Below are 54816 nucleotides of genomic sequence, written 5' to 3'. Positions count from 1 at the left end.
GTAGCTTTCTGCCGGATCCAGCGTCGCGGCGGCAAAATCGCCAAGCGTTTCGAAACCGGACAGATCCGGGTCCTGCTCCATATAGCCGACGCTAATGCCGGCGGGGGTCACGACATCGCCCGTATCCGCCTCGACCAGACCGGCCATGACCTTCATCAGCGTCGATTTCCCCGACCCGTTACGCCCGACAAGCGCCACGCGGTCGCCGGGCTGCACGGTCAGGCTCAGCCGGTCGAAAACCGGGTTGCCGCCGAAGGTGAGGGAAATATCGGTGAGCTGAAGAATAGGTGCGCGTGCCATGTCAGCGCGATTACGCGGCAGCCGTGACAAGGTCAATGCAGGACGCCGACGCGGCAAAAGAATTTAATTTATTATTTTTATCAGGTATTGACCTTTAACCTTTTTAGGCCGAAGTATTCACCCGTCATCGTAACCCCGCCGATGCAACAGATCTGCGGGATCATGGCGCCGGAACCTGCCCTCCCCTCGCAGGCTCTCGATGCCCGGCCGTCTTGTACAGCCGGGCATTTTCGGCTGTTCTGCGACCTCATATCGACGGAGGCCCGCATGGCGCGCAAGATCATCATCGACACCGACCCGGGACAGGACGACGCGGTCGCCATCCTGCTGGCGCTTGCCTCGCCCGAGCTGGAGGTGCTGGGTATCACCGCCGTTGCCGGAAATGTGCCGCTGCCGCTGACAGAGCGGAATGCGCGGCTGATCGTCGGGCTGAGCGGCAAGGATGTGCCGGTCTTCGCGGGCTGCGCCGAACCGCTGAAGCGCAAGCTGGTCACGGCGGAGCATGTGCATGGCAAGACCGGGCTGGACGGTGTCGATCTGGGCGAACCGGCGCTGCCGCTGCAGGATCAGCATGGCGTCGATTTCATTATCGAGACATTGCGCCGGGAACCCGCAGGCACTGTCACGCTGGTGCCGATCGGGCCGCTGACCAATATCGCCACGGCCTTCGCCCGCGCGCCGGATATCGTTGCGAAGGTGCAGCAGATCGTCCTGATGGGCGGGGCCTATTTCGAGGTCGGCAACGTCACCCCCGCTGCCGAGTTCAATATCTATGTCGATCCGGAAGCCGCAGCCCAGATCTTTGCCTCCGGCGCAGAGATCGTGGTGATGCCGCTGGACGTGACCCACAAGGCGCTGACATCCGCTGACTGGATCAAGGGGATGCGCGCACTCGGCACCCACGCTGGCGCGGCGGTTGCAAGCTGGACCGATTTCTTCGAGCGGTTTGACCGCGAGAAATATGGCAGCGAGGGCGCGCCGCTGCATGACCCATGCACAATCGCATGGCTCATCCGGCCCGAGCTGTTCAGTGGCAGGCAGATCAATGTGGAGGTCGAAGTCGAGGGACGCTTCACCACGGGCATGACGGTGGCCGATTGGTGGCGGGTGACGGACCGGCCCGCAAACGCCCTGTTCATCCGCGATATTGACCGGGACGGGTTCTTCGATCTGCTCAGCGAACGGATCGCCACGCTGCCCTGACGGATCATTCGCCGCTGGCGCGGTCCTGCTCAGCGGCCTCGGCGGCTGCGTCGCCATCGTGGTTGTCATCGGTCGGCTGAACCGTATCCTCAAGCTCCGGCAGGCCGGAGCCTTCGCCGACCTGTTCGTCCAGCCGCGCCACAAGCTCGTCGGTGATATCAACGGCGGCGGCGGTCAGGATGATCTGGCTGCGGTCGAGGACAATCGCCGCCCGGCGGTCCTGCATGATGGTGGCGACGACCGGCAGCGCGGCTTCGATAAACGCATTGCGGTCGGCCTGCGCGCGGGCGGACAAATCGCGCAAGACCTGCGCACGCTCGCGCCGTATGGTCTGCGCGCGGTCGTCGAAAGCCTCCGCCTTCCGGCGGAATTCGGCGGCGGACAGGGTAGCGCGTTCGGCGGTCAGCGCCTGCTCCTCCGCCGTGAGTTGCGCTTCCAGCCGGGTATTCTCCGCCTCGATCTCGCGCGCCTCGGCCTGAAGATCATCCTGCGTGTGGCGACCCCATGCGGAATTCGCATAGGCGATATCGAAATCCAGCACCACGACCGCGAACGGGGTTTCATCCGGGACATCGACCGGCACAGGGTCCGGCGCGCGGCTCAGCCCGTCCGGCAGGGCCTCGTCATCCGAAAACTGGGCCGCGATCAGATCTTCCTCCAGAGGCGGCGGCGCATCCGCTTGGGCGAGCACGACGCCGGGCAGACCGGCCCAGATCAGGGCCGGAAGCAACAGGCATGGCGCACGCCGCAGCATCAGAACTGGGTCGAGATGGTCAGATCGAATTTCTGATCTTCGTCGTAATCTTCGCTCTTGATCGTCTTGGCGTAGTTCATCCGTAGCGGACCGATCGGGGTGGTCCAGAACAGCGACACACCAACGGCGGCGCGCGGGATCATGCTGTCATCGACCTCGACCCCGTTTGCGCCGATTTTCTTGTCGAGCCCCCAAACCGAGCCGACATCGGCAAAAACACCACCTGCAAGGCCGTATTCTTCCGGCACACCCAGCGGGAATTGCGCTTCAGCACGGGCAACCCAGTAGTAGTTGCCGCCAAGCGCGTCCTTGTTCGGCGCCTCCAGATCGCGCGGGCCGATGCCGTTCGATTCGAAGCCGCGCACACGCTGACCGGCGAAACGGTCGATGATCCGGCTGCTCTGATCGTCGAGCATATAGACCGCGCCCGCCTCGAACTCGGCGCGCAGCGTGATGTTCTCGCGCCAGGCATTCGATTCCACGCCGCCGCTGATGACCGAGGTGATGGATTGCACATCCCCGCCGACCCCGGCGAAATCCTGCGAGAAGCTGAGCTTGGTCGCGGTCCGCGGGTTCAGCCCGACACGGCGGCTGTCATAGCTGTAGGTATAACCGATGGAGGAGGTGAAGAGGCTCCCTTCCTCGTCCACCAGAATGGGCGACGAGCCTTCAAGGGCGCCGGTCTCCGGATCGGTGCTGATCGGGGTGACGTCGTAAATCGTATCCTCCGACAGCCGGTAGCGGACTTCCAGCCGCCCGGTATTCGACACCGGGAATTCCAGCGAGGTCGACACACCGGCACTGCGGGTGTTGTATTTCGCGTTCAGGTTATCCGTCTCGCGATACCATCCCGAAAGGCCGAAACGCAGATCGCGCGTCAGGAAGAACGGCTCGACAAAGCGGAACGACCCTTCGCGGGAGCCGCTGGCGGTCGAGATATTCAGCGCCACTTCCTGCCCGCGACCAAGGAAGTTCCGCTCCGTCAGCCCCATCGACAGACCGACGCCGGAATTGGCCCCGTAGCTGGCCCCGAATTCCAGCGTCCCGGTCGGCTGTTCCTCGACATTCACGTCGACGATGACCTGTTGCGGGCCGGAGCCTTCGCGGGTTTCGACCTGAGCATTCGCGAAATAGCCGAGCGCGCGGATACGCTCCGCCGAGTTGCGGATTTCGCGCGGGTTCAGCGGGTCGCCTTCAACCGTGTTGAACTGGCGGCGGATCACCTCGTCCAGCGTCGTGGTGTTGCCCTCGATGTCGATACGCTCCACGAAGACCCGCTGGCCACGGGTCAGCGCGAAGGTCACATCCAGCGTCTGATTGCGCAGGTTGCGGGTCACGCGCGGCTCGATGGCGACGAAATCCAGACCTTTCTGAAGCGCAATCGTCTCCATCCGGCGGATAGTCACGTCAATGCTCTCTGGGCTGTAATACGCGCCGGTCTTGACCCGGTTCTGCCGCTGGAACTCGGCGGCATCGACGCCGGGGATTTCCGAAATCGTGTCGACCTGTCCGAAGCGGTAGCGCGGCCCCTCCTCGATGGCGTAGGTGACGAAGAGCGCATCCCGCTCCCGCGCCAGTTCGGGCGCGACACCCTGAACGGTGAAATCGGCGAAACCACGCGAGCGGTAAAACTCCGTCAGCAGACGTTCGTCCAGCGAAAGACGTTCCGGGTTATAGGTGTCGGACTGGATGAAGCTGCGCAGCAAGCCCGCCTGCTTGGTTTCCAGCACATTGCGCAAGCGCCGGTCAGAGAAGCTGCGGTTGCCGGTGAAACCGATCCGCTCAATCTCCGTCAAATCGCCTTCGCGGACTTCGAACACCAGATCGACGCGGTTGCCGTCGCGCGGAATGATCCGCGGCGTAACCCGCGCGGCCAGCCGGCCCTGCTGCGAATAGGCCTGCGCCATATTGGCCGCGTCCCGTTCTGCCTGAGCGGGGGAATAGACGCGACGCGATTGTGACTGCGCGATCTCCGCCAGTTGTTCGTCCTTGATCCGGCGGTTGCCCTCATAGCTGATCTGGTTGATCGTCGGCCACTCGCTGACCCGGATCACCAGCGTGCTGCCCTCCGGCACGACCTCGACCGTTTCGAAAAGCCCGGAGTTCTGGATGCGTTGCAAGGCGTCGTTCACCTCGCCTGCCGAGACCTCGACACCGCGGGTGACATTGGCGAAGGACAGGATCGTCTCCGGCTCGATCCGCTCGTTTCCTTCGATGCGGACCTGCGTGAAAACATAGGCGTAAGCCGGGACCGGAACGGTCAGCGCCGGTATCGCCCCTGCCAGCCCTGCGATAAGCGCGACCGCGCATGTGCTGCGTTTCAATGTCATCCTGCTGCCCCTTCGGATTTCCTGAGCGCCGTTTAGCACCGGCTTTGCCGGGAAATCTACAGGGATCGCATAGAGACTGTCAAAACACGAATGCCATTCCTAGCAACGCAGATCGTTGCTGAGACCAAAAATCATCAGCCCGAGCACAAGTGTCAGCCCGATGGAGGTCAGAACGCTCATCGCGCGCTCCGACGGTGGACGCCCGGTCAGCGCCTCCCATGCGTAGAACGCCAGATGCCCGCCATCCAGAACCGGGATCGGCAACAGGTTCAGAAATCCGATCGCGACGGAAAGAACCGCAATCCACCAGATGAAGTTGCCAAGACCGGCATCGGCGGCCTGCCCCGTGGTTTCGGCAATGGTGATCGCCCCGCTGAGATTGCAGGACCCGATCTGCCCGGTGATCAGCGCCCATAACCCGCTGAGGCTGGAGGTGATGATCTCCCAGACCTGCACCATCCCGCCCCACAGTGCTGAGATCGGGCCGACCGCCTCGCTCGCCGGATCGAAATAGCCGCCTGACGTCACGCCGATCAGCCAGCGCTTCTCGAACCCGCCTTCGGCCAGCGGAATATCCTGCTCCTTCGGGGACAGCGTCACCTCCCGCGTCTCGCCATCACGCCAGAGGGTCAGGCTCAGCGACCCGCCTTCCGCCGCCTCGACGCTTTTGCGCAGATCATCGAAGCGCGAGACCGGCGTCCCGTCGATTTCCAGCACCACATCGCCGGGAAGAATTCCCGCCGAAGCAGCCGCCCCGCCGGGCGCGACGCCGCCAATGCGCGCGGGCAAGGGGTCCGGCCCGGCAACGGTGATTTCGTCGCCGTCGCGGCGAACACGCCAGTCATGAGTGGCCTGCGATGGCAGTTCAGCACTTGCGGCGAAGAAATCGGTCCAGTCTGTCACCGGCTGTCCGCCAACCGCCAATATCTCGTCACCCGGCTGCAGGCCGATCTCGACACCGGGCGGCACGGCAGCGATATCCCCCACAGTCGGGGTTTCGACCGGAACGCCGCGCAGCAGCAGGAAGCCAGCGAAAATCAGCGTGGACAGGATGAAGTTGAACACCGGCCCCGCCGACACCGTGGCGACACGCGCCCAGAGCGGCGCGCCGTCAAGCGTCTGGCGGCGCAGCGACGGATCAACCGCCTGCCCGGCCCCGGCACTTGCCGCATTGGCGTCGCCGAGGAATTTCATATAGCCGCCAAGCGGCAGCGCCGCGACCTGCCACAGCGTCCCGCGCCGGTCCTTGCGTGACACAAGCTTGGGGCCGAAGCCCAGCGAAAACACCTCCGCCCGGATGCCGGACCAGCGACCGACGATGTAATGGCCGTATTCATGTACCGTCACGATGACCGACAGCGCGATCAGAAAGGCGATCAGCGTCCAGATGCCGCCGCCGAGACCCGCGATGAAATCCATGCCTAGCGTCCCCCGTGCCGTGCCGCCCAGCCCGCAGCCGCCTGCCGCGCGCTTTGATCCCAATCCAGCACCGTCGCCAGATCAGTTGGGGATGTGGCGAAGCCGGGTTGCCCCGTCAAGTCGTCGAGCGCAGATTCGACCGCCCGCGCCATATCGGTAAAGCGGATGCGTCCGGCCAGAAAATCGTCCAGCGCCTGTTCCTTCGCGCCGTTCAGCACCGCCCCCGCAGCACCGCCCGCCGCCATGACCTCACGCGCCAGACGCAGCGCTGGCCAGCGGGTTTCGTCGGGCGCGCGGAAGCTCAGTTGCCCCATAGCCGCAAGATCCAGCTTCGGCACCGGCAGTTCGGCCCGCTCCGGCCAGTGCAGCGCATAACCGATGGCGTGGCGCATATCCGGCGCACCCAGATGCGCGATAGAGCCACCGTCGCGATGTGTCACCATTGCGTGAATGATCGACTCCGGGTGGATCAGAACCTTGATACGATCAGGATTAATTCCGAAAAATTCTTTTGTTTCAATAATTTCAAGCGATTTATTGAACATGGACGCACTGTCGATCGTGATCCGCTGTCCCATGGCCCAGTTCGGATGGGTCGAGGCCTGTTCGACCGTCGCGGTTTCCAGCCGCTCCAACGGCCAGTCCCGGAACGCGCCGCCCGAGGCCGTGATCGTTATGGCCTCAACGTTTTCGATATTTTCGCCGTTAAGACATTGAAAAATAGCAGAATGCTCAGAATCCACCGGCAGGATGCGCGCGCCCGTGCGGGCCGCCGTGCCCATGACCAGCCGCCCTGCCGCGACCAGAGTTTCCTTGTTCGCCAGCGCCAGCGTGCCGCCGCGTTCCAGCACCCGCAGTCCCGGCGGCAACCCGGCAGCGCCGACGATCCCCGACAGGGTCCAGTCCGCATCCCTGTCAGCCGCTGCGACAATCGCATCCGGCCCGGCAGTGCATTCGATGCCCGACCCCGCCAGTGCCTCCCTGAGATCGCGTTCAAGTTCGGGAAAGGCCGTCACCGCGATTTCGGCCCGCAAGGCAAGCGCCATCTCGGCCAGCCGGGCGATATTGCGACCGCCGGTCAGGGCGCGGACCTGCCAGCTTTCAGCCCCGCCCGACTGCATCAGCAGATCGAACGCGCTTTCCCCGATGGAACCGGTCGCGCCGAATATCGAAACCGAGCGCATCAGAGCCCGACCCCCGGCAAACCCATCATCCAGCTCAGCACCATGACCGCCAGCACCGCGCCCGACACCGCGTCAAACCGGTCCATGAACCCGCCGTGACCCGGTATCAGGTTGGAACTGTCCTTGACCCCGGCCCGCCGCTTCAGCCAGCTTTCGGCAATATCACCAAGTTGCCCGGCAAAGGCGACGACGGGCGAAAGGAAGATCACCGCCGGGTCCGCCCAACCGCCGAGCCACAGCAGCGCGCCGAACAGCGCCGCACCGATCCATCCGGCAATCGTCCCGGACCAGGTCTTTTTCGGGCTGAGCTGCGGCCAGAATTTCGGCCCGCCGATCATCCGGCCGGCGAAATAACCCAGCACATCGGACGTGATCACAACGCCCATAAGCCACAGGATGAATGGCAGCCCATATTCTTCGCGAAGGTGGACCAGCTCATATCCCACGGCCATGATCGCCGCGCCGAATATGGCGTAGGTCAAACGATCCTTGGGCACAGCACCCGGCAGCCCGGCGGCAATCGGGATCAGCAGAACCAGCGGCGCGATCTGCGGCAGGCCAAGCGCGGCAAACAGCGACAGCGCGGCGACAATCGCCAGCACCAACGGTCGGGACCGGCCCAGCGGTGTATGCATCCGCGCCGGGCCAAGCCAGCCGGTCATCCGCGCCAGCTCCCAGAAGGTCAGCCCCATGAAAATGGCGACCCCGGCCCACAGCACGATGCCGGTCGACAGGGCCAGCGCGATGCCAATACCGATCAGGACGGCGGCAGACACCACGCGGCGCGTCAGGTCGGACCACTTCCCCTGATCCGCCATCCCGCTTCAGACACCACCGAAGCGGCGGTCGCGCATTCCGAAACGGTCCAGCACCTCGGCCAGATGATCCGGCGAGAAATCGGGCCAGAGCGTCGGCGAAAATTCATATTCCGCATAGGCCGACTGGAACGGCAGGAAATTCGAGGTCCGCGTTTCGCCCGAAGTCCGGATCACCAGATCGGGATCGGGATGTCCTGCCGTATCGAGGCAATCGGCAAAATCGGCCTCGGTCGGGTTCTCGACCTGACCGGCGGCAATCTTTGCGGCCAGCCGCGTCGCCGCGCGGGTGATTTCGTCGCGGCCACCATAGTTGATTGCAACGGTCAGGTTCAGCCGCGTATTGCCCGCCGTTCGCGCCTCGATCCCGGTCATGAGCGCACGAAGCTTCGGATCGAGCTGCTCGCGCCCGCCGATGAAACGCATCCGCACGCCTTCCGCGGAAAGCCCGTCCGCCTCCCGCTCGATATAGCGGCGGAAGATCTTCATCAGGCCCAGCACTTCCTCGGTCGAGCGCTTCCAGTTTTCGGTCGAGAAAGCGTAGACCGTCAGCCAGTTCACGCCCATTTCGGGCGCGGCCTTGACGATCTGTTTCACCCGTTCGGCACCACGGCGATGACCGACGAGCCGGGGCCAGCCGCGCTCCGTCGCCCAGCGGCCATTTCCGTCCATGATAATCGCGACATGGCGAGGGGGCGTCGAGCTGCCCTGCTGGGATGCCGCTTTCAGCGCCATAGTGTCATACCTGCATGATTTCGGCCTGCTTGGCCTCTAGCGCCTCATCGACCCTGCCGATCATGCGATTGGTCAGTTCCTGAATTTCATCCTCCCAGAGTTTTTGATCGTCCTCCGACATGCCCGCGCCCTTGGCCTTCTTGACCTGATCCATGCCGTCGCGGCGGACATTGCGGATCGCCACGCGGGCATTTTCGGCGTATTGGGCCGCAACCTTGGTCAGTTCACGCCGCCGTTCCTCGTTCAACTCCGGGATCGGCAGCATGATGATCGTCCCGTTGAGCTGCGGGTTGATCCCCAGCCCCGATTCGCGGATCGCCTTTTCGGCCTTGCCGACCAGCGCCTTGTCCCAGACATTGATCGTCACCATGCGCGGCTCCGGCACGTTGACCGTCCCGATCTGGTTGATCGGCGTCGGGGAGCCATAGGCGTCGACCATCACCGGCTCGACCATGCTGGCAGAGGCGCGCCCGGTACGCAGGCTGCCAAACTCATGGCGCAGCGCCTCCATCGCGCCATTCATACGGCGTTCCAGGTCGTCAGTGTCGATTTCGAAGTCCTCGGCCATTCCTGCCCTCGTTTCATATTTATCCGCTCGTTCTAGCGCGATGCCGTGTTTATGGCAAAGCCATATCGACAACCCGCAGAACACGGCTCGTTGACCGCGTCAGCTGCGGCAGCCGTGCAAGACAGCTTCGCTGCCCGGCCGCAGCGAAGAACCAGACCAATGCCCCTCGGAAACAAATCCCTGCAACTGTTTCATTATCTTACATTTTACCTCGGATCACCAGATCAATAGACTTAAGTTTTTATTAAACTTGTTCCTTTCCGGTGTCTTGATTGTCCGGGCGAGACCGTTCATGACGCCGACATGCCCGAGATTTCTCCGCCCTCTGCCCCGCCTGAAACTGCGCATACGCCGCTCGATGATGCGCAGGGTATTGCTTATGGCAGCTTCATGGCGGCGCTGAGCATCGTCGTGCTGACACATCTCGGCTTCGTGACCGGGCAGACTGCGGGGGCCGCGCTGCTGATCTCCTACGCGACGGGCTGGGGGTTCGCGCCGGTATTCTTCATCATCAATATCCCGTTCTACTGGTTCGGATATAAGCGTTTCGGCAAGTTCTTTGTCGCGAAAAGCCTGTTTGCCGTCACCCTGACCTCGACGCTCGCCTCGGTCCTGCCGAAATATATTGCATTTTCAGAACTTTCCCCACTGCTCGGCGCATTGATGATCGGGGCCTTCACCGGCTCGGGGCTGATGGCGCTGTTCCGCCACGGGGCCAGCCTTGGCGGGGTGGGTATTGTGGGGTTGTATATTCAGGATGCCACGGGCTTCCGCGCGGGCTGGGTGCAGCTTATCTTTGACGCGGTCATCTTCACCGTCGCCCTGTTCATGCTCGACATCGGGGCCGTGTTCTGGTCATTCCTCGGCGCCGCGGTCGCCAATCTGGTCATCGCGATCAATCATCGCCGCGACAGGTACATCGTTTGATAACTCTCGGAACCACGCGAATCCCGGCACGTTAAACGATGTAGTCTATGTGAACGGGGAAGTCATGCATTCGCTGATCTATATCGTCGGCCTTGTCGTCGTGGTGCTGTTCGTCCTGTCGCTGATCTGAACCACCAAAGGAGAACATCATGAATTCCATCATCTATATCATAGGCCTCGTCGTCGTCGTGTTGTTCATTCTGTCCATGCTGGGACTGCGCTGAGGCAGCAGCCTTGGGCGAGATCTGACCGCAGGCCAGCCATGCCAGCCGATATTTCGCCGAAAACGGTCGCCTGATCCGGGACATTGCGTCTGGCCTTTGATCCCCCCGTGCGTTAGGGGGGCGCAACATTTCTGACACGGGCCGCCTCATGGATATCCGCAATATCGCCATCATTGCTCACGTCGACCACGGCAAGACCACGCTGGTCGACCAGCTTCTGAAGCAATCCGGCAGTTTCCGCGAAAATCAGGCCGTTGCCGAACGGGCGATGGACAATAACGACATCGAACGCGAACGCGGCATCACCATTCTCGCCAAGGCGACTTCGGTCGAGTGGAAGGGAACGCGGATCAATATCGTCGACACGCCCGGCCACGCCGATTTCGGCGGCGAGGTGGAACGGATCCTGTCGATGGTCGACGGCGTCTGCCTGCTGGTCGACGCGGCTGAAGGCCCGATGCCGCAGACGAAATTCGTCACATCGAAGGCGCTGGCGCTTGGGCTTCGTCCGATCGTCGTGCTGAACAAGATCGACAAGCCCGCCGCCGAGCCGGAACACGCGCTGAACGAGGTGTTCGACCTGTTCGCGAATCTCGGCGCGTCGGATGAGCAGCTCGATTTCCCGCATCTCTACGCCTCCGGCATTGGCGGCTGGGCCGTCGCAGAGCTGGATGACGAGCGCAAGGATATGTCGGCCCTGTTCGATCTGATCCTGAAACATGTCGATCCGCCAAAGCAGATCGCACGCGCCGATGAGCCGTTCCAGATGCTTGCCACGACGCTGGGCGCGGACCCGTTTCTGGGCCGCATCCTGACCGGCCGGGTCGAGGCAGGCCGGGCCAAGTCGGGTGACACGGTCAAGGTGCTGAACCGCGAAAGCGAGCGGGTCGAACAGTTCCGCATCTCCAAGGTCCTGGCCTTCCGCGGCCTGACCCAGCAGCCCATCGACATGGCCGAGGCCGGCGATATCGTCAGCCTCGCCGGGATGGCCAAAGGGACGGTTGCCGACACGATCTGCGCGCCCGAGGTCGAAGCCGCGATCCCCGCCCAGCCAATTGACCCGCCGACGATCTCCGTCACCTTCGGCATCAACGATTCCCCGCTTGCCGGTCAGGACGGCAAGAAGGTGCAATCCCGCGTGATCCGCGAGCGCCTGATGAAGGAAGCGGAATCCAACGTCGCCATCAAAGTCGAGGATACACCCGGCGGCGAGGCCTTTGTCGTCTCGGGCCGTGGCGAACTGCAGATGGGCGTCCTGATCGAGAACATGCGTCGCGAGGGCTTCGAGCTGTCAATCTCCCGCCCCCGCGTCATCTTCCGCGAGGAGGACGGCCAGCGCATGGAGCCGGTCGAGGAAGCCATCATCGATGTCGATGACGATTATACCGGCGCCGTGATCGAGAAACTGACCGGCGACCGCAAGGGCGAGCTGATCGATATGCGCCCGGCGGGCCACGGCAAGACCCGGATCATCGCCCATGTCCCCTCTCGCGGGTTGATCGGCTATCACGGCGAATTCATGACCGACACGCGCGGCAACGGCGTTCTGAACCGAATCTTCCACGGCTGGACCCCCTATAAGGGCGCGATCCAGGGCCGCCGCCAGGGCGTTCTGATCTCGATGGAGAATGGCGTTTCCGTGGCATATGCGCTGTGGAACCTTGAAGAGCGCGGCAAGCTGTTCATCGGCGCGCAGGAACAGGTTTACACCGGCATGGTCATCGGCGAGCACAGCCGCGACAACGATCTGGAAGTGAACCCGCTGAAGGGCAAGAAACTGACCAACGTCCGCGCCTCGGGCACCGACGAGGCGGTGCGCCTGACCCCGCCCGTGCGCATGTCGCTGGAAGAGGCGATCGCCTATATCGACGATGACGAACTGGTCGAAGTCACGCCGAAGAATATTCGCCTGCGCAAGCGCTACCTCGACCCGCATGAGCGCAAACGGCAGGCGCGGGCTGAATAACTCCGACAGAGCCGGGGGCCAGCCCCCGGACCCCCGGGATATTTGCACCAGGATGAAAACCAGCCGCAGGTTGTTGCGGCTGCGATTGGCGGTATTGCAGGGCGTGAGTTGGCGGATCGCGCAACCGTGAGCCTCCGGCGGCAAACGAGCGGTTTGCGGTCCGAAAAGGCAGGGCTGAGGGGGCGTCAGAGCGCGCTTTAAGCCTGTTCGGACCACTCCGGAAACCGCTGCTGTGACCGCGAAATCCTGCATCAATATGCCACCCGCTGCGGGAAATTCCAGAAAACGCCGGGCCGGTGAAAAAATTGTGACAAACCCTCTGGACGCCCCCGAATCCCATTGCTATATGCCCCGTCATGTTCCGGCGTAGCTCAGCGGTAGAGCAGTTGACTGTTAATCAATTGGTCGTAGGTTCGATCCCTACCGCCGGAGCCAAACATCTTGCCCCTGTAACCATCGCAATGGGCAAGATGTTGGTTATATCCTCATAAAATCAAAACACTACCTGATACTTCCGGTTGAGTTGTCTACCGACAACGACCGACAACATCGCTGACCAGCCGGTCAAAATTCGGTCAAAGCGATGGAGACGGCCATGCCGCACCAGAAGATCACCCAGGCCCTCGTTGACGGCCTGCCCTTTCAGGATTCCGGGACGCACTGGATCCATGACACCGACCTTGCAGGGTTCAACCTGTCAGTCGGGCGACGCACCAAGACATACTATGCCGCTGGCGAAGCGGGCGGGCGCTTCATCCGCGTGAAGATCGGCCGCGCTGACGTGACTAAGGCGAACGAAGCCTGCGCAGTTGCGCGCGACATTCTGCTGCCGGAAATCCGTCGCGGTGTCGATCCTCGCGCGAAGCAACTCGGAGACGACGACCGCACCTATGCCCGCATCATGGCAGGCATCCGCGAGGCACGTCCCGAAGACCTTTCCGACCAAGCCGCGCGCCGGATCATCAAGGGCAAGGCGAAGCGCCGCGCCGACGAACTGACGGTTGGTCAGGTCTGGAAGATGTATGAGGAGCACAAGCGCGCGTCGATCCTGGAAGAGAAAGGCCCGGAGAAGGCGCGTCGCGCGGAGCAGCACATTGTCCAGCAATGCCGCTACCTTGGCGGTGCAGACTCCTACGGCAAGGACGGCCCCTACGCAGCCACCCGCGAATGGCCGGGCGGCTGGTGGAGTCGCCCGATCACCAGCATCACACCGGAGCTGTGTTCGCAGACATGGCGCAACCTGACCCGCACGCGCGGGCGGCGCACAGCGCAGATGTTCTTCATGGCCGTCCAGGTGCTGTTCAACTACGCGGTTGCCAAGAAGGAGGTGCCCGTCACGGCGCACCCGATGGTGATCGACGCCGCAGGCGACGGGATCGGATTGCCGAAGGGATGGCAAAGCCTGCGTGCCCAGAACGCGGTCGAGCGCATTTCCGACATTCGGGCATGGTGGCGGCAGGTGGACAAGCTAACTGTGATCCCGAAGTCGGCGCTCAAGGTCGCGCTATTGACCGGGATGCGTCCGAGCGAGGTGCTCGCGATGCGCTGGGACCAAGTAGACCTCGACGCGGGCAAGGTTTGGTTCGGGATGACCAAGACCACCGACTACCGCGAGGTTGCCTTGTCGTCCTGGTCCGTGGCGCAGTTGAAGCGCCTGGAGTCGATGACCGGACGGCAGGAGTTTGTCTTCACCGGCCCGACTGGCGGGCGTCTGACGACGCTGCCGACCATCACGCGCGGCGAGGATCGCTGGACCCCGAAGCAGTGTCGCAAGGAGTGGCAAACCGTCGCCGTCGAATTGGGCGTGAGCGACACGCAGCGCCTGTCTCAGGTCGGCAAAGGCCTTGGCGGGACGGATGGTCACTACGTCGTCACCCCCGACCTGCGCTCGACGGTTCAGCAGGTCGCGGACGAGATCATGCGGCGAGTTGAGGGTGCCGCAACCTGAGCTTTGCCGTCACGGCGTCGGACGAGTAGCTGACCGGGTTGCCGTCCGCGTCGAGATAGAGAAGGTCCACGTTCAGCATCGACGCCGCCTGCCGCAGAGAATCCAGGTTGTAACGGGTGTGGTGCTCAAGGACGAAACCGTGTTCCGAGCACGCGGCGGCAACCGCCCTGCCCATCGAGTTCGACTTGCTCGGCAGTAACGTCCCGAGGAAGGTGCAATAGGTGCCGGGTTCCCAGGGATCGTCGATGCGCAGCAGGTGCCCGAGCGGTATTCCTTCCCTCTCGACGTATTCCGCCTTCGCAACCTTGCGCCGCTGCTGCGGGCGTAGGCCTGCCTCGGTTTCAGCCGCCTTCAAGCGTTGCTCGAAGATGCGCCGTTCCTCTTCCAGTTCTTCCCGCGCCTGCCTGTCCATCGCTTCCTGTATCACTGCTTCCCGTTCTCGACGTTCGCGGGCGCGTTCCGCCTGAACGCGCGCTGCTGCCTTTGCCGCTTCTTCCTGCTGCCGCACAACGGCCAGGTGCTTCCGCCCATGCTCTGCATCCAGCGTGGGGATGCCGCGCCGCGTCAAGCTGGACACGTCGCGATTGCCATTCAGGATGTCCCAGATACGGGCGCGCATCAGGTCGGGGTCGAGATCGACGAGCCAGCACAGGTGCGCCCGACTTTCTGCCCAAGCCCCCGTGTCAGCGGTCAGAAAGGCGAAGGCGTCCGCACGATCCATTTCCGGGACATTGGCCGAGAACAGGTCTGTCACCGCCTTGAGGATCACAGCGCTTACCAAGGCGGCGTGGGAGCCTGGAACGAACTGCTCGTCGTCCCAGGCCTCGTCTTCGATAGTGGCAAGCGCGTTCATGTCGCCGAGTGGGCCTTGAGCGCGTGGATCACGGGTTCCGGCGCATCATCCCAGGAGCGCAGTGGCACGACGCGTTTCAGGGCCTGCCTCGCGCTGGTCGTCAGGCGTTGGTAGTCGCGCGGACTGACCTTGCCCGAGATGATGTAAAGCGCATCGTCGGTTTCGAGATGGTTCGCGCCGGTCAGCGCCACGGGCGGTTCGTTCGCGTCGCCCTCGGGGTCTGCGAACGTGACGGTGGTGCCCAGCACCTCGGCGCAGCGTTTCGCCTCTCGGTATGCGGCGGGATCGCGCCGCTTGTCCAAGCCGACAACCGCGTCCTCGGGTTTGACGTGTTTCAAGTCCACGCCGAGTTCATCCGCCTTGCGGACGGCTTCTTGGAATGCGCGCGAGTTGGCTTGGGCCTCTTTCGCGTCGATGTAGATGGGTTCTGCCATTGGGGTTCCTTCGTGCAGGTGGCGGGCGCGCTACCATGCCCAGGATCACGCGCCCGCCGTTGGTCGGGTCGTCGCGACGTTGGACCCTTCTCCGGGAGCGGTTGAAGATGGATAATCAGGTGCTGAGGTGCTGGACCTGAAACTGCCGGTCAAAGCGCCATCAAAGCGACGTGCCCAAATTGCTAACCGCGCAGGATCGCAGCCGTCCGGGCCTGATAGAAAATCAGTTGCCGCCGAAACTCGCAGAGCGCGTCAGCGAAGGCGGTTCTTGGGGAGTGCCCTATCAGGGTGGGGGCGCGGTCGGAGAACCGCACGCAGCGCCTCGCTCTGGGCGTCAGTGAAACAGGATCAGGGCACCGACACCCAGGGTTGCGGCGACCATCGCAAGTTCGACCCAGGCCAATCGTCGTCCTCCGGGCCTGCGATGGCCGGGATGGCGACGACGTTCGGCAGAACCTCAACGCCCGTTTCCTGCTCGACGACCAGGGCGGCTTCTTCGTAGGTGATACCGTCGCGCTGCATGACCTCCTGCACGAGTTGGGACGCGTCGCTTGCCTCGACCTTGACCCCCATGCGGGAGAATGCGCCCAGGATGCGCGTTCGGCTGTGCGGCTGCGGCACTTCCTTGTGCTCTATGGTCGTCGCGGCCAGCTTCGGACGGACGTACTGCGAAACCTCCTTGAACGCGACGAGCGCAAGGTGCTTGTCGCCCTCGTCGTAGGCCTCAGCACCAATCAGCGCCATCATCTCGACCGGGTCGAATTCCGCATGCCCCGCGTGAAGGTGCATCGCGCGTAACTTGCGGTCGATGCGTTCCGCCAGCTCCTTCTTGTTCTTGTGCGGTTTGCCGAGGCGGGAGGAATACGGGGTGACAGGCATCAGACAGGCCTCCCCGACGTATCGAGGAGGCCCACTGACGATGCACAAGGAGTATCCCGATGGGACTTGCCCATCATCGCACGGCCAGGGCCTGCACGCGACCAGGATTGCGGGTCTTGGTGATTGATCATCATGCCGGAATGCCCCTCGCTATAACTCGGTTATCGGTTCACGCCGCCGAGCTTGATGGCTTTTTGAGCGGGAACGTGAACGGCTCGCGCAAGTAACCCGTCTGCGCGGGCAGTTGATCCAGTGCCCACGTCCACGGCCATTCGGGCAGAGCGTCTGCGTTGATCGACGACGGCGCGCCGACCGAGGCGTTGTGCAGCATTGCCGTCTCGTTGTAGGTCGAGGTGCGCACGACAAGGCAGCGCCCGGTCGCCGTGACGTAGGGCAACGCCGCTTCCTCGCCGGTCACAAACCACTCCATCGTGGATCCTGGTTCGACCTCGTCGGCGCGGGTCATGGACAGCCCGAAGCGGGCGAAGGGTTCAACGTGCATTGGGCACCTCTTTGATTGCTTTCAGAATGCGCTCCATGCCTTCGGTTAGGCAGGCGCGGGAACGGGTCAGGGTTGTGCCCATGAATTCCAGGGTCACGACGTCCGGGTCTTCGTGGCCGAAGACAGTGAAGGCGAGCGACCGATTATCCAGGTCCACTGTCTCGCTCTCGATGATGTGGGCGAGCGGTCGATGCTCGAAGGTCTTGATGGTCCGTTTCATCGCCAGCCCTCGTTTTCCATCGTCCCGTCGAAGGAGTTGCCCTTTGAGCAGTTCTCGTTCTCGGTCAGGATTTGGAGATTCCAGGGAACGTGAAGACCGCACACGTCGGGGTGCTTGAGCGGGATGCGATGATCGACGTGGTGGACAATCCCGTCTCCTCGGTCAGGCGGGCGCGCTCGCTGTAAATCGCCTCGATTTCCGAAAGATGTTCGTCAGTGAGCCAGGGGAGTGCGGCGTTTGCTTCCAGAGCGCGTCGCTGTGCCGCGTAGAGCCGCACCTTGCTCTTGTTCGCTTCATCCCATCTCCGCTCGACGACCCGGATGGTAGCCCTGTTCTTTTTGCGCCGCCTCCGATCTTGAACGCGATGTTTGTCAATGTTCGCTTGAAAATACGCTTTGATTCTCTCTGCGTTCTTGGCGGTGTAGATGCGCTGGCATTCAATGCACCGGCTGTCGCTACGCGCTTTGGGACTGATATGACCTTCGCGGCATGGCAATCCCGTGAAGAATTGCTTGGGCATCCCGATTGGCCAACCTTCGGCGCGTAGTACGCGCGCAGCGTGCTTCGTCGCGGGCAACTCTGCCCACTCGGGATGACCCGCATCGACTGCGGCTTGGGTTCTCTTGTCTTGCATCATGTCGCGACGATAAGACCCGCGTCGGTGCTGGTTCGAGCAATAAAGCAGGTAGCGAACCGCGAACTGATATGCTGTCACCCCGAGACGCGTTTCCGCTCAATTAGTTAGGCAAACGCGGACGCCGTTTTGACCGAATCCTGATTGCTACCTCCGGCGGTTTGGCCAGGATCGACGACGGACGACGGCGGGCATGGGCGAGCAATGCCGTCAGAGCGCGGCGCTGCTTGGGCACAAGGCGGCGTCTCGCGTTTTTGGGCGTCATGGTGGGGGCACGACCGAAACCGCCTTCACGCCCGCGCTCTGCGAGGATGACCAGGGGTCGGTTTCGATAGGCGGTCGCCCTCTGCTCAGAGAACCGCGTGTGCCAGGGGCAAAGACGGTGTTACGCGTGCGCTTGCCCAGGAAACGGGTGAACCAGAGTGAGGCGCGCTTTACGTGCGCGCACGCGCGCGAACCGTGGTGATCGTTTCTGGTAGATCATACAGGATCGCCGGTTCCCTGCACGCACCCTGCACGGGTTTTCCCGCAAACCACTGGCATCATTGACGACCCTGCACGTCCTGCACCCTGCAAGGCAACCTCCCACATCGCGTCGCAGGATAATCATCGAGATCACCGATACAGGGTTGATGATTATTCTGTGAACGCGCGCACGCACCAGTGCGCACGAATACCGCCGCAGGCCCGCGACCGCGTGATGATTATTCTGCTCACGCGCGCGCGCAGGCGCGCACGAATACAGGCGCAGGGCACCGTCTTCCTCATAACCAAGTTATCAGAATCCACCTCCTTTCCCGGTCGAGCCAACCCAGTGGCGGATCGTATGTTGATCGAAACCACCCAACGGAGACCCGACCATGACCCAACTTGCCGTTGCCTCGCCCGCTGCCTTCGCGCCCAAGGCCCGCTTGACCGGCGCACCGTCTGAACCGTCCTTCGTGGAATGGGCGCTCGGATGCCTGCACCGCATGGGGGCACTGAACGACCGCGCCAAAGCGAACCGCTGGTTCATGACCGCCGTTGACGACGAGCAGCGCCGCATTGCCATGAGCGCCCTGTTCCCCGGCCAGAACCCCTGGGATCACGCATGACCCCGGTCATCGAGCAGGAGGTGCGCCGCGCCCTCAGAGAGCAAGATCGCCACCTCCCGCGCATCCGCCGGGAGGTTGTCGCGTCACTGACGGCCGACGACACCGCCGCGACGATCCTGCAACGCACAACCCGCGCCTGTTGTGACGCGGGCTTGCGGATGACGCAGAAGCAATTCTCTGATTTCTTCGCGACGGTGTTCGAGGCGAGGCAGGAGCGGTTCCCGCATCGCCTGATCTTCAACGTCGCTGGTCTCTAGGACTTGTTGCGCTCAATCTTGTCCAGGAGCGCGACTTTCCACTCGTAACCTTCCCACATTCGCTGCACTTCGCGATCCAACTCTTTTTCGGCTTCGCTCTTGGGCGGGTTGGGTCGATGACTTTCCACCACCTCCGATGTGTAGTTCTGGCCGTTCCAGGTGTGCCGCACGACGTTCGGTTTCAGCCCAGGATTCCGCAGCGGGTGGTGATACATCGAGAACACCGGTACATCCCAAGCGTCGCCTTGGGCAAACTTGGGTGCCATCGCATCGACGAACCCGGAAAGAAGCGCCTGATCGACTATCGCCTGCGCCGCCTCGTAATCGTCCTCGTCTGGGTTGACCTCATAGGACAGCTTGCACGCCTGAACGTCAGGCAGGAGCATGTCCACGTCCTGCAATGCGCTCGCCCGTGCCGCGAGTTCGACGAGTTCATCCGAGGTCTTGTTGGTCGCGGCGAAGTCCCGGAGGACAGTGTGCATCCCCTCCGGCGCGCGGCGTCGCTTGGTCTTCTCGATCTTCTTGGTCGCGGTCGCCCGACCGTGCAGAACCCATTCCTCGTCGAGGTCGAGCAAGGCCCAGGGGTTCTGGGTGTAGTTCAGCGGCAAGCCGTCAACCTCCACCCAATCATCATACCCAGGATGCACGACGTCTGCCGCCCACGCCATCTTGAGACGGGCATCCGCCGCGTGCATGTCGCAGACGGCTTTGAGCCGCGTTCGATACTCGTCGAGCAGGCCTTGGGCCTTCACGCGGCGATCCTCGGACAATGGCCGCTTCCGCATCAGGTTCCAGGTGTTGAGCGGCACATCCGGCTTGAGCGTTTCATGCCACCACGGCAACCCCGTCAATTCTTCGACCGTCTCTGGCGGCGCGCACCATTTCCACGGATCGCGCATCGCCTCGGAATGCAGGGCGTCCAGAGCATCGGTCAATCTGTGATCGAATTGCTCGCCGCGCAGCGCCCGAGAAACGGTGCCATCATTTACCCTTTCGGTCAGGCCGTATTTCTCGCCGTTCTCGTGCAGCCATTCGACAACCCGTTTCACCTGGACGAGGAATTGGCGCAAGTTCTCGCCATCAGCGAATTCTGATTTCTCGCTCACGCCTGCGCCTCCATCCAATCGTCGAGGTCCGCTTTCCGATAGCGCACCATCCGCTTGCCCACGCGTTTAAACGTAGGCCCTTTCCCCTTGAAACGCCAGTCAGCGAGGGTGTCTGGGGTCGAGTCCAGATACTTCGCTGCTGTGCGCGGACATTGCCATTCCGGCCACTCAGGCAGGCTTGGGTCTTCTATCTCCTTGTAGGGCATGACGGCTCCTTTGTGCTGCTCATGTCCTGACGATAAGTGCCTACCACCGGTCCTGTCAGCGCGAGAACAAGGTGGAACCTAGAATAATCAAGGTGCTGCCTACCTCATCTGGTGTATCGCCTAGACCTGATCCGCTACTTCTGGCAGGTTCCCTCCTAAACGAGGGGCACGGCGATGATTCCAGGCGGCAAGGTCTACAGCGAGGACGATTCCGAGTACACGCAGACGTCGGTCAGCAAGCGTGTGGAGGCTCTGTTCCTGAACAACGTAGGGCTGGTGGTGACGCGGGAGCAGATCATCAAGGCGGCAACGAACCCCAAGACGGGCGTTCAACCTGAGAACTGGCACCAGCGCCTCTCCGAGTTGTGGACGGACAAGGGTTACACCATCCTGTCCTGGCGCGACTGGAAGGAACTCGCCCCGTCCGAGTACATCATGCCTCACACAGAACGACGGGCGACGGCTGCGAAACGCGTCATTCCCTCGAAAAAATGCTGGGCGGCTGTGTTGTCGCGTGCGAATAATTGCTGCGAGTGGGTCGAGGACGGCCAGAAGTGCGGATTAGAGGCTGGCGATATTGACCCGGTCGGAGGTGGGACGGTCAAGTTGACGCCTGACCATCTAAATCCGCATTCTGTCAATCCAAACTCCGACCCGAATAATCCGGAACAATGGCAGGCGCTCTGTGGGCGCCACCAAGTAATGAAGAAGAACTATTGGGACTCGTCAACTGGCAAGATCAACATCGAGGCAATTCTGCAATCGGTCAATGAGAAACAGAAACAGGCGGCCCTGCAATTCCTATTGAGGTACTATGGCTACGAACTCAAATAACGTCGACGTCTACGACCCCCAAGACGTCCTCGACGCGGTTGCCCGCTTTCGCGAAACGCACGGGCGCTGCCAATGCGCCATTTTGGACCCCTGGTACAATAAGGGCGTGGGCGGCGTCCGGGATGATTATGTCGAGTATATGTCCGCGATCTTGGCCGAGATCGCGTCTGTTGCTGATCACGTCTATTTCTGGGGGTTCCCGGAAATCGTCGCGCTGTTCATGGAGCGGTTGCCGAAGACCCACGAGTTCGTCGCTTGGCTGACCTGGTACTACAAAAACAATCCGTCCGTGATCCGTGGGTGGCGTTCTGCGCAACAGGCCTGCATCCATATCAAGACGCCGGACGCGAGGATGTATCCCGAACACTTTCTGAATGAGGCCCAGTTGGAAAAGAAGGCCCAAGGCAAACTGCGCTACATGCCTGGGCCCACGTCGGTCATTGAGTCCTCGCTTCTGGTCGGGTTCGTCGGGCGCAAAGAACAAACTGGTCACAAGTCCCAGAAGCCAGTTCCTGTCTACGAGCAGATCATCCGCATGGCGACGACGGAAGGCGACCTCGTCTTTGACCCCATGTGCGGTTCCGGGACGACGGGCGAAGTGTGTCTAAAGCACGGGCGGCGCGCGGTCCTCAACGACATAGAACCCGAGTACGTCGAAATGACGCGCAACCGCATGGAACGCTGCACACCAGAAGAACCGCTGCAAGCCGCCTTAATCTGACAGGTCCAGGCGCGCTGTCGCCTCGCTGATGATCGTCGCCCCTGGGATTGCCCGACGAGATCGACGAGAGACGCAGCGAAACCGGGCCTGTGCGCCCGTCTCGGGGTCGTCAGGGGTGAGTGCGGGGCGCTCGCGTCAACCGCCCGCTACGACGCGCTCACGCGCTCTGGGATTGACAAGACCGTGGGCCGTCTTGGCCCAGTGCGACGGCGCGACCACCAACTCAACGACGGCGATGCCGAGGGCGATGGCGTGCAGGAAGGCATAGGCGGGTAGCGCAAGCGCGTCACGCACAGGGCGACCGACACGGCGCGCCGCAACGGCGAAGACAGCGACGCTCAGGGCATATCCCGAGAACAGCATGACGGCGAGCGGCCTGTGAGGATCGTTCGCAGCGACGGCCATTCCCACCGGGTGCGACGCGATGCAGATCAACTGAACGGGTAACTGGACAGCGAGGGCGATCCGATCACGCAGGCGCGGCGCGCGAGGCAGGATGCCGTGAACCAACGTCGTCTGGCAGAACCCCTTCATCCACCTGGATCGTTGCTTCACCCATGCGGTGACTGATACCGGCGCTTCCTCGCCCGTGACGGACAGGACGACCGACGACGTGTAACCGGCACCAGCCAAGCGGACAGCAAGGTCAGCATCTTCGGTGACGTTGTGCGCATCGAACGCGCCGACCGCCATGAGCGCATCGCGTCGGAGGTATTGACTGGTTCCTCCCAACAGAAACGGCAAGCCGCACTGGCTCAGAAACGGAAGCACACCCCGGAACAAGACGGCATACTCGAGCGCCCACAGCCGCGTGACCAGAGGCCCGTCGTGATCACACGCAAGCACACCCTGGACGACAGCGCGCCGAGGGTCAGCCAGAAGCCGTGCGACGGCGCGCTTCGGCTGGTCGGGTGCAGGGCGGTCCTCAGCATCGAACACCACGACGACCTCGCCCCGGGTATGCAGGAGGCCGTAGTTCACGGCGCGCGGCTTCGTGCGCGGCTTGCCATCCGGGACGACAAGGACGCGATACGGCCAGAAATCGAGGACCGCGCGCGTCTCCTGGTCGTCTTCCTCGACAAGCTGCACAATCTCGGGCGACGGGTAGTCGAGCGCGCGCATCGCGCGGGCGAGTTCTGCAATCACCGACGGCTCGCAGTAGACGGGCAGCAGGATCGTGAGGGACGGCCAGCGGTCAGGTTCGGGGTCGTCGTGATCACTCCACCCAACGAGGGCGGCTGCGCGCAACATGAGGACCGCGAGGAAGCAGGGCACGAGTGCCCATGCGAGGGGCGGATAGATCAGGGGCGACGCCGCCACGACGATCAGCAGCGCGCCAACCCAAGGTTCTTTGATCGACCGGGCAGACAGATGCTCTGGAACGGAAAAAGCCGCCCACTGGGCGGCTTCGTCGATCTGTTCGAAGGTCTGGTGTTTCATCTGCAACTCCGTTCTGGAATCAGAAGGCCCGCCAACTCGGCGGGCCTTGGTTCTGGTAAGGGGAGGTGCGGTCAGGTTGCCGCGAGCAGCAGGAGCGTCAGCCACCCGACGCCTTCGACGATGCCTCGGAACACGCGCCAAAGGTGGCGCAGCCATGACGGGCGCGCGGGCGTCTGCTTGTCTCGACCCAGAGCGGCGATGGCTGCGGGCACAGAAACGCGGAACCACTCGCGCTGATCGCTGACACGGTAGCGGGCGAGCGCCGTGTGAGCGTCGCGCTCAGCCGCCCGCACGTCGTCAACCGGCCAAGCCGCCGCAACGGCGTAGGGCGCTGGCGACCCCGTGTCGTGCAACTCCGCTGCGCGTTCCTCTGGCGTCCTGGTCGTCATGCCAATTTTGCAGAGACCGGGCATCGCCGGGTTGGTCAGGACATACAGCCAACCCGGTTCGATCACGCGGACGCTCATTTGCACGCCGCCACGAGCGCGTCCGCGCGGGTGGTGTCCGCGTCATGCGCCGGAATGCGCTTCACGCCCTTGGGCATCAGCAGGTAGTATTTGCCCTCCTTGCGCTCGACGCCCAGCCCGAGCGCGCCCATGTCGGTGCGCAGCGCGGACGACACGGTGTCCTTGTTCCAGCCGAGCGTTTCCATCAGTTCCTCGATGGTCGCGCCCTTAGCCAGCGCCTCGGCCATCAGATGCCGCTTGCTGCCTGCCTTCGTGGCTTTGACATCTTCCGGCTTGCCGGGTTCGAGCATCACGCGGTCGGGCAGCTCGCGCGCCTTGCGGGTCTTGGGTGCTGCTTTTGCCTCGATGCCTTCGGCCATCAGGTCGAACGCAACGCGGATTCCGTCGTCGGCCAGAACCTGTTGCACCGGGCCTTCGCCGTTGACGCCTTCGTCCGTGATCACGAGCAGCGCCTTCTTCGAGAGGGACGCGACGATGTCTTGCACCTGCTTCTGGGTCAGGCCCGTGCGCTGCGCGATCTCGGGCAAGTCGCCCCAAGTCATGTTGTCGGCCAGCATTGCTTCCAGGGTCTCGGCACCGTTCGCGTCGATCCCGGCGTCCAGGTAGGCAACGAGAACGCGCTTCTCCATCACGGTCAGCTTGGGCGGCTGCGCCTTGATCATCGCGACGAGGTCGGCTTTGGCGATCTTCTTGAGCGCGGAGGCGGTCAGCGGCTTCGCCAGCAGGTCGTTGAGGGCAGGCTTGGTCAGGGTGTTGAGGTCGGTCATCGTTCTGTCACTCCGTTGATGCGTTCCCGGAACGTTCCGGGCATAACCGAGTTATCGGACCTGTCCCCGGCGCTGCTCAACCACAGTTTTCGGTAAGCATCTGAACTTACGTTGTTTTCACCCTCTTATTCGGTCGCAATCGCTTGATGGAAGGCGCAAAACTAAGACATGGCAAAGCAACGAATTTTGGAGATTTGGCAGGCGGCACTCGACGCTGGACACCCTGAATGGGTTCTACTGCCCTACAGCCAGCCGGACGCAGAGCAGGCCCGAAAGGATCGCTTCTTCAATGGGCGAGCGTGCTCGCGCGGTCATGTTGTCCCCCGAACTGTGCCTGGTGGGCACTGCACCGCCTGCGAGCGGACCTACCAAACCCAGTATGCAGGGGTGCGTCGCGCAGCCGAGATCAATGCGACGCCCGACTGGCTGACCGCCGACGATCATTCGGAAATCAGGGGCGTCTACACGAAGGCGGCACGCCTCACAGAGGCGACGGGCATCCCGCACCACGTCGATCACATCGTGCCGCTCAAGCACCCTCTGGTCTGCGGCCTACACATCCCCAAGAATTTGCAGGTGCTGACCGGCACCGAGAACGTCCAGAAGAATAACTCGTTCGATGGGACGCTGGAAAACGAGGGGTGGCGAGGGAAATAATTGCTTGACCGCCCTATGCGCAGACGCTAGGTGTTGTGGACCGAGTCATGCGCACAACTAATGATTGACTCCGTTTCCGTTCTGTTCCACCGCTCGAGGTGAGCAGATTCGGAGGCCTATATGGCGCATCACACTGACGACTTCCTGATCACTGACCCGGAGAAGCAACCGGGTGTCGTACTTGAGGTGGAGGCGGGCGCTCGCCCAATCCAACTCCTTGAGCCATACGCTGCCGATCACGACGTGCATTGCGCGTTCTGCAAGCAGAAGCAGTTGCACAAGAACGGCTACCTTGCGCTGCTTGAGGACGGTCGCCGCGCCCTCTGCGGTAACGTCTGTGCGGAAGAATACTTCGACAAAGCCACTGTCAGTTCACTGGATCGGAAGCGCGACCAGTTGGCAGGCGCGCGGATTAAGCGGCAGCAGGCGGCTGCAATCATTGGCAAAGCCGCAGACCTTCTGCCGATCATCGACAATGACTTTGCCCCGAACGAGTGGGAGGCAGAAGCAGCCATGTCATCGCTCGGCCACTTCATTCCGATTGCGGTCAGGGAACAGATCAAGGACAGCGACGTGCAAGGCGTTGCCTATCTCGGTCAGCCATGCCGCGCCTTCGGTGATGCGCGAGGTGGAATCGCCTGTATCGTCGGTAAGGCAGATGGTGTCACCGAGCGCCAGGCCGAGAAGCTGATGGAAAAGCGGGTGGCTGTGATCGAACGGATTGAGCATGGCACGCACTACCTGCAAGAGGCCGTCGCCTTCTTCCAGCCCGACAACCTTCAGCGGTTCCGAGTATGGATGCTTGCGAACCAGAACCTGCACAAGGTGCGGGGCATCAATGTCACGAAGCGGCACCTGACGATCACGGCGCAGGAGGGCACGGATTGGAAGGGCGACCCTTGGACGAAGCGCTACCAACTTGACCTCCCCGAGATCGAAGCGCCGGAACTTCCCGCGATCATGGCGACGCTTGGCTGGTGACCGCGTAGCGAGGCGTATAACTCGGTTATCGCCCGCTGCCCTACATGCCCCAGGGGCACGAGGCAGAACACCGCCTCAGCGGCGCGCTCTGCGCGTCTCTCGCGGTGCTGACTGGGTGATCGCAGGGGCATCGACGACGAGCACCGCGACAATCGGGGTTAAACCGGAATTCCTTCCGAACCATCGTCGTCGTCCTGCCCGAACGGCGCTTTGCCACCGTCGTCCTCGTGTGGCACCTTCGGGTTCTCGTCGGGCGGTTTGTTGACCTCATCCCGCATACTCTGCGGAACCTGGAGGCCATACTTGATGGCATCGAGGATCAGCTTGGTTCGCTTGAGGCTCTGTTTCGCCCTCGTCTTTTCGGGCAGCGCGCTTGTCGCGGGGCTGAAAAGCACCCCGTGCCCCTCGGCCTCAAGCAGAGCCTTGAACTCCTTCTGAACCCGCTTGCGCTTCCTATGCTCAGGATTGTTGCTTGGTACGTTCGTGTTCCTCATAGGCGAACTTTCTCACCTGGCAGGCAAGTTGGCAAGGGAATCAAGGGTATCGCCTTCGTGCCCAAAGGTGCCTGATCGTTTAGACGGTGGGCGGGGATGCGGGCAGAAGGGCGTTGTTTGACGATTTCAGGCCGGTCACATAGCGGTCAAAGCAACCCGGAACCCTCCGCTAACCGCTTGAGCGCAGGCGCATCCGGCGGTGCCTGTTAATCAATTGGTCGTAGGTTCGATCCCTACCGCCGGAGCCAATCAACCAGACCTGATCGTTTTCGAAGCGGGTTGGATGCTTGGCGTATAAGTGAGATCCCAATTTCAGCTGCGCCTCTGACATCCCGATTTGCGGATGCTGAGTGACGGTATCTGAGGCAGGTTATTGCCCGCGCGCTGGCGGCAATTGGGTCGGTCAATCCATGCCATCCGGCGCGCGAATATAGCGCACTAACCTTGGCATAAACCGCTCATCTCTGTGCATACCAAAAGCAAGAATACAGCGCGTGATCCTAGGCACCAGACACCGCTGGCGCCGGCTGGCGGGCGGTCATTTGTGTTGCCAGCAGCAGGCTGGTTTCGCTGGTGGTGATGCCGTCAAGCTTCCGGATACTGGTCAGGGCGTCGTCCAGACCGCTGAGCGTCTCCGTCCCCAACTCGACGATCAGATCCCATTTGCCATTCGTGGAATGGATCGCCTTGACCGATGACATGCCGCGCAGAAACCGCAGGATGCGATCTGTGCCCCGTCCCTCGATCGCCAGCATCATGAGACCGCGGACCGGGTGTTCTGCCACGTCTTCCGCAAGCACGACGGTATAGCCGATGATGACGCCGCGTTGCTGGAGCCGTGCGAGACGTGTGCGAACCGTCACCCGCGACAACCCCACGGCATGCGAAAGATCGGACAGCGATATTCTCGCATCCCGCCGCAGCTCTGCGATTATGCGGGCATCGGCACTATCCGTTTCGGTCAATCTCACTTTCCCTATTGATATTTTCTTTTCAGATTTCACAATTTGATCTCTTTTCTTAACCCCGAACTGGCGAAACACTGCCCGCACTCAGATGAACAGCGCGCCGGCGATGGAAAACCAGACTGCATGACCGCACCGCCTCCGGGCCAAAGGATACAACCACTGACCAGCTCTGTCTGAGATATACTGAAACCGGAGATCATAACATGCCCGCACCCAACCCCTCCGAACTGGCCTTCATTCCGTTCGTCAGCGTCGAGAACATGATGAAGCTTGTACATGGCATCGGACTGGAGACAATGCTGCGCGAGCTTGCGGATTATATCGAGGAAGACTTCCGCCGCTGGGAATTGTTCGACAAAACCCCCCGCGTCGCCTCGCATTCTGCCGAGGGGGTGATCGAACTCATGCCGACCTCTGACGGTGAGGTTTACGGGTTCAAATACGTGAACGGTCATCCGAAGAACACCAGGAAGGGGCTACAGACGGTCACGGCGTTCGGCCTGCTGGCGCGCGTCGATACCGGCTACCCGGTGCTGCTGAGCGAAATGACCGTCCTGACCGCAATCCGCACCGCTGCCACATCGGCAATGGTGGCGCGGCATCTGGCCCCGAAAGGCGCCCGGACCATGGCGATGATCGGCAATGGCGCGCAGTCCGAATTTCAGGCGCTGGCCATGAAGGCGGTCTGCGGGATCGACGCCATCCGGCTCTACGATATCGACAGCGCCGCCACGGAAAAGGCGATGCGCAATCTGGCCGGTCACGGGATAACCCTGACCGCCTGCGCCACGCCCGAGGATGCGATGGAAGGGGCGGAGATCATCACGACCTGCACAGCCGACAAGCAATATGCGACGATCCTGACCGACAACATGGTCGGCAGCGGCGTGCATATCAACGCGATCGGCGGCGATTGTCCGGGCAAGACCGAACTGCACAAGGATATTCTCGAACGCTCGACGGTGTTCGTGGAGTATCCGCCGCAGACCCGGATCGAAGGCGAAATCCAGCAGATGCCCGAGGATTTCCCGGTGACGGAAATGTGGCAGGTCATCACCGGCGACGCACCCGGCCGCACCGATGCGCAGCAGATCACGCTGTTTGACGGCGTAGGCTTCGCGACGGAGGATTTCTCGGCGCTGCGCTATATCCACGACCGGCTGAACGACACCGGGCTTTACCAGAATCTCGACATCATCGCCGATCCCGACGATCCGCGCGATCTGTTTGGCATGCTGCAACGGGCGGCAGGCTAGGCGCAGCGAACTGGCCGCAGGTCATCGCGATGCCGGGCCTGAGCTTCTCGGGTCCGGCACGTCGCGCAAACCGGGCAAACGGCGCATGTTCTACCGGATCGTCGGGTCCAGCTTGTCACGCAGCCAGTCGCCGACAAGCGAAATCGAAAGCGTCGTCAGCATGATGATCACCGACGGCCCGAGCATGATCCACGGCGCGGTTGTCAGGTAGTCGCGACCGAACCCGACCATATTGCCGAGGCTGGTTTCCGGCGGCTGAACGCCAAGGCCAAGGAAGGACAGGCCCGACTCCATCAGAATGATCTCCGGGAAGGTCAGCGTCATCGACACGATCAGGGTGGAGGCGACATTCGGCAGGATATGTTTCAGATAGAGCCGCCGGGGCGTCGCGCCCAGTTGCTCCACGGCGGCGGCATAGCCTTGCGCATTCGCGGCAATGGCAAGGCCGCGGGCGATCCGCGCGTAACGTTCCCATCCGTAAAACCCCATCAGGCAGACCAGCAGCACCATCGACGATCCGAAGAACGCCAGAACCGCCAGCGACATGATCAGAAACGGCAGCGCCGCCTGAAAATCTGCCAGCATGACGACGAACTGCTCCACCACGCCCCGGAACTGCGCGGCGAGGAAGCCGAGCGTGGTGCCGAACACAGCCGAAATGATCGTCGCGCCGAAGGCAATGACCAGCGACACCCGCACCGACTGGATCAGCCGCGACAGCACGTCCCGGCCCAGCTCATCCGTGCCAAGCCAGTGTCCGGGGCTCAGCGGCGGCATCAGCCGGGCGGACAGGTCCATCTGGGTGATGTCATAGGGGCGCAGCAGGTCGGCGAAAACCGCGCAGATCACGATAAGCGCCAGCCAGATCAGCCCGAACATGACCGCTGGCGGTATCCGCTCTCGCTTCTGACGGCGCACGGACTGGGCGACGAGCCGGGCGGAAGATGTCTCTGTCATGCGCTCAACCCCCGCTCAATGCGCCGCATTGGTCCGCAGACGCGGATCCAGCCAGCCGTAAAGAAGATCGACAATCAGGTTCGACATCACCATCACGGCGGCGATCAGCAGCAGGATGCACTGCACCACGGCCAGATCCCGGTTCGAGACCGAGACGATCAGCAGCCGCCCGATACCGGGCCATGAGAAGATCGTCTCCACCACAACCGCCCCCGCAATCAGCGAGCCGACCATGAAACCAAGAATGGTGACAATCGGAATTGCCGCATTCGGCAACGCATGACCCCGGATCACATCGCGCCATTTGACGCCCTTGGCCGAGGCCGTGCGGATATAGGGCTGGCCCAGCACCTCGATCATGGCGGAGCGTGAGAACCGGGCGATTATCCCGATCCCGCCGATGGATATGGTGATGGCAGGCAGGATGGCGTTCTGCCACGAGCCGTATCCGCCGGATGGCAGCACGCCCAGCGTCACCGCGAAGATCAGCACCAGCAGCAGGCCCATGACGAATGACGGGATGGTGAAACCCAGAATGGCCAGCAGGATCACCCCGCGATCCGTGGCGCTGTCCCGGTGCAGCGCGGCATAGATCCCGGCGGGAATGCCCACACAGATTTTCAGGATCAGCGCCGGAACCGTCAGCATCAGCGTCGCCGGCACCCGCTCCAGCACCAGATCGAGCGCGGGCGCCCGGTCGCGCATCGACAGGCCGAAATCGCCCTGAAAGATCGCGCCCATATAGGACAGGTATTGCTGCCAGAGCGGCCGGTCGAGGCCCCACTGCTCACGAAACGCATCGACGATATTCTGCGGCACGTCAGGCCCAAGCAGCACCTGCGCCGGGTCACCGGACATGCGCAGCACGATGAAGGCAAAGGTCATCACGGCAAGCACCGTCACGGCGGCGCGCAGGAAACGCAGGAAAACGAAGCGGAACATGGCGTCCTCCCTTTAAGCTGCGCGGCGGACCGGGCCGGTCCGGTCGAGGTGATGGCAGGCCGCCCGGCAATTACGGCCCGTCTCCTGCATCTCCGGCAGGTTGGTGCGGCAGATCTCAGACGCCTCCGGGCAGCGCGGATGGAAGGCACAGCCGCTCGGGCGTTTGGCCGGGTTGGGCGGCTCACCCTGCAGGATGATCCGCCCGTCCAGACGCTGCCCCGGCTCCGGCACCGATGACAGCAGCGCCCGCGTGTAGGGATGGCGCGGCGTGGCAAAGACGTCCTCAACCGGGCCTTCCTCGACGATCTTGCCCAGATACATGACCGCAACCCGGTCGCAGAGATTGCGCACGACTTTCAGGTCATGGCTGATAAAGATCATCGCCAGCCCGTTTTCATCCCGCAGCCTGCGCAGCCGGTTGATCACCTGCGCCTGAATCGAGACATCGAGGGCGGAGACGGGTTCATCGCAGACCAGCAATTCCGGCGCTGTCGCAAGCGCGCGCGCAATGACCACCCGCTGACGCTGACCGCCCGACAGCTCGTGCGGGTAGCGTCCGGCCTGATCGGGGCGCAGACCGACCGACTGCATCAGCTCTTCCACACGGGCCTCGCGGGCGGCAGCATCGCCGATGCCGTGAATTTCCAACGGCTCCCGGATCTGGCTCGCAATCGTCAGGCGGCGGTCGAGTGCGGCCAGAGGGTCCTGATACACCATCTGCATCCGCATCCGGATCGCGCGCCATTGCGGCGTCCCCTTTTCCGGCAGCACGGCCCCGTCAAAGCGCACCTCGCCGCCTTGCGCCGGATCAACGCCCAGCAGCATACGGCCCAGTGTGGACTTGCCCGATCCGCTTTCACCGACAACGCCCAGCGTTTCGCCACGCGCGACATGCAGGCTGACGCCATCGACGGCGCGCATCGCAACCGGCTTGCCGAACAGCCCCTTGCGGGAGGTGTAGACCCGGACGAGGTCGTTGGCTTCGATCAACGCGCTCATTGCGCCATCTCCTCAAGCTGACGCGCCGTTGCGGGTTCCTCCGGCACCGGAAAGGCGCAGGCAAGCAGGCGTCCGTCGGGCTGCGGCAGCATCTCCGGCACCGCCTGATCGCAAAAATCCTGCGCCCGCGAACAGCGCGGCGCAAAGGCACAGCCCGGCGGCGGGTCGCGCGGATCGGGAACCGTCCCCCGGATCGGGACCAGCGGCGCGCGCGGACCGTTCAGCCGCGGCAGCGCATCGAACAGGCCACGCGTATAGGGATGGCGCGGCATGCCGAATAACTGGTCAACCCGCCCCTGCTCCACAATCCGGCCCGCATACATGACGCAAACCCGCTCACATATCTGCGCCACGGCACCGAGATCATGGCTGATGAACACCGTCGCCATCCCCATCTCGCCCCGCAGCCGCGCCAGCAGATCGAGGATCTGTGCCTGAATCGTCGCGTCAAGCGCCGTTGTCGGTTCATCCGCGATCAGCAGGTCAGGCTCACCCGCCAGCGCCATCGCGATCATGACGCGCTGACATTGCCCGCCGGAGAACTCATGCGGATACAGGCCGAAGCGGCCACGCGCGTCGGGTATCCCCACCATATCCATCAGCCGCAGCGCCTCATCCTTCGCCGCCTGACCGCGCAGCCCCTTATGCAGGCGCAGCGCCTCGCAAAGCTGCCGACCGACCCGGATCACCGGGTTCAGCGCGCTGGACGGGTCCTGAAAGATCATCGCGATCCGACCGCCACGCACCGACTCCAGCGTCGTCCGGGGCGCGTTACAGATTTCTTCGTCCTCAAGCCGGACCGAGCCTTCGATCCGCGCCTTGGAGGGCAGCAAGCCCAAGGCCGCCAGCCATGTCACCGATTTCCCGCAACCGGATTCACCGACGAGGCCAAGCGCTTCACCCGGCGCGACATCAAGATTGATGCCATGCAAGACCGGCACGCCGTCAAAGGCGACCCGCAAATCCCGGATCTCGACCAGATTCGCCATGTAATGACCTTTTCCTCTTGCCCCGATCCGACCGGATCTTCGCCGCGCATGGCGGATAGCTGGACGGAATGCCCCGGACACCGAAGCGTCCGGGGCGATCAGCGGTCACGCAATCAGCCGTTGGTCGGCCAGTTCGATGCGCGGAAGTCCATCGCGAAGGCAGGCGCGGCCTTCCAGTTCAGATCCGAACGCATGCCGGTAAACACGGCGTTCTGATGCAGAACCTGATAGGCAGGATCTTCGCGCTCGGCGATTTCCAGCATGCGGGCGATTGCCTTCTTGCGCGCGGCCCGGTCGGTCGAGGTTTCCATGACCACGGACAGCTCGTTCAGTTCGGCGTTCGACCAGTCGCGCTTCTGCTGCACTTCGCCGTTCGGGCCGAACTGCACCACCATAGGGGTGATCGGATCGTTGATCGAGTTGGAGGCCGACCAGTCACGCACGCCCTTCACGCCTTCGGGATCGTGGATCTGGCCCCAGTTCTCCTTCATCTCGATCTCGACATTCAGGCCGACCTGTTTCCACATCTCGACCATGATCTGACCGTTGGAAACCTGGTTGGTGTAGTAGTTGTTCAGCAGGCGGAACGGGATCGCATCGCCCTTGTAATTAGCCTGCGTCAGCAGCTCGCGCGCCAGTTCCGGGTTATATTCCGGGGCCGTCCAGCCCTCGATGAACATGTCGGAGGTGCGGAAGCTTTCGAACTGAAGCCCTGCCGGAACCTTGGTCATGCCGCCCCAGAGCGACTGCACGATGGCCTCACGGTCAATGGCGTGGGTCATGGCGCGGCGGACCAGCGGATCGGCGAGGACTTCGTTCTGGGTGTTGAACACCGAAATCCGGTGGTTCCAGATGGTCGAGTTCTGAACCTCGAACCCATCCGCATTCTGCACCTGCTCCACCTGATCCGGCGGCAGGTCACAGGCGAAATCATATTCGCCGGACAGCAGACCGTTCACGCGGCTGGCAACCTCGGGCACTTCGAGGAAGGTGATCTGTTGCAGCGGCGGACGGCCATTCCAGTAGTCGTCATGGGCCAGCAGCGTCAGCGAGACGTCGGGGCGGAACTCACCAACCATATACGGGCCCGTGGTGATCGGCTTCACCGCCCATTCGGCAAAGGTCGCGGCTTCTTCCCAGGCGCGGCGGTTGGTGATCTGGCTGCCATAGGAATAGAGACGGCCTTCCAGCGTCACATCCGGCGTCGCATTGCGCAGGCGGACGGTGTAGTCGTCCACGATCTCGATCCCCTCCAGCGACGGCCACAGGCGCCGACCGACGCCCGGCACGTTCGCCGGCAGATCCTTCGGCGTGGCGGGCTTGTAGTTCTCGGCAAAGATCGTCTGACCGCCAATCGGCTGGGTGTCGCCGAACACACGTTCCGGCGAGAACGAAAACGCGACATCTTCAGCCGTCATCTCGTCGCCATTGTGGAACTTGACGCCCTGACGCAGCTTCAGCTCAATCGTCTTGTCGTCAATGCGGCTCCATTCCGTCGCCAGACCGGGAACCGGGCCCTGATCGCCCATCCAGTCGCGCAGGATCAGACCTTCCCAAAGATTGGGGAAGAACACCCGCTCACCGACATTGGACTGTTCGTTCCAGACATCCAGCGTGTTGTTGTTGGTGATCTTCTGAACGGCAATGGTGATCGAGGGGCGGCTGGCCTGAGCGCGCAGATAGCCCGGCAGCAGCAGGCTGCCCGTGGTCGCGCCCATCAGTCCAAGCGCGTGGCGGCGATTAAGTCTGAACATTTCACTCTCCTGTCACCCCGGCAATTGCGGCAGCGGGGGATGCATGATCTGGGAGCGGCCTCAACCGAGACCGTTATCCGCCGTGGACATGTGATTTCGTCAGCACGCGGACATAAGCGATAAATCAACTCTTCACGACAGGATCGCGACCCTTCCGAAAAGGAACCGTGACAATTCGGTCCGGCAGCAGGAACCTGCCCGCGGTCGCCGGGACCCGTCACCGCTTTGTCATTCACATCGCTTAGAGGCGGGGCTGCGTTTGCGCATAACCAGCATCTGCTTTGTACAGGAATGACCGAATGACCAGCCTTCCCCTTCTCGGCGCGGCAATGCCGCTCGACACGTTTGAGACGCTTCGCGACTGGATGCTCGCCGATCCGCGTGATCTGGAACTGCAGGACTTCATCACCGCCGAGGTGCTGAACGGCGACTGGCAGCCCCTTGTGGACCGCGCCCGCAAGCTGCTGGATGGCCATAAGGGCCGGTTGGGGATCCACGGGCCGTTCTGGGGCCTCAGCCTCGCCAACCCGGACCCGGACATCCGCGCCCTCGTCACCCGCCGCATGGAGCAGGGCCTTGCCGTCTGCGAGGCTCTGGGCGCCACCCAGATGGTCATCCACAGCCCCTATACGACATGGAACTATAATAACTTCGAGAATGTGCAGGGCTCCCGCGAGGAGGTGCTGAACCTCGTCCATGAGACGCTGGACCCGGTGATCTCCCGCGCCGAGAACGCAAATATCACGATGGTTCTCGAAAATATCGAGGACAAGGACCCCGATTCCCGCTGCGAACTGGCCGATAGTTTCGACAGCCCCGCGATTGCCGTTTCAATCGACACCGGGCACGCGCATTACGCCTATGGATCGACCGGCGCGCCGCCTGTGGATTACTACGTCTACCGCGCCGGCAACCGTCTGCAGCACATCCATATTCAGGACGCTGACGGCTACGCCGACCGCCACTGGCAGATCGGGAACGGCAATATCGGCTGGCCCGCCGTTTTCGCAGCACTCGCCACCCTGACAAGCGAGCCTCGACTCATTCTGGAGTTGCGCAACAAGGATGGCATCCTGCCCTCTGCCGCCTATCTGCAAAACCTCGGCCTTGCCCGCTGACATGGCTGAAAGCTGAGAAAACAGGCAAAGCCGCCCATTTGGGCGGCTTCCCGCCGAGATGCGGGCGAATCATACAAAACTGTCATTAACCGACGGCAATAAACCTGTTATGATACCGTTAGTTGATCGTGATTTTCTGGGAGGAAGGACGATCCGCTGCAACTGCGAGGCATTTTTTTCGATTATCTGAGATTACCCCGCTGTACCTCGTGGGTGCCCCTGCTGAAGTCCCGTCACCGCCGGGGCGCTCGCATTTTTGCCAGAGCTGGGAGGCTGCCATGACACCGTTCGACGTGAACGAAAAACTGCAAGAAATTGAGCGGCATTACCTTGCCGCCAGTGATTCAGAAAAGCGCCGGGTCGCACTGAAGATGCACAAGCTGCTTCGGCGCGGAAGCCATGCCGAAGGCCAAAGGATCGTCTATCGCCACGATCCGTCGGAAGATGTGGATCTGTTCGACAACGTGCCGGTCTGACGCCAAAGCCGAATGATGGACGCGGCCGTCCGGAAAACCGGGCGGCCTTTTCATTCATGGCGTGGACGGATCATCTCCGGTCCCGCGCTTTATGCATCGCGCGGGCACTATGCTGATGCAAAGCCCGGGATTAAAGCTCGGTCGCCGCCGCGTCTGTGGTTGTCGGTGCGTAAACCGGCTCCCCACCCTGAATAATCCGCTTCCCCTCATTACGGCAAATCGTGTCGGCGGTTGCCACATCCATCGCATTCGGACGACCGATCGAGCGGTCCCACGTCACCTGTTCAGGGGTATAAAGCTGGCAGATCACCGGCCCCATTGCCGTGTCCACCAGAACCGGCTGCGATTCGAAATCCTTGGGCGAGATCGCGCAGGCGCTCAGCGTTCCAAAAGCGATAACGGCAGCGAGAGCTCTGACATACATTTTTAACAGTCCTTCTACATTATGAGCGATTTGCCCATTCACATTTCCTAACAGGGAATATCACGGCGACAAATTGATGCAATCTCGGCCGGTTGGGATCCCGGTCATAATAATCGCCGATAGAATAAGGCAGCCCGCGCCTGCCCTGCACAGCATCCGCTTCGACAAGTAGACGGAAATCGACGGACCTGCGAGGTGATCGCGGAAATGAACCTTCGGATCGGGTCATAATATCTGATGAACAACCTGAATTTATTAAAAAATTCCGGATAGTATCTTTCAACAATTTGAAGTCAGTTAATTCGCGGCCATCAGACCCGCACAACCGCCCGGCCCAGCCGGGCAAGGGGCAGATACCGATCAAGCGCAAGCCATCCCCCGCCCATAAGAAACGGTACTGCCAGCAAGGCCAGCCACATAAGCCGTGGCGAAAGCTCGGCGACCGGAACGCCATGGCCGTATATATCGGTCAGACTCATGACCAGAATGAATCCCATCATCGACAGAGCCGACAGCCGCGTCAGCAAACCCACCAGCAGCAGCGCCGGCAGCATGAGTTCCGACACCGTCCCGAACGCAACCACCAGATCAGCCCAGAGCGGCATCGCCTGAACATCATACCCGCTCGCCTCAGCCAGTTTCGGCAGGATCTGCGCATATGCGCCCGCACTCAGCCCGAACCCGTCCAGCTTGGTCAATGCAGCGCGCCAGAAGAAACTGCCAAGCGCCGCGACAAAGGACAGCCGCGCCATCAGCGGCAGCAGGTCGGGGGCCAGCCGGTCCAGATTGCGGGTCATCCTGTCCAACATCTCGATCATGCCCCTTCCTCCACCAAAGCGCCCTGCCCCAGCAGACAGGCCAGAACCTCACCGGGCCGCGCCGCGTCCTGCAACGCCTCGGTCAGCGTCGCCCCTTGCACCAGCCGCGCCAGCGCATCCGCCGTCCCCGCCGGGGCTGCGGTCAGCATCAGCGTCAGCGCGGGCCGGGTGAGCAGGATTTCCCCACTATCCTGAACCACCTGCTTCCGGCCAAGCGCGTGATTGCGGATATGCAGAAGCGGCCAGCGGGTTTTCATCGCCCGCGCCGCCGGGTGCGGTTCCGGCCTCCAGCTTTCCAGCCGCTCGGGCGGCAGGGCTGCGATCTCCTGCGGATCGACCGGGCGCGCATCGCGGGCATGCAGCGCCTCGCGGCTGAGTTGCTCCAACCGCGCCATGTCAGGAAGATAGGGCAGGCTTTCCGCCGGGGGATAATTGGCCAGCCACGCCGCAAAATCCTCGCCCCATTCGGCCAGAACCGGGGATTTCGGCGGGTGATCAACCAGAAACAGCCCCGCGGTCGCCGCCATAAATCTCTCACCGACAAGGCTCGCGATGACCGGAAAATTCGCCGCGAGCGCATCCGACAGCGCCACGGTGACATTGTTGCGATAGACCGCGAAGCGCCGCCCCGCATCTCCACCCTGCGGCAGCGTCAGCCCCGGCGGGGGCGGCAGATCGGGCGACAGCAAGGCTTCGGAAAACCCGCTCATGCGGCGGCCCGCTTGGTCAGGATCAGGCTCGCCCGCGCGGCCTCCAGCGCCAGAACCTCGAATGCGGGCACGTCATTATCCCATTCAATCAGCGTCGGCACCGGGCCGGTCCGCGCAATCACATCGGCATAAAGCGACCAGACCGGATCGGGGACGGGCCGGGAGTGGGAATCGATCAGCAGCGCGTCGTCCCCGCCATCCGCATCCGGCCCCGCCAGATGGATCTCACCAACCTTCCCCACGGGGAAGGTCGACAGGTAATCCTGCGCCGATCCGCCGAGATTATTGGCCGATATGAACACATTAGCAACGTCGAGCAACAGGCCGCAGCCGGTGCGGCGGCTGATCTCGTCCAGAAAATCCGGCTCCGACCAGCTGCTTTCGTCGAAGGCCAGATAGCTTCACGGGTTTTCCAACAGCATGGTCCGGCCCAGCCGGTCCTGCACCTCGTCGATATGGCCGCAGATCAGGTCGAGCGTCTTTTGCGTATAAGGCAGCGGCAACAGATCGTTGAAATAGGCCCCCTCATGGGTCGACCAAGCCAGATGTTCCGAGAAGCTTGCCGGTTCGATCCGTTCCACCAGACGCGCCACCCGCGCCAGATGCTCCGGGTCGATCCGTTCCGCCCCGCCGATGGACATGCCGACGCCATGCACCGAAATCGGAAACCGCGACGACATCTCTGACAGAAGCGCCATGCGCGGGCCACCGTCGAAAAGGTAATTCTCCGCGTGGATCTCCAGCCAGCTGACCGCGCCCGGCGATTGCATCAGATCGGGGGCATGGGCGGATTTGAAACCGACTCCAACGGATTTTGGCAGGGCCATGATATGCTCCATTCTTCTGGGCAGGGCTGGCGCGGATCGCAACAAGACCCGCACCAGCCGCGTCGGTCATGCGTCGGGCAGATCGCGCTCCAGCGGCTCCAGCGAGCCCATGCGGGCCATGCCGTCATCCATGCCGGGCAGTTCCATCGTCATGCAGGTGCCTTCGGGCACCAGCGACCACGCGTTGCCCTGGTAGTCGAGTTTGGACGTACCGGCACAGGTCGTGCCCGCCCCGGCGGCGCAGTCGTTTTCACCGGCCAGCGCGACGCCGTAGCATTTTTCCTGCCCCATTTCCGCCTTGGTTTCGGCATTGGCGGCGAAGCTGGTGGCGGCAACGGCGGCTGCGCCGAGGATCAGGGTCTTGCTGTTCATGTCAGGTCCTTTCCTGTTGACGAAGATGTCCGCATCTTCACAGGACATGACGAGCGCAGCCCCGGCTTCGTTACATCGAAAGATGCAATTTCTCCGGGATTTTTTTACATTCGGGCTGTAACAAGCAGCGCCAAGGCGGCGTAAGGCAGTCAGAATATGGAAGATGCGGATCTTGAAAAGCTGATGCGCGCTGGACTTGCGGGCGATGCCGGTGCTCATCATCGGCTGCTGGTTGCGCTGACGCCGGTGCTGCGGCGTCTGGCCTGGGGCGTGCTGCCACAGGATGCGCATCATCTGGCCGAGGACGTGGTTCAGGAAACCCTGCTCGTGATCCATCTGAAACGAGCGAGCTGGGACCGGAACCGCCCGCTGATGGCCTGGGTGCGCGTGATCCTGCGCCACAAGGCGATTGATGCGCTGCGCAGGCGACGTGGCGGGCATGAGCCGGTCGAGGATCTGGCCGACAGCCTGCCCGACCCCGCCACGCCGGACCCGCTGGCCGGGCATATGCTGGAACAGATGCTGTCCCGGCTGACGACACGGGATGCTGCCCTGATCCGCGCGCATGCTTTGCTGGGCCGGGACGAGGCGGAGATACAGAGGAATTTCGGGCTCAGCGCCGGGGCCATGCGCGTGGCGCTTCACCGCGCACTCAACCGCCTGAAGGCGATGGCACAGAAGGATGAAACGGAATGAAGACCGAGGAACTGATAGAGGCGCTTGCCGCCGATACAAGGCTGAACCCGCCCCGGATGACGGTGCGGCTGCTGGCCGGATTGGTTGCCTCGGTCGTGCTGGTCGCCCTGTTTTGGTCGGTCAGGCCCGACCTGCCCGAGATTCTGTCCGACCCGCTGGTTGCGGCGAAATTCGTCCTGCCGCTTGGTCTCGCCCTGCTCCTTATCCTGCTGTGGCCGGAGCCGGGTTCCGGGCGTGCGCTCTGGCCGCTGGCCCTGCCCGCGCTGATCGCGGCTGGCCTGTTTCTGGGCTTCATGCCGCGTGAGAACCTTGCACCCGCCGTGATGGGGTCGTCCTGGCGGGTCTGTCTGACCTCTATCCCGTTCCTGTCCCTGCTGCCGGGGGTGGCGATTTTCGCCGCGCTGTGCCGGACCGTCATCACCCACCCCGAACGGGCCGGGCTGAAGGCCGGGCTGCTGGCAGGCGCGTTCGGTGCCGCGATCTATGCGCTGCATTGCAACGAGGATGCGCCGGTTTTCTATACCGTCTGGTATTCGCTGGGCATCCTGATCTGCGGCGCCGTCGGACGTTTCGCCGGGCGGAGAGTGCTGGGCGTCTGACACAAGGCACAGGCGGGCCGAAAGCTACAGCCCTTTCGCCGCCCGCGTGAGCATATCCGCCAGCAGCGCGGACCAGTATTCGGCCTGCGCGTCACCCGTGGTCAGGTCGTTGCGAATCTCGATTTCCACGCAGGGCAAGCCGCGCGCCTCGCCATGTACCGGGATCGCGTAATCCGTCTCGTCCCCGACCGCGTAAGGCTGGTTGTCACCCACGACATGATCGGTTTTCGCCCGCAGCAGTTCCAGCATTGCCGGCGACAGGGTCTTGTCGCGGTTATACAGCACGCCGATCTCCCACGGCCGTTCGACACCTTTATAGACCGGCGTAAAGCTGTGGATCGTCACCAGCAGCGTCCGCCGGTCCGCTGCACGACGCTTGTCCAGCTCGGCACTGACGTGATCGTGGAACGGGTTGAAGATTTCCGTAACCCGCGCCGCGCGCGCATCTGCGGAGACGTTCATGTTGCCGGGGATTTCCGTGGATTCGCTGATGACCGGCATGAAGCTGTCCACATCGGGCCGGCGATTGCAGTCGCAGACCAGCCGCGAGTAGCGCTGCATGAAAAGCGGCGCATCCAGCCTGTCGGCAAGCGCCATCGCGATCTCACGCGCACCGATATCCCATGCGATATGGCGCGTCAGTTCGGACGCATCAAGCCCCAGATCGCCAAGCGCCCCGGGAATAAGGCGTCCCGCATGCTCGCATATGACAACGAAATCCGAGGTTCCGGCGCTGTTATGCGCCTCCAGCGGGTGCGGCTCATGAGGGGAGAGAAGCTGTTGCATGCGACGACATCCAATGATCGAGGGGAAACGGACAAACTGCCTGAGCGGCATTTCCGGCACAGGAAAAACAGACCGCTGCGCGGATGAACAAAATAATACATTCGATCCGGATCGGTGCAAGATGTATCTTGCGATTGACCGCGCCGGTCTGGTCTGCTTAGCTTCCGGCACATTGATCGGTAAAACTCATCCGGGCGGTAACCCACGGTGAACACAGAAAACTTGCTCGCAGCAGAACAGATTACCCGCCGGTTCGGCGGTATCACGGCTGTCGAATCCTATGATCTGGAACTGGCGCGCGGCGATCTGGTTGGGCTGATCGGGCCGAACGGGGCGGGAAAAACCACCGTGTTCAACATGCTCAGCGGGGTTCTGCCGCCCAGCTCCGGGCGCGTCAGCATTGGCGGCGTCGATCTGACGGGGCAGCCGCCGAACCGCTTTGCACAGGCCGGACTTGCCCGGACATTCCAGAATATCCGCCTGTTCGAGGATCTCAGCGTGCTCGATAACGTCATGAGCGGGGGTCATATGCGGATGGGTGCGGGGCTGCTGGCGACGCTGGCGCAGCTTCCGGCTTTCTGGCGCGCCGAATCCGCGATCCGGGACCGCGCGGCGGAGGTGATCGAGCGGGTCGGGCTGTCCCAGCACCGGGACCGCCGGGCTGGCGATCTGTCCTATGGCGATCAACGGCGGGTGGAGATTGCCCGCGCGCTGGCGCTTGAGCCCCGGATATTGCTGCTGGATGAACCCGCCGCCGGTCTGAACACCTCGGAAACCGCGACGCTGACGGCACTGATCCGGTCGCTTGTCGATGAGGACGGGATCGCGGTGCTGCTGGTCGAACATGACATGCGGCTGGTGATGTCGCTTTGCAACCGGATACAGGTGTTGAACCGGGGCAAGTTTATCGCCAGCGGAACCGCGCGCGACATCCAGCGCAACCCGGCGGTGATCGAGGCCTATCTGGGCACCCGCCGCAAGGGGTTGTCCCATCACGCGGGGGCACCGGCATGAACGGGGTAATGCTGAAAATCGACGGGCTGAACCTGCGCCGTGGCGCGACCCATGTGCTGCACGATGTCTCGCTGGAGGTTCGCAAGGGCGAGATCGTGACCCTGATCGGCGCGAATGGTGCGGGCAAAAGTTCCACGCTGCACACGATTTCGGGTCTGCTGCGCCCGCTCTCCGGCACGATGAGCTTCACCGGACGCGACGGCGAGATAAACCCTGCCACGGCCGCGCCCGACAGCATCGTGCGCGCCGGGTTGGTCCATTGCCCGGAGGGGCGGCAGATATTCGGTTCGCTGAGCGTTCGGGAAAACCTGACCATGGGGGCCTATGCCCGCAAGGATCGCAGCCGGTTGAAATCCGAATTCGCGCATGTCCATGAGCTGTTCCCGATCCTCGCCGAACGTGCCGATGTCGCGGCAGGATCGCTGTCGGGGGGCGAGCAGATGATGCTGGCCATCGGGCGCGCGCTTCTGTCCGATCCGGTGCTTCTGCTGCTGGACGAGCCGTCGCTCGGCCTTGCCCCGCAATATATCGAGCGGATTTTCGACGTGATCGAGCAGCTTCGCGACGACGGCGTGACCATCCTGCTGATCGAGCAGAACGCGGCGATGGCGCTTGAAACCGCCGACCGGGGCTATGTGCTGGAGGACGGGCGCATCATCCTGAGCGGCACCGGCGCGGAGCTTGCTGAAAACCCGCAAGTCCGCAGCGCCTATCTGGGGGAATTGGAATGAGCCAGTATCTGTTCCAGCAGATCGTCAACGGCCTGTCGCTCGGCAGTCTCTACGCGCTGATCGCCATCGGCTTTTCAATGATCTACGGCATCGTGCGGCTGATCAATTTCGCGCATGGCGATCTGGTGATGATCGGCGCCTTCGCCTCGCTGGCCATGGTGCAGATGGGGATGCCGTGGCCGCTGGTCGCGCTGCTGGTGCTGGTGGTCGGTGCCTGTGCGGGGATGACGATCGAGACGGTGATTTTCCGCCCCATGCGCTCGGCCACGCAGGTAACCGGGTTCATTGCGACGCTGGCCGTGTCGGTGCTGATCCAGAACGGTGCGCTTCTGTTGCTGTCGGGCCAGCAGCGCAGCTTTCAGTTTCCCGCCGTCATGCGGCAGAGGGTGGAGATCGGCGGGGTCAGCGCCTCACTAACCGATCTGACCATTATCGTGATGGCCGTGGTGCTGATCGCAGCACTGCTGTTCGTCGTCTACCGGACCCGGCTTGGCACGGCGATGCGCGCCACATCCGAAAACCTGCTGGCCGCGCAGTTGATGGGCGTGCCGGTCAATCGCACCATCCTTGCGGCCTTCGCCATCGGCTCCGGCCTCGCGGCGATTGCCGGGCTGATGTGGGGCGGGAAATTCGGCCAGATCCATCCGCTGATGGGCCTCGCCCCCGGGCTGAAAGCCTTTATCGCCTGCGTGATCGGCGGCGTCGGCTCCATCGGCGGGGCGCTTCTGGGCGGCTATCTGCTGGGCATGGCAGAGGTGTTGTTCGTGGGGCTGCTGCCACCCGAATATGCCTCTTACCGGGACAGCTTCGTCTTCCTTCTGCTGATCGTGATCCTTCTTGTGAAACCTTCCGGATTGTTTATGCGCCATGTCGAAGAACGCGCCTGATCCCGCCATCGCCGCCGCGCCGGGACAGGGTCCCGCCGCCATGCGCCCTGCCGCCGCCGGGCTGAGGCTGGCCGCGCTGGTGCTGCTGTTGCTGGCCGCCCTCTGGGCGTTTTCCGGTCAGGCAAGCGCCTATGGGCTGACGCTGGCCGCGCTGGCCTGCCTGAATATCACGCTTGCCGTGTCGATGCAGTTGACCAACGGGCTGACCGGGCTGTTTTCGCTGGGTCACCCGGCTTTCATGATGGTCGGGGCCTATGTCGCCGCCGTTCTCGGCTATCCGGTGGCACGGAAATCCACCATGCTGTTTGCCCTGCCGGAGCCGTTCGTGTCGTGGCAGATGCCCTTCGTCCTGTCGGTCATCAGCGCCGCCGTCATCGTCGGTCTGATCGCCTTTCTGATCGGGATCATCGTGCTGCGGCTGAAGGGGCATTACCTCGCCGTGGCCACGCTGGGGCTGATCGTGATCGTGCAGGGGCTGGCGATCAACTGGCAGGGGCTGACACGCGGCGGTTCCGGGCTGTCCGGCATCCCGCGGCTGACCAATATCTGGTGGTGCGCCGGGCTGATGATGCTGGTCCTGCTGATCGTGTGGCGGATCAAGTTTTCTTCTCTGGGCCGGGCGATGATGGCCACGCGCGAAAACCAGCTTGCCGCCGAGTGCATCGGGGTCCGAACCGCCCGCGTCAAGCTGATCGCCTTTGTGCTGGGTGCGATCATCGCCGGGGTGGTGGGCGCGTTCATGGCGCATCTGATCACCGTCGTCACGCCGCGCAGCTACGGCATCGTGCTGGCGTTCAACCTCGTGGCGATGGTCGTGCTTGGCGGGACCGGCTCCATCATCGGGGCCGTTCTTGCCGCACTTGTCATCACGCTTCTGGGCGAGTCGCTGAAACCGCTGGAGGAGAGCATGGGACTTTACGGCCTGTCCCAGATGATCGTCGCCCTGATGCTGGTGCTGGTGCTGCGCTTCCGCCCCGCCGGGCTGTTCGGTTCGGGTGAGCCGCGCTGGATCACCCGCCTGTTCCGACCGGAGATGAAACAATGACCACCCCCCGCAAGCAGGACATCTTTGCGACCCGCCGCCACAGGCTGACACCCGCCCGCTGCGCCTTGCTGGTCATCGATACGCAAAACTGGGTGATGGACGAGGCCAACCGCCAGCCCCGGCCAGAATTTTACGAGGATGCGCGCGGCATCGTCATCCCCAATATCGCCCGGCTGATCGACGCGGCGCGGTCTATTGGGGTCGAGGTGATTTATACGGTGATGGAAAACGCCACGGCGGACGGGCGCGACCGTTCGCTGGACTACAAGCTGTCAAATTTCTTCATTGCCAAGGGTTCGGACGACGCGAAGGTGATCGACGAACTGAAACCGGGCGCGGATGAAATGGTGATCCCGAAAACCTCATCATCGCTGTTTAACTCGACGAATTTCGAATATCTGATCCGCAATATCGGTCTGGATACGATCATCGTTACCGGGTTTCTCACCGATCAATGCTGCGATCACACGATCCGGGACGGGGCGGATCGCGGGTTTCACATGATTTGCGTCTCGGATGGCTGCGCCACCGACACACGCGCGCGGCACAAAAATGCGCTGCGGGCTTTTGGCGGTTACTGCGTGACGGAAACGACCGACAGCCTGATCGCGCGGCTGGCACAGGATGCTGCCGGTTAAGGGCCGACGCGTGCCGCCGGCCCCTGCCCCTTAACGCTCAGTAAATCTCCGCATAGCGCGCGCAGCGCGCCTCTGCGTCGAGATCTTTCATCAAAGACAACTCGAAGCGTTTGCTGGCGAGGAAGGCGGATTTCAGCGTCGGCGTGATGATCGGCTCCAGATCCGTGTCGGCCTCGAACAGATCGAGCGCCTCTTCCAGCGAGGTCGGCAGGCGGGTGACGCCAAGCGCCTGATTATGCGCCTCGTCGAAATCCTGCGGCGCGCCCTCGAATACTTTCGCGCGCTCCAGCCCCTGATCCAGCCCCCACAGCCCTGCCGCCAGTATCGCGCCCAGCAGCAGATACGGGCTGGCCGTGGCATCCGCCGCCCGGTACTCGAAATGATACTGATCCGTAATCTTGCTTTCGTCGAAAACCGGGCAGATCCTCAGCCCCGCCTCGCGGTCACGATAACCGAGATTGTTATAGGCAGCACTCCACCGGTTCGGTTTCAGCCGGTAATAGCTGACCGGTGATGACGCGGTCATGGCGAGATAGGCCGGCATTTTCGCCAGCATGCCGGACAGAAGCGCCCCGGCGGTTTCGGACAGGCCGTCCTTGTGATCGGGATCGTGATTCACCGGACGCCCGCTGGCCGTTTCGGACAGCGAGAAATGCACATGCACGCCATTGCCGACCGCATCGGGCCGCAGCAGAGGGGTGAAACTGACGCGCTGCTGGTCCTGCCGCCACGCGGTCGCCCGCGCCAGTTCACGGATGATGACCGCCTGGTCCGCAGCCGTCACGCCGTTGGCGGGCCCGACCGTCACCTCATATTGCCGCGGCCCGTATTCGGCCATGAAGGTATCGAGCGTGATCCCAGCCTGTTCAAGCGCGCCCAGATAGGTCTCCCCAAAGCGCCCCTGCCGCCGCACCGAGTCCAGCGCATAGGGCGAATTGGCCCGCTCATCGACGCCGAGATACGCGAATTCATGTTCAAACGCCGCTTTCACGGACAGGCCGTGCCGTTCCTCCAACCCATTAAGCACGCGTTTCAGAAAGCCGCGCGGGCACACATCCCAGGGCGTCCCGTCAAGATGAAGGATATCCCCGATAACAAAGCTCTCGACGGCGCTGTCGTCATTGAAATCGACACGGGTTTCGGTGTCGGGGTCAGGCCGCAGCGCCAGATCGCCGCATGGTCCCCAGGGCGAAGGCGCAATCGGACCGAGCGGCGTAATCATGGAATTGGTCGGCGTCCAGCCGATGCCGCGCTTCATCCGGCTTTCACGATCCCGCGTCGGATACCCCTTGCCCCGGGTCTGACCGCCAAGGTCGCTGGTGATGATCGTTGTAATTTCTTCCCGTTTCATCCGGCCTTCCTGTCACTTTCTCATTTGTCGTTATTCTGTTCGACCCGCCGCCCGATCCGGCTAGACGGTATCGGTCAATATGCGCCGTTGTTCGGTGCGCAGTTCCTCCAGCCGCTCCATACGCTCACGCCCCGCTTCACCGCTGGCGCGGGCCACGGCCCCCAGCAATGCATCCGCGACCGCCATGCCCCCGGTCATGAGATCGAAGATCGACGGCGAGATGATCGGAAAGGTCAGCACATGATTGGCAACGCGTGACACCGGCGACAGCCACGGATCGGTCAGCAGGACAATCTTGGCACGCCGCTCGGCAGCCATGCAGGCGAAGTTATTCAGGTCTTCCTGATAACGCCGCACATCGAAGACAATGACGACGGAATTGCGGGTGATCCCAAGAAGCTGCGCCGGATGCCGGTGAATATCGGCATCGACGGCATAGACCTTGTGGCGCAGTGAAATCAGCAGATCCACGAAATACCGCGCCACATGGCCCGAACAACGGCCACCGAGAACGTGAATATCCCGCTTCGGATCGGCCAGAAGCTCGACAATCGCGTCGAAGATCGTGCGGTCCAGCCCCGATCGCATCTGCTGCATCGCTTGTGCGAGATCGCTGAAATAGCTGTCCAGAAAATCCGTATCAGCCTGCTCGGGGCGTTCCAGCCGGACCAACGGCGACTGCAAACGGATTTCAAGCTGGGATTTCAGCTCCGCCTGAAATTGCGGATAACCCGCATAGCCGAGACGTTTGACAAGGCGAAGCACGGTCGCGGTACTGACGCCGCTGGCCTCCGCCACCTCGGCCACCGTGCCAAGTCCGTTGATCGGAAAATTCGCGATCAGATAATGCGCGACCCGGGTTTCGCGCGCGCTCAGGACCGGCAGCATCTTGCGCAGACCTGCCATGAGATCTTCATCCGCCGAAGCCCAGGGAGGATCCGACGGCAAATGTGATGTTCCGCCTTGGTCGTTCATGCAGATCCTTTCAAATCCAGCGTCGTGGCAACTGCAATGCTCATCTGTATCAAATCAAACAATCTGCCGCTCATCCAGTAAAAATGTATCTTCCGTTTGACATAGTCTCTGCCATACTGCCAGTATTCGAGGCAGCACCGTGTTTCCGGCTGTATCGCGCGGCTCTCACCTTGCCGCGTTTTGCCTGCCGGGGAAAGTTGCTGGAAGAAATGTTCCGGTTCAGGAACTTAGCCACAGGGAAAAACCATGAAACGACTACTCGCTGCCACCGCAATCAGCCTCGCCCTCGCGCCGGGCGCAATGGCGCAGGACACGATCAAGCTTGGCGCGCTGTATAATCTGACCGGGGGCATGTCCTCGCTGGACGGTCCGTCGCTCTCCGGCGCGCAGCTTGCCGCAAAACAGATCAACGAAAATGGCGGCCTGCTGGGTCAGCAGATCGAGATCATCGCCCCCGACGGCAAGACCGATCAGCAGGAAACCGCGATCAATGCCCAGCGTGTGCTATCCGAAGGCATTGTCGCCGGGTTCGGCCAGTCCGACACGACCTTCGTCATGGCCGGCGCACCGCTGTTCCAGGAGGCGGGCATCCCGTTCCTGACCTCCGGCGCGACGCACCCGGAACTGCCGGCATGGGTCGGTGACTATATGTTCATGACCGCCTTCGGCGATGACGACCAGTCATTCGCAATTGCCGACTACGCGATGGACGAGCTCGGCTTCAAGAATTTCGCTGTCTGGACCGACCAGTCGATGGACTTCACCAAGGCGCTTTCCACCTTCTTCAAGCAGCGCGTCGAGGAGAAGGGCGGCACCATCACAGCCGAAGACAGCTTCATGATCGGGGACACCGATTTCTCCGCCCAGATCGCCCGGCTGAGCGCGCTCGATCCGGCCCCGGATGCGGTCTTCATCTCCGCCATCCCGGCCGAGGCAGGGCTGACCGTCAAGCAGATCCGCGAGGCGGGCATCGAAATGCCGATCGTGTCGGGTGACGGCTTTGACACCCAGCTCGTCTCCACCATGCCCGGCCCGGATCTGGCCAATAAGGTCTGGTTCTCGACCCACACCTATCTGGCCGATGACCGGCCCGAAGTCGGCAAGTTCATCGAGGATTACACCGCTGAGTATGGCCACGCACCGGAAAACAGCTTCGCCCCGCTGGGTTACGACGCCGTGAACCTGCTGGCCGATGCGATCACCCGCGCCGATTCCACCGATCCCGCCGCGATCCGCGACGCGCTGGCCGAGACCCGCGATTTCCCCGCCGTGACCGGCACAATCAGCTATACGCGCGACACGATGGTGCCGCCGAAGCCGATCTCCATCGTGTCCGTCGATGGTGGCGAGTTCAGCGTCGAATCGATCTGGCGCCCGGCGGAGGAATAAGCCGGAACCGCCGCACGGGCCCCCCGTGCAATAATCTGAAACGGCAATTCGTGACCGGCAACCGCGCCGGTCACGCTCTATTTTCGACGGAGTGCATGATGTCACAGGCAGGAACCACGCTGGCAAATTATACCGGGCGCGACAGGCAGCTTGATCCCAAACGCACGGCCATTCTGGTGGTCGATGCCCAGAACGCGGAAATCACCCCGGAGGTGCAGGAACTGCATCCCGGCTTTTACAGTGAGTTGCGGGAAACCGCCCTGCCCGCCATGCGCCGCCTTCTCGACGGGGCAAGATCGGCAGGGGCTGAGGTGGTCTATACCGTGATCGAGTCGCTGACGCAGGACGGTCGCGACCGCTCGCTCGATCACAAGCTGTCGAATATGCACATCCCAAAAGGCTCGCCGCTGGCACAGGTCATCGACGAGGTCGCCCCGCAAGGCGATGAAATCATCCTGCCCAAGACCTCCTCCGGGGTCTTCAACTCGACCAATATCGACTATGTGCTGCGAAATCTCGGCATCGACAATGTGATCGTGGTCGGCTTCGTCACCGATCAATGCGTTGATATGGCAATACGCGACGGGGCCGATCGCGGATATTACATGGTCTGCGCCCACGACGCCTGCGCCAGCTACACGCCCGAGCGTCACCAAAACGCGCTGAAAGCATTCAGCGGCTATTGCCGGTTACAAACCGTGGACGAGGTGCTGGCCGACATGGTCGCGACCAAGGGTTGATCTGAACCGGGCAGTGCAGGGAGTGCTTTGGCGCACCCGAGAGGATTCGAACCTCTGGCCTCTGCCTTCGGAGGGCAGCGCTCTATCCAGCTGAGCTACGGGTGCCTGCCGGGGTGATTAGCCGGTATCGGCGCGCGCCGCAATGGGGGTTGCGCGAAAACCGGCGATCAGGCGAAAAGCTCGCGGCAGAATTGCAGGCCGTCGATCAGGGCATCGACCTCTTCCAGCGTGTTATACATCGCGAAGCTGGCGCGGGCCGAGGCAGTGACGCCGAAGAAATCCATCAGCGGCATGGCGCAATGGCTTCCGGCGCGGATGGCGATGCCGCGCTTGTCGAGGATGGTCGAGAGGTCATGCGCATGCGCCCCCTCCATCGTCATCGAAAAGATCGCGCCCTTATCCGGCGCGTCGCCCTGCACGGTCAGCCAGTTCAACTCGCGCAGGCGGGTGCGGGCGTGGTCGCGCAAGCTGCGCTCATGGGCGGCGATATTCTCCATCCCCAGCCCCATCAGATATTCCAGCGCCACGCCAAGGCCGATCTGGTTGACGATGCCGGGGGTTCCCGCCTCGAACCGCAGGGGCGGGTCGGTATATTCGACGCCGTCCTGCGTCACCGTGCGGATCATGTCGCCGCCGCCGAGGAAGGGACGCATCTCCGCCTGACGCTCGCGGCGGATCCAGATCCCGCCGGAGCCGGAGGGGCCGTAGAGCTTATGGCCGGTGATGGCGTAGAAATCGACTCCGAGCGCGCCGACATCGACCGGCATATGCACCGCCGCCTGACTGCCATCGGCCAGCACCGGCACATCGGTACCGCGCGCAATCGCGCCGACATCGACAACGGTGCCGGTGACATTCGACATATGGGTCACGGCGATCAGCTTCGTCTTCGGGCCGACGGCGGCCAGCACCTTCTCCGGCGGCAGGCTGCCATCGGGTTCGGGTGCGACCCATTTCAGCACCACGCCCTGACGTTCGCGCAGAAAATGCCACGGCACGATATTGGCGTGATGTTCCAGCACCGACAGCACGATCTCGTCACCGGGTTCGAGGCGCGGCGCGGCCCAGGCGTAGGAGACCATATTGATCGCCTCCGTCGTGCCCGTGGTGAAGATGATCTCATCCTCATGCGGCGCGTTCAAAAAACGGGCGATGATGCCTCGCACAGCCTCGTAATTCTCCGTGGCGAGGTTGGAGAGGTAGTGCAGCCCGCGATGGACATTGGCGTATTCGCCCTCATAGGCGCGCGTGATCGCCTCGATCACCTGCCGGGGCTTCTGCGCCGAGGCGCCGCTGTCGAGATAGACCAGATCCTTGCCGTTCACCTGACGCGACAGGATCGGAAAATCGGCGCGAACAGCGGTGACATCGAAACTCATTGCAATAACTCGGGTGGGATTTCAGGAATCAGGCCAAGTACCGCCGCGATGAAGGACAGCAGGAAAACGGCCAGCAGGATCCCGGCCAGCAGGCCGAGGAAGACGAGAAAACTATTGGAAAATCCATGCAGGGCGCGGACCAGCCTGACGGTGATCCAGAACATGATGACGGTCGCGACCATCCCGAACAGGCTGGCGACAAGCGGCAGCACCAGCATCAGCACAAGCTGCGCGGCCTGTATAACGACATAAAGAAGCTGCACCCAAGCCACGACCAGCAGCGAATCCGCGAAATCGCCGCGCCCGCCCAGCATCCTGCCGAGCGATGACAGCAGGAACACGCAGATCGCAAGCCCGCCGAGTTGCAACAGCGCGAACTGGATCGGGCTTTGTACCAGAAGGACCAGCACCAGCGGGATGCCGGCGGGAAACAGCGCAAGGCTCATCGCGGTCAGCAGGGTCGACAGCGCGACCGACAGGATCAGCGCCATCCAGCGCGCCGCCAGCGGCAGGTCAAGCGCGCGCAGATGGCGCATCGCCAGATCGGGCGCGCGGAACGTATTGCGGGCGAGCGAGACCAGATCCATGATTATCGCCTTGTCGACAGGGCGCGTAGACCCGCGCCCCAGATGAAGATAAATCCCAGCCCCGCCAGCAGCCGCGTCGCGGACAGCGCGGCACCGGGTCCAACCATGCCCTCGACCAGACCGGACAGCAGCATCGCCGGGCCGACCGCCAGCAGCGCCCAGAACAGCGCCAGCCGGGAATCCGACTGGGAGATACGCGACGGTGTCAGGCGCGACAACCCCGCCACAACCCACGCGACAGCATATGCGACCAATGGCATGATGAAGAACAGCGCCATCACCGCCCCGGCAATACGCCCGCCGAGCGGAACCGAGGGATCTAGCCATGCCGCACGGGCATGTCCCGGCGACTGCGCCAGCAGAAAGATCAGCATCGCCCCCATCAGCACCGCAAGCTGCGACGGATCGCTCATCGGCGACAGGCTTCTGACCACCTGCCCCGGACGCCGCCAGCTTGCAGCGATGCGGGGGACGATCCCGCCGGTCAGGCGTGCCTTGTCAGCCATGCATCCAGCCGGTTGCTGATCTGTTCACGCAGCCCCTCATCCTCGACCTCTTCCAGCGCATCGGCGAGGAAGGACAGGATCATCAGGATAATCGCCCGCTCCTTCGGCACCCCGCGTGAGCGGAGATAGAACAGCGCAGTTTCGTCGATCGCGCCGGTGGTGGAGCCGTGGCTGCACTGCACATCATCGGCATAGATCTCCAGCTCCGGCTTGCCGAGGAACTGGCTGTTATCGTCCAGCAACAGCGCCTGGCTGATCTGGTAGCCGTCGGTTTTCTGCGCGCCCGGCTGGACCAGGATCTTGCCCTGGAAAATGCCCTTGGCACCGTTTTTCAGCACTTTCTTGAACACCTGACGGCTTTCGCAGCGCTCGGCGGCGTGGGTGATGAACACTGTGTCGTCATGATGGAAATCGCCGCGATCCGCATCGCCCAGCACAGCCGCCGCGATATGGGCGACCGCATCGTCGCCGACAATGTCGATCACCGCTTCGTGCCGCATCATGGTGCCGTTCACCGACAGGGTGAACGCCTTGAACTGCGCATTCGCAGCGACGCGGGCAAAGACCCCGCCCCAGCCGATTTTCTGATGCCCGGCCCGTTTTGCCGTGATGTGGTGAAACTTCGCGCCATCGGCCAGATCGACCTCCAGCACATGGTTCGAGCGCGCGCCGGTCATGCCGGTTTCCAAGAGCGTGAATTCCGCCCCCGCCCCGATTTGGATGACATGGTGGTAATAGACATCCGCATCCTCATCCCGGCGACGATGGATGATATGCACCGGGCGCGAGGGCGTCGCGTTGACACGGATCAGCGCGCCATCCCGCGCGGCTGCCGTATTCAGCGCCCCCATCGGACGGGCCACGCGTTCCTGCGACGCGGCCTCAAGCGTGCCGTAAAGCGCACCGGCCCAATGGGTGCCGTTCTGATCGGCAGAGGCGAGCATGTCGATCTCCACCCCGTCAAGCGCCAGATCGTCGGATTCCGCCGCATCGAACACACCGTCGACAAAAACCAGCTTCAGACGGTCCAGATCCTCGAATAACGGGCTGTCCGGGGATTTTCCGGCCAGCGGCAGCGGCGCGGGTACGGCCGCATTGAACGAAGCCGGGTTGGTGTAGCGCCAATACTCGTCACGCGGCTTCGGCAGGCCCATATCGCGCAGCCGTGTCAGCGCGTCCTTGCGGGCCGGCGCCGTGAACCCACCCTGCGGCAGATCGAGCGCGTCGAGACGCGCCGACAGCACCGGGTCATGCCCCTCGCCCGCGACCTCCGGCGTCACCTGCCGGGTCTGAACTGCGGTATCGGACATCAGGCGACCTCCGACAGGATATTCGCGTAGCCGTTTTCCTCGACCTCAAGCGCCAGCTCCGGCCCGCCGGTTTTGACGATTTTCCCGTCGGCCATGATGTGAACGACATCCGGCTGAATGTGGTTCAGCAGCCGCTGGTAATGGGTGATGACCAGAAAGCCCCGCTCGGGCGAGCGCAGCGCGTTCACGCCATCGGCCACCAGCCGCATCGCATCGACATCCAGCCCGGAATCGGTTTCGTCGAGAATGCACATCTTCGGTTCGAGGATCGCCATTTGAAGGATCTCGTTCCGCTTCTTCTCGCCGCCGGAGAAGCCGACATTGACCGGGCGTTTCAGCATATCCGCGTCAATGTTCAGCGCCTTGGCCTTCTCACGGATCAGCTTGAGGAAATCCGCCGCCGAAAGCTCTTCCTCGCCGCGATTCTTGCGCTGCGCATTCAGCGCCGTGCGCAGGAAGGTCATATTGCCGACACCGGGGATCTCGACCGGATATTGGAAGGCGAGGAACAGTCCGGCAGCGGCGCGTTCTTCCGGTTCCATCTCCAGCAGGTCTTCGCCGTTCAGCGTGGCGCTGCCATCGGTGACCTCATAGCCGTCACGCCCCGACAGCACATAAGAGGTCGTGGACTTACCCGAGCCATTCGGCCCCATG

At 62.7% G+C, this 54816-nt stretch carries 61 protein-coding genes, 2 tRNA genes and 1 pseudogene (2 of these 64 running past the window's edge); 24 read left to right on the top strand and 40 right to left on the bottom strand.

Annotated elements, in window-relative coordinates; all coding sequences use genetic code 11:
* Nucleotides 1–300 carry the beginning of an ABC-F family ATP-binding cassette domain-containing protein gene (locus PAF12_RS04940; RefSeq protein WP_271108884.1) on the bottom strand. The gene continues 1524 nt to the left of window position 1, outside the view, so the window shows 300 of its 1824 coding nt (coding positions 1–300); it begins with the start codon at nt 298–300; the stop codon falls past the left edge of the window.
* A 267-nt stretch (nt 301–567) separates the two neighbouring features.
* Here PAF12_RS04940 and PAF12_RS04935 point away from each other — a divergent pair, with 267 nt between their 5' ends.
* Nucleotides 568–1503, top strand: coding sequence for a nucleoside hydrolase (locus PAF12_RS04935; protein ID WP_271108883.1), 936 nt, complete (start codon nt 568–570; stop codon nt 1501–1503).
* Nucleotides 1504–1507: 4 nt separating this feature from the next.
* Here the strand turns inward: PAF12_RS04935 and PAF12_RS04930 are convergent, their stop codons facing one another.
* The 7 genes from PAF12_RS04930 to frr all read right to left on the bottom strand — a co-directional run bounded on the left by PAF12_RS04930 (nt 1508) and on the right by frr (nt 9308).
* Nucleotides 1508–2257, bottom strand: a complete 750-nt coding sequence (locus tag PAF12_RS04930; RefSeq protein WP_271108882.1) for an OmpH family outer membrane protein — start codon at nt 2255–2257, stop codon at nt 1508–1510.
* On the bottom strand, nt 2257–4587 hold the full coding sequence (gene bamA, locus PAF12_RS04925) for an outer membrane protein assembly factor BamA (RefSeq protein ID WP_271108881.1): 2331 nt from the start codon (nt 4585–4587) through the stop codon (nt 2257–2259). The genes PAF12_RS04930 and bamA overlap by 1 nt, the downstream gene beginning before the upstream one ends.
* A 99-nt stretch (nt 4588–4686) precedes the next feature.
* Nucleotides 4687–6006 (bottom strand): RIP metalloprotease RseP, encoded by a 1320-nt coding sequence (rseP, locus tag PAF12_RS04920; RefSeq protein WP_271109650.1) that lies wholly within the window; start codon nt 6004–6006, stop codon nt 4687–4689.
* Between the two features lie 2 nt (nt 6007–6008).
* Entirely contained in the window at nt 6009–7190 is a 1182-nt protein-coding gene (gene dxr / locus PAF12_RS04915; protein ID WP_271108880.1) for a 1-deoxy-D-xylulose-5-phosphate reductoisomerase, read from the bottom strand.
* Complete coding sequence (locus PAF12_RS04910; RefSeq protein WP_271108879.1) at nt 7190–8008, bottom strand: phosphatidate cytidylyltransferase; 819 nt, start codon at nt 8006–8008, stop codon at nt 7190–7192. Before PAF12_RS04910 ends, dxr begins: the two co-directional genes overlap by 1 nt.
* A gap of 6 nt (nt 8009–8014) precedes the next feature.
* Nucleotides 8015–8740, bottom strand: a complete 726-nt coding sequence (gene uppS, locus PAF12_RS04905; RefSeq protein ID WP_271108878.1) for a polyprenyl diphosphate synthase — start codon at nt 8738–8740, stop codon at nt 8015–8017.
* Between the two features lie 4 nt (nt 8741–8744).
* The gene (frr, locus tag PAF12_RS04900; RefSeq protein ID WP_271108877.1) at nt 8745–9308 is read right to left on the bottom strand and encodes a ribosome recycling factor; all 564 of its coding nucleotides are present in this window, start codon (nt 9306–9308) and stop codon (nt 8745–8747) included.
* A 303-nt stretch (nt 9309–9611) separates the two neighbouring features.
* Between frr and PAF12_RS04895 the strand changes: the two genes are divergently transcribed.
* From PAF12_RS04895 to PAF12_RS04880, 4 genes are all read left to right on the top strand, one after another.
* Nucleotides 9612–10235: a YitT family protein gene (locus PAF12_RS04895; protein ID WP_271108876.1), complete on the top strand. Its 624-nt coding sequence runs from the start codon at nt 9612–9614 to the stop codon at nt 10233–10235.
* Between the two features lie 372 nt (nt 10236–10607).
* Nucleotides 10608–12425, top strand: coding sequence for a translational GTPase TypA (typA, locus tag PAF12_RS04890; protein ID WP_271108875.1), 1818 nt, complete (start codon nt 10608–10610; stop codon nt 12423–12425).
* A 360-nt stretch (nt 12426–12785) separates the two neighbouring features.
* Nucleotides 12786–12860 (top strand) — tRNA-Asn (locus PAF12_RS04885).
* Between the two features lie 160 nt (nt 12861–13020).
* Nucleotides 13021–14373: a tyrosine-type recombinase/integrase gene (locus PAF12_RS04880; RefSeq protein WP_271108874.1), complete on the top strand. Its 1353-nt coding sequence runs from the start codon at nt 13021–13023 to the stop codon at nt 14371–14373.
* Here PAF12_RS04880 and PAF12_RS04875 read toward each other — a convergent pair.
* The 6 genes from PAF12_RS04875 to PAF12_RS04850 all read right to left on the bottom strand — a co-directional run bounded on the left by PAF12_RS04875 (nt 14342) and on the right by PAF12_RS04850 (nt 17976).
* On the bottom strand, nt 14342–15226 hold the full coding sequence (locus PAF12_RS04875; RefSeq protein WP_271108873.1) for a hypothetical protein: 885 nt from the start codon (nt 15224–15226) through the stop codon (nt 14342–14344). The two genes, PAF12_RS04880 and PAF12_RS04875, sit on opposite strands and share 32 nt — an antisense overlap.
* Nucleotides 15223–15660, bottom strand: coding sequence for a hypothetical protein (locus tag PAF12_RS04870; RefSeq protein WP_271108872.1), 438 nt, complete (start codon nt 15658–15660; stop codon nt 15223–15225). The genes PAF12_RS04875 and PAF12_RS04870 overlap by 4 nt, the downstream gene beginning before the upstream one ends.
* A 348-nt stretch (nt 15661–16008) precedes the next feature.
* Nucleotides 16009–16539 (bottom strand): hypothetical protein, encoded by a 531-nt coding sequence (locus tag PAF12_RS04865; protein ID WP_271108871.1) that lies wholly within the window; start codon nt 16537–16539, stop codon nt 16009–16011.
* Between the two features lie 169 nt (nt 16540–16708).
* Nucleotides 16709–17005, bottom strand: coding sequence for a hypothetical protein (locus PAF12_RS04860; RefSeq protein WP_271108870.1), 297 nt, complete (start codon nt 17003–17005; stop codon nt 16709–16711).
* 25 nt (nt 17006–17030) lie between these two features.
* A complete protein-coding gene (locus PAF12_RS04855) occupies nt 17031–17261 on the bottom strand; it encodes a hypothetical protein (RefSeq protein ID WP_271108869.1) in 231 nt (76 codons plus the stop codon).
* A gap of 64 nt (nt 17262–17325) precedes the next feature.
* Nucleotides 17326–17976, bottom strand: coding sequence for a hypothetical protein (locus tag PAF12_RS04850; RefSeq protein WP_271108868.1), 651 nt, complete (start codon nt 17974–17976; stop codon nt 17326–17328).
* 779 nt (nt 17977–18755) lie between these two features.
* Here PAF12_RS04850 and PAF12_RS04845 point away from each other — a divergent pair.
* Complete coding sequence (locus PAF12_RS04845) at nt 18756–18989, top strand: hypothetical protein (protein WP_170436864.1); 234 nt, start codon at nt 18756–18758, stop codon at nt 18987–18989.
* A complete protein-coding gene (locus tag PAF12_RS04840) occupies nt 18986–19246 on the top strand; it encodes a hypothetical protein (RefSeq protein ID WP_271108867.1) in 261 nt (86 codons plus the stop codon). Before PAF12_RS04845 ends, PAF12_RS04840 begins: the two co-directional genes overlap by 4 nt.
* Here PAF12_RS04840 and PAF12_RS04835 read toward each other — a convergent pair.
* Complete coding sequence (locus PAF12_RS04835) at nt 19243–20352, bottom strand: hypothetical protein (RefSeq protein ID WP_271108866.1); 1110 nt, start codon at nt 20350–20352, stop codon at nt 19243–19245. The genes PAF12_RS04840 and PAF12_RS04835 overlap by 4 nt on opposite strands.
* Nucleotides 20349–20558: an AlpA family transcriptional regulator gene (locus PAF12_RS04830; RefSeq protein WP_271108865.1), complete on the bottom strand. Its 210-nt coding sequence runs from the start codon at nt 20556–20558 to the stop codon at nt 20349–20351. The genes PAF12_RS04835 and PAF12_RS04830 overlap by 4 nt, the downstream gene beginning before the upstream one ends.
* Before the next feature lie 174 nt (nt 20559–20732).
* On the opposite strand from PAF12_RS04830, the gene PAF12_RS04825 reads away from it, so the two are divergent.
* Nucleotides 20733–21392 carry a hypothetical protein gene (locus PAF12_RS04825; protein ID WP_271108864.1) on the top strand — a complete coding sequence of 220 codons (660 nt, stop codon included), beginning with the start codon at nt 20733–20735 and terminating at the stop codon, nt 21390–21392.
* The gene (locus PAF12_RS04820; protein ID WP_271108863.1) at nt 21373–22113 is read left to right on the top strand and encodes a site-specific DNA-methyltransferase; all 741 of its coding nucleotides are present in this window, start codon (nt 21373–21375) and stop codon (nt 22111–22113) included. Before PAF12_RS04825 ends, PAF12_RS04820 begins: the two co-directional genes overlap by 20 nt.
* A gap of 135 nt (nt 22114–22248) precedes the next feature.
* On the opposite strand, the gene PAF12_RS04815 is transcribed toward PAF12_RS04820, so the two are convergent.
* From PAF12_RS04815 to PAF12_RS04805, 3 genes are all read right to left on the bottom strand, one after another.
* Nucleotides 22249–23553, bottom strand: coding sequence for a glycosyltransferase (locus PAF12_RS04815; protein WP_271108862.1), 1305 nt, complete (start codon nt 23551–23553; stop codon nt 22249–22251).
* A 71-nt stretch (nt 23554–23624) separates the two neighbouring features.
* On the bottom strand, nt 23625–24020 hold the full coding sequence (locus tag PAF12_RS04810; RefSeq protein WP_271108861.1) for a GIY-YIG nuclease family protein: 396 nt from the start codon (nt 24018–24020) through the stop codon (nt 23625–23627).
* Complete coding sequence (locus PAF12_RS04805) at nt 24017–24787, bottom strand: hypothetical protein (RefSeq protein ID WP_271108860.1); 771 nt, start codon at nt 24785–24787, stop codon at nt 24017–24019. Before PAF12_RS04805 ends, PAF12_RS04810 begins: the two co-directional genes overlap by 4 nt.
* Nucleotides 24788–24955: 168 nt before the next feature.
* Between PAF12_RS04805 and PAF12_RS04800 the strand changes: the two genes are divergently transcribed.
* Nucleotides 24956–25444 (top strand): HNH endonuclease signature motif containing protein, encoded by a 489-nt coding sequence (locus PAF12_RS04800; protein ID WP_271108859.1) that lies wholly within the window; start codon nt 24956–24958, stop codon nt 25442–25444.
* A gap of 120 nt (nt 25445–25564) precedes the next feature.
* Nucleotides 25565–26425, top strand: a complete 861-nt coding sequence (locus PAF12_RS04795; RefSeq protein ID WP_271108858.1) for a hypothetical protein — start codon at nt 25565–25567, stop codon at nt 26423–26425.
* A 158-nt stretch (nt 26426–26583) separates the two neighbouring features.
* Here the strand turns inward: PAF12_RS04795 and PAF12_RS04790 are convergent, their stop codons facing one another.
* Nucleotides 26584–26919: a hypothetical protein gene (locus PAF12_RS04790; RefSeq protein ID WP_271108857.1), complete on the bottom strand. Its 336-nt coding sequence runs from the start codon at nt 26917–26919 to the stop codon at nt 26584–26586.
* Between the two features lie 500 nt (nt 26920–27419).
* Nucleotides 27420–27884 (bottom strand): Lrp/AsnC family transcriptional regulator, encoded by a 465-nt coding sequence (locus tag PAF12_RS04785; RefSeq protein ID WP_271108856.1) that lies wholly within the window; start codon nt 27882–27884, stop codon nt 27420–27422.
* A 206-nt stretch (nt 27885–28090) separates the two neighbouring features.
* Between PAF12_RS04785 and PAF12_RS04780 the strand changes: the two genes are divergently transcribed.
* Nucleotides 28091–29143, top strand: a complete 1053-nt coding sequence (locus PAF12_RS04780) for an ornithine cyclodeaminase (RefSeq protein ID WP_271108855.1) — start codon at nt 28091–28093, stop codon at nt 29141–29143.
* Nucleotides 29144–29233: 90 nt separating this feature from the next.
* Here PAF12_RS04780 and PAF12_RS04775 read toward each other — a convergent pair whose 3' ends face one another.
* The 5 genes from PAF12_RS04775 to PAF12_RS04755 form a co-directional block, all read right to left on the bottom strand.
* Complete coding sequence (locus PAF12_RS04775) at nt 29234–30100, bottom strand: ABC transporter permease (protein WP_271108854.1); 867 nt, start codon at nt 30098–30100, stop codon at nt 29234–29236.
* Between the two features lie 15 nt (nt 30101–30115).
* Nucleotides 30116–31042, bottom strand: a complete 927-nt coding sequence (locus PAF12_RS04770; protein WP_271108853.1) for an ABC transporter permease — start codon at nt 31040–31042, stop codon at nt 30116–30118.
* A gap of 12 nt (nt 31043–31054) precedes the next feature.
* Nucleotides 31055–32041, bottom strand: coding sequence for an ABC transporter ATP-binding protein (locus tag PAF12_RS04765; protein WP_271108852.1), 987 nt, complete (start codon nt 32039–32041; stop codon nt 31055–31057).
* Nucleotides 32038–33030, bottom strand: a complete 993-nt coding sequence (locus PAF12_RS04760) for an ABC transporter ATP-binding protein (protein WP_271108851.1) — start codon at nt 33028–33030, stop codon at nt 32038–32040. The genes PAF12_RS04765 and PAF12_RS04760 overlap by 4 nt, the downstream gene beginning before the upstream one ends.
* 113 nt (nt 33031–33143) lie before the next feature.
* Complete coding sequence (locus PAF12_RS04755; protein ID WP_271108850.1) at nt 33144–34784, bottom strand: ABC transporter substrate-binding protein; 1641 nt, start codon at nt 34782–34784, stop codon at nt 33144–33146.
* A gap of 299 nt (nt 34785–35083) precedes the next feature.
* Here PAF12_RS04755 and PAF12_RS04750 point away from each other — a divergent pair, with 299 nt between their 5' ends.
* Both PAF12_RS04750 and PAF12_RS04745 read left to right on the top strand, forming a co-directional pair.
* A complete protein-coding gene (locus PAF12_RS04750; RefSeq protein WP_271108849.1) occupies nt 35084–35902 on the top strand; it encodes a sugar phosphate isomerase/epimerase in 819 nt (272 codons plus the stop codon).
* Between the two features lie 122 nt (nt 35903–36024).
* The gene (locus PAF12_RS04745; RefSeq protein ID WP_271108848.1) at nt 36025–36378 is read left to right on the top strand and encodes a hypothetical protein; all 354 of its coding nucleotides are present in this window, start codon (nt 36025–36027) and stop codon (nt 36376–36378) included.
* A gap of 130 nt (nt 36379–36508) precedes the next feature.
* On the opposite strand, the gene PAF12_RS04740 is transcribed toward PAF12_RS04745, so the two are convergent.
* The 5 genes and pseudogenes from PAF12_RS04740 to PAF12_RS04720 form a co-directional block, all read right to left on the bottom strand.
* Nucleotides 36509–36802 (bottom strand): hypothetical protein, encoded by a 294-nt coding sequence (locus tag PAF12_RS04740; protein WP_271108847.1) that lies wholly within the window; start codon nt 36800–36802, stop codon nt 36509–36511.
* Nucleotides 36803–37113: 311 nt separating this feature from the next.
* The gene (locus PAF12_RS04735; protein ID WP_271108846.1) at nt 37114–37620 is read right to left on the bottom strand and encodes a DoxX family membrane protein; all 507 of its coding nucleotides are present in this window, start codon (nt 37618–37620) and stop codon (nt 37114–37116) included.
* Nucleotides 37617–38330, bottom strand: coding sequence for a DNA-binding domain-containing protein (locus tag PAF12_RS04730; RefSeq protein ID WP_271108845.1), 714 nt, complete (start codon nt 38328–38330; stop codon nt 37617–37619). The genes PAF12_RS04735 and PAF12_RS04730 overlap by 4 nt, the downstream gene beginning before the upstream one ends.
* Nucleotides 38327–39169 (bottom strand): annotated as a pseudogene (locus tag PAF12_RS04725) (DUF692 family multinuclear iron-containing protein). The gene PAF12_RS04730 and the pseudogene PAF12_RS04725 overlap by 4 nt, the downstream one beginning before the upstream one ends.
* 54 nt (nt 39170–39223) lie before the next feature.
* Nucleotides 39224–39529 (bottom strand): DUF2282 domain-containing protein, encoded by a 306-nt coding sequence (locus PAF12_RS04720; protein ID WP_271108844.1) that lies wholly within the window; start codon nt 39527–39529, stop codon nt 39224–39226.
* Between the two features lie 156 nt (nt 39530–39685).
* Here PAF12_RS04720 and PAF12_RS04715 point away from each other — a divergent pair, with 156 nt between their 5' ends.
* Together PAF12_RS04715 and PAF12_RS04710 are read left to right on the top strand one after the other, a co-directional pair.
* The gene (locus PAF12_RS04715) at nt 39686–40225 is read left to right on the top strand and encodes a sigma-70 family RNA polymerase sigma factor (protein WP_271108843.1); all 540 of its coding nucleotides are present in this window, start codon (nt 39686–39688) and stop codon (nt 40223–40225) included.
* A complete protein-coding gene (locus PAF12_RS04710) occupies nt 40222–40824 on the top strand; it encodes a DUF1109 domain-containing protein (protein ID WP_271108842.1) in 603 nt (200 codons plus the stop codon). The genes PAF12_RS04715 and PAF12_RS04710 overlap by 4 nt, the downstream gene beginning before the upstream one ends.
* 24 nt (nt 40825–40848) lie before the next feature.
* Here the strand turns inward: PAF12_RS04710 and PAF12_RS04705 are convergent, their stop codons facing one another.
* Nucleotides 40849–41610, bottom strand: coding sequence for an N-formylglutamate amidohydrolase (locus tag PAF12_RS04705; protein ID WP_271108841.1), 762 nt, complete (start codon nt 41608–41610; stop codon nt 40849–40851).
* A 13-nt stretch (nt 41611–41623) separates the two neighbouring features.
* Here PAF12_RS04705 and PAF12_RS04700 point away from each other — a divergent pair, with 13 nt between their 5' ends.
* The 6 genes from PAF12_RS04700 to PAF12_RS04675 are packed head-to-tail and all read left to right on the top strand — an operon-like array spanning nt 41624 to nt 45925.
* A complete protein-coding gene (locus tag PAF12_RS04700; RefSeq protein WP_271108840.1) occupies nt 41624–41821 on the top strand; it encodes a hypothetical protein in 198 nt (65 codons plus the stop codon).
* Nucleotides 41818–42624, top strand: coding sequence for an ABC transporter ATP-binding protein (locus tag PAF12_RS04695; protein WP_271108839.1), 807 nt, complete (start codon nt 41818–41820; stop codon nt 42622–42624). Before PAF12_RS04700 ends, PAF12_RS04695 begins: the two co-directional genes overlap by 4 nt.
* 8 nt (nt 42625–42632) lie before the next feature.
* A complete protein-coding gene (locus tag PAF12_RS04690) occupies nt 42633–43355 on the top strand; it encodes an ABC transporter ATP-binding protein (RefSeq protein ID WP_368045169.1) in 723 nt (240 codons plus the stop codon).
* Nucleotides 43352–44242, top strand: a complete 891-nt coding sequence (locus tag PAF12_RS04685) for a branched-chain amino acid ABC transporter permease (protein WP_271108837.1) — start codon at nt 43352–43354, stop codon at nt 44240–44242. The genes PAF12_RS04690 and PAF12_RS04685 overlap by 4 nt, the downstream gene beginning before the upstream one ends.
* Nucleotides 44223–45287 (top strand): branched-chain amino acid ABC transporter permease, encoded by a 1065-nt coding sequence (locus PAF12_RS04680; RefSeq protein WP_271108836.1) that lies wholly within the window; start codon nt 44223–44225, stop codon nt 45285–45287. The genes PAF12_RS04685 and PAF12_RS04680 overlap by 20 nt, the downstream gene beginning before the upstream one ends.
* On the top strand, nt 45284–45925 hold the full coding sequence (locus PAF12_RS04675) for a cysteine hydrolase family protein (protein ID WP_271108835.1): 642 nt from the start codon (nt 45284–45286) through the stop codon (nt 45923–45925). Before PAF12_RS04680 ends, PAF12_RS04675 begins: the two co-directional genes overlap by 4 nt.
* A 37-nt stretch (nt 45926–45962) precedes the next feature.
* On the opposite strand, the gene PAF12_RS04670 is transcribed toward PAF12_RS04675, so the two are convergent.
* Both PAF12_RS04670 and PAF12_RS04665 read right to left on the bottom strand, forming a co-directional pair.
* The gene (locus PAF12_RS04670; RefSeq protein WP_271108834.1) at nt 45963–47276 is read right to left on the bottom strand and encodes a glutamine synthetase family protein; all 1314 of its coding nucleotides are present in this window, start codon (nt 47274–47276) and stop codon (nt 45963–45965) included.
* Between the two features lie 60 nt (nt 47277–47336).
* Nucleotides 47337–48182 (bottom strand): MurR/RpiR family transcriptional regulator, encoded by an 846-nt coding sequence (locus PAF12_RS04665; protein WP_271108833.1) that lies wholly within the window; start codon nt 48180–48182, stop codon nt 47337–47339.
* A 315-nt stretch (nt 48183–48497) separates the two neighbouring features.
* On the opposite strand from PAF12_RS04665, the gene PAF12_RS04660 reads away from it, so the two are divergent.
* Complete coding sequence (locus tag PAF12_RS04660; RefSeq protein WP_271108832.1) at nt 48498–49640, top strand: ABC transporter substrate-binding protein; 1143 nt, start codon at nt 48498–48500, stop codon at nt 49638–49640.
* Nucleotides 49641–49738: 98 nt separating this feature from the next.
* On the top strand, nt 49739–50380 hold the full coding sequence (locus PAF12_RS04655) for an isochorismatase family cysteine hydrolase (protein WP_271108831.1): 642 nt from the start codon (nt 49739–49741) through the stop codon (nt 50378–50380).
* Between the two features lie 28 nt (nt 50381–50408).
* Here PAF12_RS04655 and PAF12_RS04650 read toward each other — a convergent pair.
* The 6 genes from PAF12_RS04650 to sufC all read right to left on the bottom strand — a co-directional run.
* Nucleotides 50409–50485 (bottom strand) — tRNA-Arg (locus tag PAF12_RS04650).
* A gap of 62 nt (nt 50486–50547) precedes the next feature.
* Entirely contained in the window at nt 50548–51759 is a 1212-nt protein-coding gene (locus PAF12_RS04645; protein WP_271108830.1) for a cysteine desulfurase, read from the bottom strand.
* Entirely contained in the window at nt 51756–52346 is a 591-nt protein-coding gene (locus tag PAF12_RS04640) for a Yip1 family protein (protein ID WP_271108829.1), read from the bottom strand. The genes PAF12_RS04645 and PAF12_RS04640 overlap by 4 nt, the downstream gene beginning before the upstream one ends.
* A 2-nt stretch (nt 52347–52348) precedes the next feature.
* On the bottom strand, nt 52349–52852 hold the full coding sequence (locus PAF12_RS04635) for a hypothetical protein (RefSeq protein WP_271108828.1): 504 nt from the start codon (nt 52850–52852) through the stop codon (nt 52349–52351).
* On the bottom strand, nt 52831–54162 hold the full coding sequence (locus PAF12_RS04630; protein WP_271108827.1) for a SufD family Fe-S cluster assembly protein: 1332 nt from the start codon (nt 54160–54162) through the stop codon (nt 52831–52833). Before PAF12_RS04630 ends, PAF12_RS04635 begins: the two co-directional genes overlap by 22 nt.
* Nucleotides 54162–54816, bottom strand: the 3' portion of a protein-coding gene (gene sufC / locus PAF12_RS04625) for a Fe-S cluster assembly ATPase SufC (protein ID WP_271108826.1). Its footprint extends 101 nt past the window's final position; 655 of the gene's 756 nt are visible here — the last part of the coding sequence; the start codon falls outside the window, past its right edge; it ends in the stop codon at nt 54162–54164. The genes PAF12_RS04630 and sufC overlap by 1 nt, the downstream gene beginning before the upstream one ends.

The sequence above is a fragment of the Paracoccus sp. SCSIO 75233 genome, from assembly GCF_027912675.1.
Lineage (GTDB): Bacteria > Pseudomonadota > Alphaproteobacteria > Rhodobacterales > Rhodobacteraceae > Paracoccus.
Note: the sequence above shows the minus strand (reverse complement) of the source record. Positions and strands in the feature narration are given on the sequence as shown.

Coding starts and splice junctions, on each gene's coding strand:
- PAF12_RS04935 (WP_271108883.1), top strand. CDS start 568: ATGGCGCGCAAGATCATCATCGACACCGACCCGGGACAGGACGACGCG.
- PAF12_RS04930 (WP_271108882.1), bottom strand. CDS start 2,257: ATGCTGCGGCGTGCGCCATGCCTGTTGCTTCCGGCCCTGATCTGGGCC.
- bamA (WP_271108881.1), bottom strand. CDS start 4,587: ATGACATTGAAACGCAGCACATGCGCGGTCGCGCTTATCGCAGGGCTG.
- rseP (WP_271109650.1), bottom strand. CDS start 6,006: ATGGATTTCATCGCGGGTCTCGGCGGCGGCATCTGGACGCTGATCGCC.
- dxr (WP_271108880.1), bottom strand. CDS start 7,190: ATGCGCTCGGTTTCGATATTCGGCGCGACCGGTTCCATCGGGGAAAGC.
- PAF12_RS04910 (WP_271108879.1), bottom strand. CDS start 8,008: ATGGCGGATCAGGGGAAGTGGTCCGACCTGACGCGCCGCGTGGTGTCT.
- uppS (WP_271108878.1), bottom strand. CDS start 8,740: ATGGCGCTGAAAGCGGCATCCCAGCAGGGCAGCTCGACGCCCCCTCGC.
- frr (WP_271108877.1), bottom strand. CDS start 9,308: ATGGCCGAGGACTTCGAAATCGACACTGACGACCTGGAACGCCGTATG.
- PAF12_RS04895 (WP_271108876.1), top strand. CDS start 9,612: ATGCCCGAGATTTCTCCGCCCTCTGCCCCGCCTGAAACTGCGCATACG.
- typA (WP_271108875.1), top strand. CDS start 10,608: ATGGATATCCGCAATATCGCCATCATTGCTCACGTCGACCACGGCAAG.
- PAF12_RS04880 (WP_271108874.1), top strand. CDS start 13,021: ATGCCGCACCAGAAGATCACCCAGGCCCTCGTTGACGGCCTGCCCTTT.
- PAF12_RS04875 (WP_271108873.1), bottom strand. CDS start 15,226: ATGAACGCGCTTGCCACTATCGAAGACGAGGCCTGGGACGACGAGCAG.
- PAF12_RS04870 (WP_271108872.1), bottom strand. CDS start 15,660: ATGGCAGAACCCATCTACATCGACGCGAAAGAGGCCCAAGCCAACTCG.
- PAF12_RS04865 (WP_271108871.1), bottom strand. CDS start 16,539: ATGCCTGTCACCCCGTATTCCTCCCGCCTCGGCAAACCGCACAAGAAC.
- PAF12_RS04860 (WP_271108870.1), bottom strand. CDS start 17,005: ATGACCCGCGCCGACGAGGTCGAACCAGGATCCACGATGGAGTGGTTT.
- PAF12_RS04855 (WP_271108869.1), bottom strand. CDS start 17,261: ATGAAACGGACCATCAAGACCTTCGAGCATCGACCGCTCGCCCACATC.
- PAF12_RS04845 (WP_170436864.1), top strand. CDS start 18,756: ATGACCCAACTTGCCGTTGCCTCGCCCGCTGCCTTCGCGCCCAAGGCC.
- PAF12_RS04840 (WP_271108867.1), top strand. CDS start 18,986: ATGACCCCGGTCATCGAGCAGGAGGTGCGCCGCGCCCTCAGAGAGCAA.
- PAF12_RS04830 (WP_271108865.1), bottom strand. CDS start 20,558: ATGCCCTACAAGGAGATAGAAGACCCAAGCCTGCCTGAGTGGCCGGAA.
- PAF12_RS04825 (WP_271108864.1), top strand. CDS start 20,733: ATGATTCCAGGCGGCAAGGTCTACAGCGAGGACGATTCCGAGTACACG.
- PAF12_RS04820 (WP_271108863.1), top strand. CDS start 21,373: ATGGCTACGAACTCAAATAACGTCGACGTCTACGACCCCCAAGACGTC.
- PAF12_RS04815 (WP_271108862.1), bottom strand. CDS start 23,553: ATGAAACACCAGACCTTCGAACAGATCGACGAAGCCGCCCAGTGGGCG.
- PAF12_RS04810 (WP_271108861.1), bottom strand. CDS start 24,020: ATGAGCGTCCGCGTGATCGAACCGGGTTGGCTGTATGTCCTGACCAAC.
- PAF12_RS04805 (WP_271108860.1), bottom strand. CDS start 24,787: ATGACCGACCTCAACACCCTGACCAAGCCTGCCCTCAACGACCTGCTG.
- PAF12_RS04800 (WP_271108859.1), top strand. CDS start 24,956: ATGGCAAAGCAACGAATTTTGGAGATTTGGCAGGCGGCACTCGACGCT.
- PAF12_RS04795 (WP_271108858.1), top strand. CDS start 25,565: ATGGCGCATCACACTGACGACTTCCTGATCACTGACCCGGAGAAGCAA.
- PAF12_RS04790 (WP_271108857.1), bottom strand. CDS start 26,919: ATGAGGAACACGAACGTACCAAGCAACAATCCTGAGCATAGGAAGCGC.
- PAF12_RS04780 (WP_271108855.1), top strand. CDS start 28,091: ATGCCCGCACCCAACCCCTCCGAACTGGCCTTCATTCCGTTCGTCAGC.
- PAF12_RS04775 (WP_271108854.1), bottom strand. CDS start 30,100: ATGACAGAGACATCTTCCGCCCGGCTCGTCGCCCAGTCCGTGCGCCGT.
- PAF12_RS04770 (WP_271108853.1), bottom strand. CDS start 31,042: ATGTTCCGCTTCGTTTTCCTGCGTTTCCTGCGCGCCGCCGTGACGGTG.
- PAF12_RS04765 (WP_271108852.1), bottom strand. CDS start 32,041: ATGAGCGCGTTGATCGAAGCCAACGACCTCGTCCGGGTCTACACCTCC.
- PAF12_RS04760 (WP_271108851.1), bottom strand. CDS start 33,030: ATGGCGAATCTGGTCGAGATCCGGGATTTGCGGGTCGCCTTTGACGGC.
- PAF12_RS04755 (WP_271108850.1), bottom strand. CDS start 34,784: ATGTTCAGACTTAATCGCCGCCACGCGCTTGGACTGATGGGCGCGACC.
- PAF12_RS04750 (WP_271108849.1), top strand. CDS start 35,084: ATGACCAGCCTTCCCCTTCTCGGCGCGGCAATGCCGCTCGACACGTTT.
- PAF12_RS04740 (WP_271108847.1), bottom strand. CDS start 36,802: ATGTATGTCAGAGCTCTCGCTGCCGTTATCGCTTTTGGAACGCTGAGC.
- PAF12_RS04735 (WP_271108846.1), bottom strand. CDS start 37,620: ATGATCGAGATGTTGGACAGGATGACCCGCAATCTGGACCGGCTGGCC.
- PAF12_RS04730 (WP_271108845.1), bottom strand. CDS start 38,330: ATGAGCGGGTTTTCCGAAGCCTTGCTGTCGCCCGATCTGCCGCCCCCG.
- PAF12_RS04720 (WP_271108844.1), bottom strand. CDS start 39,529: ATGAACAGCAAGACCCTGATCCTCGGCGCAGCCGCCGTTGCCGCCACC.
- PAF12_RS04715 (WP_271108843.1), top strand. CDS start 39,686: ATGGAAGATGCGGATCTTGAAAAGCTGATGCGCGCTGGACTTGCGGGC.
- PAF12_RS04710 (WP_271108842.1), top strand. CDS start 40,222: ATGAAGACCGAGGAACTGATAGAGGCGCTTGCCGCCGATACAAGGCTG.
- PAF12_RS04705 (WP_271108841.1), bottom strand. CDS start 41,610: ATGCAACAGCTTCTCTCCCCTCATGAGCCGCACCCGCTGGAGGCGCAT.
- PAF12_RS04700 (WP_271108840.1), top strand. CDS start 41,624: ATGATCGAGGGGAAACGGACAAACTGCCTGAGCGGCATTTCCGGCACA.
- PAF12_RS04690 (WP_368045169.1), top strand. CDS start 42,633: ATGCTGAAAATCGACGGGCTGAACCTGCGCCGTGGCGCGACCCATGTG.
- PAF12_RS04685 (WP_271108837.1), top strand. CDS start 43,352: ATGAGCCAGTATCTGTTCCAGCAGATCGTCAACGGCCTGTCGCTCGGC.
- PAF12_RS04680 (WP_271108836.1), top strand. CDS start 44,223: ATGTCGAAGAACGCGCCTGATCCCGCCATCGCCGCCGCGCCGGGACAG.
- PAF12_RS04675 (WP_271108835.1), top strand. CDS start 45,284: ATGACCACCCCCCGCAAGCAGGACATCTTTGCGACCCGCCGCCACAGG.
- PAF12_RS04670 (WP_271108834.1), bottom strand. CDS start 47,276: ATGAAACGGGAAGAAATTACAACGATCATCACCAGCGACCTTGGCGGT.
- PAF12_RS04665 (WP_271108833.1), bottom strand. CDS start 48,182: ATGGCAGGTCTGCGCAAGATGCTGCCGGTCCTGAGCGCGCGCGAAACC.
- PAF12_RS04660 (WP_271108832.1), top strand. CDS start 48,498: ATGAAACGACTACTCGCTGCCACCGCAATCAGCCTCGCCCTCGCGCCG.
- PAF12_RS04655 (WP_271108831.1), top strand. CDS start 49,739: ATGTCACAGGCAGGAACCACGCTGGCAAATTATACCGGGCGCGACAGG.
- PAF12_RS04645 (WP_271108830.1), bottom strand. CDS start 51,759: ATGAGTTTCGATGTCACCGCTGTTCGCGCCGATTTTCCGATCCTGTCG.
- PAF12_RS04640 (WP_271108829.1), bottom strand. CDS start 52,346: ATGGATCTGGTCTCGCTCGCCCGCAATACGTTCCGCGCGCCCGATCTG.
- PAF12_RS04635 (WP_271108828.1), bottom strand. CDS start 52,852: ATGGCTGACAAGGCACGCCTGACCGGCGGGATCGTCCCCCGCATCGCT.
- PAF12_RS04630 (WP_271108827.1), bottom strand. CDS start 54,162: ATGTCCGATACCGCAGTTCAGACCCGGCAGGTGACGCCGGAGGTCGCG.